52 protein-coding genes (2 of these 52 cut by a window edge) are annotated in these 57404 nt (G+C 60.2%); 41 read left to right on the plus strand and 11 right to left on the minus strand.

Features of this window, described 5'->3' with window-relative positions; translation table 11 throughout:
* From ACLD02_RS08585 to ACLD02_RS08660, 16 genes are all read left to right on the plus strand, one after another.
* A protein-coding gene (locus ACLD02_RS08585; RefSeq protein ID WP_410298449.1) for a glutaredoxin family protein crosses the window boundary here: on the plus strand, positions 1 to 259 show its 3' portion. 2 nt of this gene lie to the left of the window's left edge; only the last 259 of its 261 coding nucleotides appear in the window; only part of the start codon is in view: it crosses the left edge, with 1 base visible at position 1; the stop codon is at positions 257 to 259.
* 12 nt (positions 260 to 271) lie between these two features.
* Complete coding sequence (locus tag ACLD02_RS08590) at positions 272 to 670, plus strand: DUF1330 domain-containing protein (protein WP_203100799.1); 399 nt, start codon at positions 272 to 274, stop codon at positions 668 to 670.
* Between the two features lie 99 nt (positions 671 to 769).
* A complete protein-coding gene (locus ACLD02_RS08595) occupies positions 770 to 2542 on the plus strand; it encodes an SLC13 family permease (protein WP_410298450.1) in 1773 nt (590 codons plus the stop codon).
* Positions 2543 to 2602: 60 nt separating this feature from the next.
* Positions 2603 to 3220: an adenylyl-sulfate kinase gene (cysC, locus tag ACLD02_RS08600; RefSeq protein WP_410298451.1), complete on the plus strand. Its 618-nt coding sequence runs from the start codon at positions 2603 to 2605 to the stop codon at positions 3218 to 3220.
* 20 nt (positions 3221 to 3240) lie between these two features.
* Positions 3241 to 5040, plus strand: coding sequence for an ABC transporter ATP-binding protein (locus tag ACLD02_RS08605; RefSeq protein WP_410298452.1), 1800 nt, complete (start codon positions 3241 to 3243; stop codon positions 5038 to 5040).
* Entirely contained in the window at positions 5033 to 5986 is a 954-nt protein-coding gene (locus ACLD02_RS08610; RefSeq protein ID WP_410298453.1) for a sulfotransferase domain-containing protein, read from the plus strand. The genes ACLD02_RS08605 and ACLD02_RS08610 overlap by 8 nt, the downstream gene beginning before the upstream one ends.
* 27 nt (positions 5987 to 6013) lie before the next feature.
* Positions 6014 to 6928: a hypothetical protein gene (locus tag ACLD02_RS08615; protein WP_410298454.1), complete on the plus strand. Its 915-nt coding sequence runs from the start codon at positions 6014 to 6016 to the stop codon at positions 6926 to 6928.
* Positions 6929 to 6940: 12 nt separating this feature from the next.
* The gene (pseB, locus tag ACLD02_RS08620) at positions 6941 to 7939 is read left to right on the plus strand and encodes a UDP-N-acetylglucosamine 4,6-dehydratase (inverting) (RefSeq protein ID WP_203100822.1); all 999 of its coding nucleotides are present in this window, start codon (positions 6941 to 6943) and stop codon (positions 7937 to 7939) included.
* Positions 7940 to 9088, plus strand: coding sequence for a UDP-4-amino-4,6-dideoxy-N-acetyl-beta-L-altrosamine transaminase (pseC, locus tag ACLD02_RS08625; RefSeq protein WP_203100831.1), 1149 nt, complete (start codon positions 7940 to 7942; stop codon positions 9086 to 9088).
* Entirely contained in the window at positions 9085 to 9792 is a 708-nt protein-coding gene (gene pseF, locus ACLD02_RS08630; RefSeq protein ID WP_410298455.1) for a pseudaminic acid cytidylyltransferase, read from the plus strand. Before pseC ends, pseF begins: the two co-directional genes overlap by 4 nt.
* A complete protein-coding gene (gene pseG, locus ACLD02_RS08635) occupies positions 9789 to 10901 on the plus strand; it encodes a UDP-2,4-diacetamido-2,4,6-trideoxy-beta-L-altropyranose hydrolase (RefSeq protein WP_410298456.1) in 1113 nt (370 codons plus the stop codon). The genes pseF and pseG overlap by 4 nt, the downstream gene beginning before the upstream one ends.
* Complete coding sequence (locus ACLD02_RS08640; protein WP_410298457.1) at positions 10898 to 11563, plus strand: formyltransferase family protein; 666 nt, start codon at positions 10898 to 10900, stop codon at positions 11561 to 11563. The genes pseG and ACLD02_RS08640 overlap by 4 nt, the downstream gene beginning before the upstream one ends.
* Positions 11544 to 12593: a pseudaminic acid synthase gene (gene pseI / locus ACLD02_RS08645; protein WP_410298458.1), complete on the plus strand. Its 1050-nt coding sequence runs from the start codon at positions 11544 to 11546 to the stop codon at positions 12591 to 12593. The genes ACLD02_RS08640 and pseI overlap by 20 nt, the downstream gene beginning before the upstream one ends.
* Positions 12590 to 13939, plus strand: a complete 1350-nt coding sequence (locus ACLD02_RS08650; protein ID WP_410298459.1) for a hypothetical protein — start codon at positions 12590 to 12592, stop codon at positions 13937 to 13939. The genes pseI and ACLD02_RS08650 overlap by 4 nt, the downstream gene beginning before the upstream one ends.
* 134 nt (positions 13940 to 14073) lie before the next feature.
* Positions 14074 to 16308 carry a sensor histidine kinase gene (locus ACLD02_RS08655; RefSeq protein WP_410298460.1) on the plus strand — a complete coding sequence of 745 codons (2235 nt, stop codon included), beginning with the start codon at positions 14074 to 14076 and terminating at the stop codon, positions 16306 to 16308.
* On the plus strand, positions 16298 to 16903 hold the full coding sequence (locus tag ACLD02_RS08660; protein WP_410298461.1) for a response regulator: 606 nt from the start codon (positions 16298 to 16300) through the stop codon (positions 16901 to 16903). Before ACLD02_RS08655 ends, ACLD02_RS08660 begins: the two co-directional genes overlap by 11 nt.
* Positions 16904 to 16921: 18 nt before the next feature.
* On the opposite strand, the gene ACLD02_RS08665 is transcribed toward ACLD02_RS08660, so the two are convergent.
* A complete protein-coding gene (locus ACLD02_RS08665) occupies positions 16922 to 18904 on the minus strand; it encodes a tetratricopeptide repeat protein (protein WP_410298462.1) in 1983 nt (660 codons plus the stop codon).
* A 17-nt stretch (positions 18905 to 18921) separates the two neighbouring features.
* Entirely contained in the window at positions 18922 to 20271 is a 1350-nt protein-coding gene (locus ACLD02_RS08670) for a GlyGly-CTERM sorting domain-containing protein (protein ID WP_410298463.1), read from the minus strand.
* Positions 20272 to 20663: 392 nt separating this feature from the next.
* On the opposite strand from ACLD02_RS08670, the gene ACLD02_RS08675 reads away from it, so the two are divergent.
* Positions 20664 to 21281 (plus strand): hypothetical protein, encoded by a 618-nt coding sequence (locus ACLD02_RS08675; RefSeq protein WP_410298464.1) that lies wholly within the window; start codon positions 20664 to 20666, stop codon positions 21279 to 21281.
* 131 nt (positions 21282 to 21412) lie between these two features.
* On the opposite strand, the gene ACLD02_RS08680 is transcribed toward ACLD02_RS08675, so the two are convergent.
* The 9 genes from ACLD02_RS08680 to ACLD02_RS08720 all read right to left on the minus strand — a co-directional run bounded on the left by ACLD02_RS08680 (position 21413) and on the right by ACLD02_RS08720 (position 32001).
* Positions 21413 to 22801 carry a hypothetical protein gene (locus ACLD02_RS08680; RefSeq protein WP_410298465.1) on the minus strand — a complete coding sequence of 463 codons (1389 nt, stop codon included), beginning with the start codon at positions 22799 to 22801 and terminating at the stop codon, positions 21413 to 21415.
* A 207-nt stretch (positions 22802 to 23008) separates the two neighbouring features.
* Positions 23009 to 24370: a GlyGly-CTERM sorting domain-containing protein gene (locus ACLD02_RS08685; RefSeq protein ID WP_410298466.1), complete on the minus strand. Its 1362-nt coding sequence runs from the start codon at positions 24368 to 24370 to the stop codon at positions 23009 to 23011.
* Between the two features lie 96 nt (positions 24371 to 24466).
* Positions 24467 to 25183 (minus strand): TetR/AcrR family transcriptional regulator, encoded by a 717-nt coding sequence (locus ACLD02_RS08690; protein ID WP_203100859.1) that lies wholly within the window; start codon positions 25181 to 25183, stop codon positions 24467 to 24469.
* A gap of 37 nt (positions 25184 to 25220) precedes the next feature.
* Positions 25221 to 26216, minus strand: a complete 996-nt coding sequence (locus ACLD02_RS08695) for a branched-chain amino acid ABC transporter permease (RefSeq protein WP_410298467.1) — start codon at positions 26214 to 26216, stop codon at positions 25221 to 25223.
* A complete protein-coding gene (locus ACLD02_RS08700) occupies positions 26213 to 27094 on the minus strand; it encodes a branched-chain amino acid ABC transporter permease (RefSeq protein WP_410298468.1) in 882 nt (293 codons plus the stop codon). The genes ACLD02_RS08695 and ACLD02_RS08700 overlap by 4 nt, the downstream gene beginning before the upstream one ends.
* Before the next feature lie 26 nt (positions 27095 to 27120).
* A complete protein-coding gene (locus ACLD02_RS08705) occupies positions 27121 to 27834 on the minus strand; it encodes an ABC transporter ATP-binding protein (protein ID WP_410298469.1) in 714 nt (237 codons plus the stop codon).
* Positions 27831 to 28598 (minus strand): ABC transporter ATP-binding protein, encoded by a 768-nt coding sequence (locus ACLD02_RS08710; RefSeq protein ID WP_203100867.1) that lies wholly within the window; start codon positions 28596 to 28598, stop codon positions 27831 to 27833. Before ACLD02_RS08710 ends, ACLD02_RS08705 begins: the two co-directional genes overlap by 4 nt.
* The gene (locus ACLD02_RS08715; RefSeq protein ID WP_203100870.1) at positions 28595 to 29812 is read right to left on the minus strand and encodes an ABC transporter substrate-binding protein; all 1218 of its coding nucleotides are present in this window, start codon (positions 29810 to 29812) and stop codon (positions 28595 to 28597) included. The genes ACLD02_RS08710 and ACLD02_RS08715 overlap by 4 nt, the downstream gene beginning before the upstream one ends.
* A gap of 32 nt (positions 29813 to 29844) precedes the next feature.
* Positions 29845 to 32001 carry an alpha/beta hydrolase fold domain-containing protein gene (locus ACLD02_RS08720; RefSeq protein WP_410298470.1) on the minus strand — a complete coding sequence of 719 codons (2157 nt, stop codon included), beginning with the start codon at positions 31999 to 32001 and terminating at the stop codon, positions 29845 to 29847.
* An 881-nt stretch (positions 32002 to 32882) separates the two neighbouring features.
* On the opposite strand from ACLD02_RS08720, the gene rfaH reads away from it, so the two are divergent.
* The 24 genes from rfaH to ACLD02_RS08840 all read left to right on the plus strand — a co-directional run.
* On the plus strand, positions 32883 to 33398 hold the full coding sequence (rfaH, locus tag ACLD02_RS08725) for a transcription/translation regulatory transformer protein RfaH (protein ID WP_410298471.1): 516 nt from the start codon (positions 32883 to 32885) through the stop codon (positions 33396 to 33398).
* A 140-nt stretch (positions 33399 to 33538) separates the two neighbouring features.
* Entirely contained in the window at positions 33539 to 34906 is a 1368-nt protein-coding gene (locus ACLD02_RS08730; protein WP_203100876.1) for a UDP-glucose dehydrogenase family protein, read from the plus strand.
* A gap of 95 nt (positions 34907 to 35001) precedes the next feature.
* On the plus strand, positions 35002 to 36519 hold the full coding sequence (locus ACLD02_RS08735; protein ID WP_410298472.1) for a capsule assembly Wzi family protein: 1518 nt from the start codon (positions 35002 to 35004) through the stop codon (positions 36517 to 36519).
* Positions 36520 to 36542: 23 nt separating this feature from the next.
* A complete protein-coding gene (locus ACLD02_RS08740) occupies positions 36543 to 37673 on the plus strand; it encodes a polysaccharide export protein (protein ID WP_410298473.1) in 1131 nt (376 codons plus the stop codon).
* Positions 37673 to 38101 carry a low molecular weight protein-tyrosine-phosphatase gene (locus ACLD02_RS08745; RefSeq protein WP_410298474.1) on the plus strand — a complete coding sequence of 143 codons (429 nt, stop codon included), beginning with the start codon at positions 37673 to 37675 and terminating at the stop codon, positions 38099 to 38101. The genes ACLD02_RS08740 and ACLD02_RS08745 overlap by 1 nt, the downstream gene beginning before the upstream one ends.
* Before the next feature lie 19 nt (positions 38102 to 38120).
* The gene (locus tag ACLD02_RS08750) at positions 38121 to 40328 is read left to right on the plus strand and encodes a polysaccharide biosynthesis tyrosine autokinase (protein ID WP_410298475.1); all 2208 of its coding nucleotides are present in this window, start codon (positions 38121 to 38123) and stop codon (positions 40326 to 40328) included.
* Between the two features lie 277 nt (positions 40329 to 40605).
* Complete coding sequence (gene tviB / locus ACLD02_RS08755; RefSeq protein ID WP_410298476.1) at positions 40606 to 41889, plus strand: Vi polysaccharide biosynthesis UDP-N-acetylglucosamine C-6 dehydrogenase TviB; 1284 nt, start codon at positions 40606 to 40608, stop codon at positions 41887 to 41889.
* Positions 41890 to 41905: 16 nt separating this feature from the next.
* A complete protein-coding gene (locus ACLD02_RS08760; RefSeq protein ID WP_410298477.1) occupies positions 41906 to 42928 on the plus strand; it encodes an SDR family oxidoreductase in 1023 nt (340 codons plus the stop codon).
* A gap of 1 nt (position 42929) precedes the next feature.
* Positions 42930 to 44279, plus strand: a complete 1350-nt coding sequence (locus tag ACLD02_RS08765) for an O-antigen polymerase (protein ID WP_410298478.1) — start codon at positions 42930 to 42932, stop codon at positions 44277 to 44279.
* The gene (locus ACLD02_RS08770; RefSeq protein WP_410298479.1) at positions 44257 to 45375 is read left to right on the plus strand and encodes a hypothetical protein; all 1119 of its coding nucleotides are present in this window, start codon (positions 44257 to 44259) and stop codon (positions 45373 to 45375) included. Before ACLD02_RS08765 ends, ACLD02_RS08770 begins: the two co-directional genes overlap by 23 nt.
* Positions 45372 to 46157, plus strand: coding sequence for a hypothetical protein (locus ACLD02_RS08775; RefSeq protein ID WP_410298480.1), 786 nt, complete (start codon positions 45372 to 45374; stop codon positions 46155 to 46157). The genes ACLD02_RS08770 and ACLD02_RS08775 overlap by 4 nt, the downstream gene beginning before the upstream one ends.
* Positions 46158 to 46161: 4 nt before the next feature.
* Positions 46162 to 47025, plus strand: a complete 864-nt coding sequence (locus ACLD02_RS08780; protein WP_410298481.1) for a sulfotransferase domain-containing protein — start codon at positions 46162 to 46164, stop codon at positions 47023 to 47025.
* 141 nt (positions 47026 to 47166) lie between these two features.
* Positions 47167 to 48489 (plus strand): oligosaccharide flippase family protein, encoded by a 1323-nt coding sequence (locus tag ACLD02_RS08785; RefSeq protein WP_410298482.1) that lies wholly within the window; start codon positions 47167 to 47169, stop codon positions 48487 to 48489.
* A gap of 82 nt (positions 48490 to 48571) precedes the next feature.
* Entirely contained in the window at positions 48572 to 49708 is a 1137-nt protein-coding gene (locus tag ACLD02_RS08790) for a glycosyltransferase family 4 protein (protein WP_410298483.1), read from the plus strand.
* Complete coding sequence (locus ACLD02_RS08795) at positions 49705 to 50331, plus strand: sugar transferase (RefSeq protein ID WP_410298484.1); 627 nt, start codon at positions 49705 to 49707, stop codon at positions 50329 to 50331. Before ACLD02_RS08790 ends, ACLD02_RS08795 begins: the two co-directional genes overlap by 4 nt.
* Positions 50332 to 50334: 3 nt before the next feature.
* Positions 50335 to 50982 carry an acetyltransferase gene (locus ACLD02_RS08800; protein ID WP_410298485.1) on the plus strand — a complete coding sequence of 216 codons (648 nt, stop codon included), beginning with the start codon at positions 50335 to 50337 and terminating at the stop codon, positions 50980 to 50982.
* A 140-nt stretch (positions 50983 to 51122) separates the two neighbouring features.
* Positions 51123 to 52532, plus strand: coding sequence for an MBL fold metallo-hydrolase (locus ACLD02_RS08805; RefSeq protein WP_410298486.1), 1410 nt, complete (start codon positions 51123 to 51125; stop codon positions 52530 to 52532).
* A gap of 172 nt (positions 52533 to 52704) precedes the next feature.
* On the plus strand, positions 52705 to 53139 hold the full coding sequence (locus ACLD02_RS08810) for a hypothetical protein (RefSeq protein ID WP_410298487.1): 435 nt from the start codon (positions 52705 to 52707) through the stop codon (positions 53137 to 53139).
* Positions 53136 to 54500, plus strand: a complete 1365-nt coding sequence (locus ACLD02_RS08815) for an ImmA/IrrE family metallo-endopeptidase (RefSeq protein ID WP_410298488.1) — start codon at positions 53136 to 53138, stop codon at positions 54498 to 54500. Before ACLD02_RS08810 ends, ACLD02_RS08815 begins: the two co-directional genes overlap by 4 nt.
* A 552-nt stretch (positions 54501 to 55052) precedes the next feature.
* Positions 55053 to 55280: a DUF4351 domain-containing protein gene (locus ACLD02_RS08820; RefSeq protein WP_410298489.1), complete on the plus strand. Its 228-nt coding sequence runs from the start codon at positions 55053 to 55055 to the stop codon at positions 55278 to 55280.
* A 105-nt stretch (positions 55281 to 55385) separates the two neighbouring features.
* Entirely contained in the window at positions 55386 to 55607 is a 222-nt protein-coding gene (locus ACLD02_RS08825; protein WP_161383022.1) for an addiction module protein, read from the plus strand.
* Positions 55604 to 55903 (plus strand): type II toxin-antitoxin system RelE/ParE family toxin, encoded by a 300-nt coding sequence (locus tag ACLD02_RS08830; protein ID WP_410298490.1) that lies wholly within the window; start codon positions 55604 to 55606, stop codon positions 55901 to 55903. The genes ACLD02_RS08825 and ACLD02_RS08830 overlap by 4 nt, the downstream gene beginning before the upstream one ends.
* A 64-nt stretch (positions 55904 to 55967) precedes the next feature.
* Positions 55968 to 57146: a DegT/DnrJ/EryC1/StrS family aminotransferase gene (locus ACLD02_RS08835; protein WP_410298491.1), complete on the plus strand. Its 1179-nt coding sequence runs from the start codon at positions 55968 to 55970 to the stop codon at positions 57144 to 57146.
* 150 nt (positions 57147 to 57296) lie between these two features.
* A protein-coding gene (locus ACLD02_RS08840) for a hypothetical protein (RefSeq protein ID WP_410298492.1) crosses the window boundary here: on the plus strand, positions 57297 to 57404 show its 5' portion. 390 nt of this gene lie beyond the right edge of the window; the window shows 108 of its 498 coding nt (coding positions 1-108); it begins with the start codon at positions 57297 to 57299; its stop codon lies off the right edge, out of view.

The raw sequence follows: 57404 nt of genomic DNA on the forward strand, positions 1-57404 counted from the left end.
GACTAAGACACCGGAAGTGACGCTCTACACCACCAAGGGATGCCATCTGTGCGAAAAAGCACGCGAGCTGGTGCTGACCGTCAACCCTGATACCCTCATTCACGAGGTGGACATCGCCGAGGATGATAGCCTCATGGAGGAATACCAGACCTGGATACCGGTGCTCCGGCGCGGGCCTCTCAGGGAACTGGTCTGGCCCTTCGGGCTGCTCGAGGTGAACGCCATGTTGTCCGAATCCGGCAGCCCCCACAAAGCCTGAAAGGAGAGCCCCATGCCCATCGTCGACCCGGACCCGAAACGCCTGCCGGACATCCTCAAGAGCATTCCCGCCGACACCCCCATCGTCATGCTCAACCTGTTGCGCTTCCGCGACGTGGCCCGCTACAAGGACGGCGACGCCGATTACGACGGCCGTGAAGCCTACCGCCGCTACTCCAAGGTGGCGTTCCAGAAAGTCCAGGGCGTGGGCGGCGAGCTGGTCTGGTCCGGCGACACCCTGGCCGGCGTCATCGCCCCGGAAGAGGAGCACTGGGACGAAGTCCTGCTGGTGCGCTACCCCTCGATCCAGGCGTTCGCGAAAATGCTCGCCGACCCGGAGTACAAGGAAGCCACCAAACACCGCACCGCTGCCCTCGCCGAAGCCCGCCTGATCTGCAACCAAGAGAAATAGGCTATAAGTAAAGAACCAACCACTGCTTGCAGGTTATAAAAAAACCGCTACCATCCGGCCAATGCTGGACCACCAGACCGCTGGAGCCTTGGCCGCCCGATGACACCGGAAATGATCTATACCACGCTGGTGGTGCTCGCCGTGCTGGCGGCCCTGGCCAGCAACCGGGTGCCCGCCGAGGTCACCATGATGGCCGCCCTGGTGCTGGTGCTGGTGGGCGACGTGATCACCCCGGAGCAAGCCCTGGCCGGCTTCGCCAACCCGGGCCTGATGACCGTCGCCGTGCTCTACGTGGTGGCCGCCGCCCTGCGTGACACCGGCGCCATCTTCTGGGTCGCCCATAAGCTCCTCGGCCAGCCGAAAAGCGCCCTCGGCAGCCAGCTCCGCCTGATCGCGCCCACCTCCCTGCTCAGCGCCTTCCTCAACAACACCACCGTGGTGGCGATGATGATCCCGGCGGTGCAGGAATGGGCCCAGCGCCTGCGGCTCTCCGCCTCGCAGCTGCTGCTGCCGCTCAGTTACGCCGCCATCCTCGGCGGCACCTGCACCCTGATCGGCACCAGCACCAACCTGGTGGTCGACGGCATGATGCAGGAACGCGGCCTGGACGGCTTCCACATCTTCGATCTGGCCTGGGTCGGCGTGCCCCTGCTGATCGTCGGCAGCCTGTTCCTGCTGCTGTTCGGCCGTCGCCTGCTGCCCCACCGTCAGGGCATGGTCGAGCAGGTTGAGCGCGCCCGGGAATACCACGTGGAGGTGGTCCTCCCGGAGGGCAGCCCCCTGCACAACAAGACCATCCAGGACGCCGGCCTGCGCAACCTGACCCACGGCTACCTCACCGAAATCCAGCGCGGCGACAAGCTGTTCACCGCCGTTGGCCCGGACATGCTGCTCCAGGCCGGCGACCAGCTCGCCTTTATCGGCGCCCCGGACTGCGCCCGTGAACTGCAACGCATCAACGGTCTGGTCCCCGCCCACGGCGGCGCCCACAAGCTGCGCCTCAACAACCACCAGCGCTGCCTGGTGGAAGTGGTGATCGGCCCGGAATTCCCCGGCCTCAACCAGACCGTCAAACAAGCCGGCTTCCGCACCCGCTACCAGGCCGCCATCCTCAGCATCAGCCGCGCCGGCCGTCGCCTGCCCGGCAAGGTCGGCGAGCAGATCCTGCGCGTCGGTGACACCCTGCTGCTGGAAACCGGCAACGCCTTCGTCGAGCAATACCGCTACCGCCGCGACTTCATGCTGGTCAGCCCGCTCAGCGACTCCACCCCGCCGGACTTCAGCAAGGCGCCGCTGGCCACCGCCATCCTGGTGGGCATGGTCGGCGTCAACGTGCTCGGTCTGCTGTCGGTGCTGGAAGCCGCCTTCATCGCCGCCGGCCTGCTGCTCGTCACCCGCTGCGTCACCGTCAACCGCGCGCGCATGAACGTCAGCGTCAACCTGCCCGTGCTGGTGGTCATCGGCGCCGCCTTCGCCCTCGGTACCGCCCTGGAAGAAAGCGGCACCGCCGGCTGGATCGTCGACGCCCTGATCGGGCAGGGCCTCGACAACCCCTGGCTGGCCCTGCTCGCCATCTACCTGATCACCGCCCTGTTCACCGAAGTAATCACCAACAACGCCGCCGCCGTCCTGGTGTTCCCCATCGCCAACGGCGTCGCCGCCCAGCTCGGCGTCAGCCCGCTGCCCTACATCGTCGCCGTCATGTTCGCCGCCAGCGCCAGCTTCATGACCCCGCTCGGCTACCAGACCAACCTCATGGTCATGGGCCCCGGCGGCTACCGCTTCACCGACTACCTCAAGATCGGCGTGCCCATGTCGATCCTGGCGGCGGCGGTCAGTACCACCCTGATCCCCCTGGTGTGGGCGTTTTGAGGCGCCCATTCATGTAGAATCCCCGCCCGGGAACGAAATCGAACACACAAGGAGACAACCATGTCGGACAGCCCCTACCAGAACCGCGAACACGACAGCAAAGCCCAGGTCGTCTGGCACCAGAGCAGCGTCGGCAAAGCCGACCGCGCCAACGCCAAGGGTCAGACCCCCAAATGCATCTGGCTCACCGGCCTGTCCGGCTCCGGCAAATCCACCCTCGCCAACGCCCTGGAAGTGGCCCTCACCCAGCAAGGCAAGCACACCTACCTGCTCGACGGTGACAACGTTCGCCACGGCCTCAACAAGAACCTGGGCATGAGCGACGAAGACCGTACCGAAAACATCCGCCGCGTCTCCGAAGTCGCCAAACTCATGGTCGACGCCGGCCTGGTGGTGGTCACCGCCTTCATCAGCCCCTTCCGCGCCGACCGCGACGCCGCCCGTGCCCTCTTCGAGGACGGTGAATTCGTCGAAGTATTCGTCGACGCCCCCCTGGAAAAGTGCGAGGAGCGCGACCCCAAGGGCCTCTACAAGAAAGCCCGCGCCGGCGAGATCAAGGAATTCACCGGCATCGACAGCCCCTACGAAGCCCCGGCCAAGCCGGAAGTGGTGATCAACACCGCCGACAACGACATCGAAGCCTGCGTGAAGCAGCTGATCGCCGCGATTGGGGTGTAATCTCCCAGGAGCGAGCCACCATGCTTAGGCAACTCAAGGAACTGTACACGCTTCTGTCTCCCCGGCAGCGGGCTAAGCTCCTGCGCTTGCAGGTTCTGGTAGTGCTGATGTCCTTTGCGGAGGTCGCCGGCGTGGTGTCGATTGGCCCGTTCATGGCCTTGGTGGGTGACCCGTCACGAATGCAAGGTAGCGGGTTCGTGGCGGATCTTTATCGGGCCACGGGTCTGGATCCCCGGGTGTTTCTTTTCGTTTTGGGAATCGCCGTTATCGTCGTCTTGGCCGTGGCGGCTTTCATCTCCATGTTTACTATTTGGAGGTTATCCCTATACGGCGTGCGGGTTGGCGCTGAGTTGAGTAATCGCCTGTATCGTCATTACATGAGTCAGCCTTGGCTGTTTCATGCGGCGTCCAGCAGCAGCGAGCTTACAAACCTTGTGATTCAAGAAAGCCAGCGTACAACCAACAATATCATCGTGCCGCTGATGCGCATGAACGCCAAGTTGGTGATGGCGATATTCATGGCAATCGCCCTTTTCATTTATAACCCCGCCGTGGCTTTGTCGGGCGTTGCTCTTTTTACCTTGGCTTATTTAATACTCTATCGGGTCGTGCGCAAGGGTTTGACTCGTAACGGGAAACGGGTATCCCATGCTCAGCGTATGCGCTTTAAGCTTCTTGGCGAAGGCTTCGGGGGCATCAAGGATACCCTTTTGCTGGGTCGTCAGAAGCTTTTCACGGAGCGGTTCGGTATCGCCAGTGAACGTTTTGCCCAGGGCTTCGGTACCACGCAGGCGATGAGTCAGGTACCTCGTTACGCTATGGAGTTGGTAGCTTTTGCCTCGGTGATCTTTTTGATTCTGTATATGCTCGCTGCCCACGACGGGGATCTTGGCGCTATTCTGCCGGCCCTGTCGGTTTACGCGCTGGCCGGGTTTAAAATGCTGCCGGCCTTTCAGCAGGCCTATACCAGCATGGCCACCATTCGTGGCCATCTGGCGGCGTTCGAGGCGATCAGGCCGGATCTGGAAGCCAGCCGTGATCAGGATGAGGCGGGTGTCCGGGATCCTGAGTCCGAGGGGCACCTGGTACCGACCGACCGTATCGAGCTAGCCGAGGTGGTGTTCCGTTATCCCGGTAAGAGTGAGGCAGCTCTGCGTGAATTGAACCTGGTGATTCCGGCCAATCGCACCATCGGCTTGGTTGGAGCGAGCGGTTCCGGCAAGTCCACCGCTATCGATATTCTTCTCGGCCTGATTGAGCCGGAGCAGGGCGAGGTGCGCGTCGATGGCCAGCGCCTGACGGCCGATAACCTGCGCCGGTGGCAGAACAGTGTCGGCTTCGTGCCGCAGTCGATTTTCCTATCCGACGGCAGCATTCGGGAGAACATTGCCTTCGGTCTGCCTGAGCCCCTGATCGACGAGGCCAAGGTTCGGCGCGCCGCTTCAATGGCGCATCTGGACGATCTTCTGGACGATCTGCCGGAAGGGCTGGCGACGCGGGTCGGCGAGCGAGGCGTTCAATTGTCCGGCGGCCAGCGCCAGCGTATCGGCATCGCCCGGGCCCTGTATCACGATGCGGATGTGCTTATTCTCGATGAGGCCACCAGCGCCCTGGACGGAATCACCGAGAAACTGATCATGGACGCCATTCATGATTTTTCGGGTAAGAAGACCATCGTCATGATCGCGCACCGTCTTTCCACGGTGAAAGCCTGTGACCGGGTTTACCTGATGGAAGAGGGGCGGGTGGCGGATGCAGGCACCTACGATGAATTGGTGGTCCGCAACGATATTTTCCGAAAGATGGCAGAGCATGTCTGAGAAAGTTCTTTATCTTCACATCGGTTACCCCAAAACCGGTACCACGGCGTTACAGCAGCAGGTGTTTCGCCTTTTAGAGGAGCCCGGTTTATTTTATGCAGGCACCCGCAACCAGTCAGACTTGTTTGAGCAGAAGCCGGCGGAGCAGCGACTGAACGAAGCGTTCTTTGTTGGGGTGACGCGGGATCAGTGCGAGCAAAGCGAACCTCTCGCCGATTATTTTCGTGAACATAAGCGGATTTTCGTCTCCCGCAAGGGCGTTACCTCGGCGCTGGTCAGCATTGATGAGCGGGCGCCGGCTCTCGACATCGCCACCATGACCGCTCGCCTGCGCGCCTTCGCCACCGGGTTGGGGGCCGACCGGGTCAAGGTGATGGTCACCTTCCGTCGCCAGGACGAGTTCGCCCACTCCATTTTCTGTCAAAGTTTCCGCCACGGCTTTGGCAATGCCTACGATGGCTTTATCCAGCGCCTCACCAATCCGGTTGGCGGCTATGATGAAGGGCTGTGTTACGATCGGGTGCTGTCGGCGTTGCGTCGGGAGTTCGGTCGGGATGACACTCTGGCATTGTTCTATGAGGAATTCGAAGCCCGGCCCGACCTCTATGTAAATAAGGTATTGGACTTCCTCGACATACGGCGCGAGGCCTCGGAGTTTCCGCTGCGGCGCGCCAACAGCCGCCGTACAGGAGAGGGCATCAAGAAGTCCAGGCGCTATGGGTTTCTGGACGTTTTGGTGTCAGTCAAGAAGGCGTTGGGTTGGAAGCGTGGTTTGGGATTGTCACGCCACCTGGCATGGCTTAATCGCTTCCGGCTCGGCCATAAGGAAATTCGCATGAGCGACGACCAGCGCTTGCGTGTCCAGGCCCATTTCCACGACACCAACCGGGAACTTGGCCGGCTGACTGATACGGATCTGTCTGAATGGGGGTATTGGCGTGATTGATCCCATCCATGTCGGCGGGAGATGGCAATGAGGTTTTCGCTGGGCGGCTTGTCCGTCGAAATCCGTCGCTCTGCCTCAAGGCCGGCGCTCGTCAGCGATGATCTTCTGGTGCTCAATGACCGTAATCTCGATTATCTGCGCGGCTGCGATCCGGCTGAGTTGGCCCGCAGGGTGGAAACGGTCTCGTTGCCTTCCCTGGACCCGGCGCGGCCCGTACACGAACGGCTGCGCGAACAGGGTATCGTGGTCGTGCCGGATTTCATTGACCCGACTGAACTGGACGGTTTGGACGATGTCGTTGGACGCCTGGCCCGCCTGCGGGACGACTTCTCCGCCGCTGGCGGGGACCATCAGGAGAACGAGGAATATCTGATTCAGAATGGTGGTGTCCGGGTGGCCGGCTATTCGAATCTGGCCGCTTACCCCAAACCTGTAGTGCAGGTTCGCCAGGGGCATGATCTGGGCATGGTGGATGTGTTCAACGCCGATCGCCTGTTCCCTGAACTGGGTGAAGTGCTACGTCCGCGATTGGAATCGCCCGCCTTGATCGAAGTGCTGTCGGGAGCCGGCTCCGCCCACCAGCCACGCAATCTCAACATTTACCTGAACCGGAATATCCGTCGCACCCGGGGGTTCCATGTTGATGCCTACGCCCGGCAAGTAAAAGCATTCATTTATCTGAGTGATGTCACCGGCCTGGGTGATGGACCCTATACCTACGTGGCGGGCTCCCATCGCCCCGATACCTATCGCCGGCTCAACCGCAAGCTGGCAGAGGATTTGCCCAACGCCACCGAAACCCCGGTGGTACCCCTGGATCGGGTGATTCCCGTGCTTGGGCGGCGTGGTTCCTTGATAATTTCCGACCAGGCCGGGTTCCACCGGGGCTTCCCCCAGGACCACGGTGCGAGCCGCTGCGTGGCGGTCATGAATTACAAATGAAGGACAACGGCTATGTTCGATAATGCATCCGTACTGGTTACCGGCGGCACCGGCTCGTTCGGTCACACCTTCGTGCCCATGCTGCTGGAGCGCTATAACCCACGTCGGGTGATCATCCTGTCCCGCGACGAGATGAAACAGTGGGAGATGGCCAAGAAATTCCAGGGCGACGACCGGGTCCGGTTCTTCATCGGTGACGTGCGGGACAGGGATCGCCTGTATCGGGCACTGGACGGTGTCGATTATGTGGTGCACGCCGCGGCCACCAAGATCGTGCCGACCGCCGAGTACAACCCCTTCGAGTGTGTCAAGACCAATGTCATGGGTGCCATGAACCTGATCGACGCTTGTATCGACAAGGGCGTCAAGCGGGTGGTGGCGCTGTCCACCGACAAGGCCAGCAGTCCGATCAATCTGTACGGCGCCACCAAGCTCACCTCCGATAAGCTGTTCGTGGCGGGGAACTCTTATGCCGGTGGGCACGAGACCCGTTTCGCGGTAGTACGCTACGGCAACGTGATGGGCTCCCGGGGCTCGGTGATCCCGTTCTTCATGTCGATCCGGGATCAGGGCACCCTGCCGATCACGGATGAGCGCATGACGCGCTTCATGATTTCCCTGGAGCAGGGCGTGGAGCTGGTCTGGCACGCTTTCGAGGACATGGAAGGTGGAGAGATCTATGTTAAGAAGATTCCCTCGATGAAGGTCACCGATCTGGCTCGTGTGGTGGCGCCCGAGGCCCGCCAGGAAGTGGTCGGCATCCGCCCCGGAGAGAAACTGCATGAGCAGATGATTGGTGCCGAGGATGCCTATTACACCTATGAATACCCGGAGCATTTCAAGATCCTGCCGGCTATCAATAACTGGGACAAGGATGCCAACCGCATCAAGCAGGGTAAGAAGGTGCCGGAAGGCTTTGTCTATTCCAGCGACAATAACCGCGAATGGATGAGCGACGATGAACTGCGTGCCTGGATCGACACCAATCGGGAAAAAATCGGGAGCATCTGAATGATTCCCTACGGCCGCCAGGATATTCGCCAGGCAGACCTTGACGCCGTGCGCGAGGTGCTGGAGTCCGACTTCCTTACCCAGGGGCCGGTGGTACCGCGCTTTGAGCAGGCCGTGGCCGACAAAGTGGGCGCCGCTCGCGCAGTGGCCGTGAACAGCGGCACTTCCGCCTTGCATCTGGCCTGCCTGGCCCTGGGTCTGGGGGAGGGCGACCGTCTCTGGACCAGCCCGATCACTTTCGTGGCGTCCGCCAATTGCGCACGCTACTGCGGCGCCGAAGTGGACTTCGTCGACATTGATCCACGTACCTATAACCTCTCCGTGGCGGCGCTGGCGCGCAAGCTGGAGCAGGCCGAACGGGACAACCGCCTGCCCAAGGTGGTGGTGCCGGTGCACCTGTGCGGCCAGTCCTGCGATATGGCCGGCATCGCCAAGCTCGCGGAGCGGTACGGGTTCCGGGTCATCGAGGATGCCTCCCACGCGGTGGGCGGTCGCTACAAGGGCGACTACATCGGTAACGGTCGCTACAGCGACATCACCGTGTTCAGTTTCCACCCGGTGAAAATCGTCACCAGCGCCGAGGGTGGTATGGCGCTCACCACCGACGCGGCGCTGGCCGACCGTATGACCCGGTTGCGCGAACACGGGATCACCCGCGACCCGCAAGCCATGGTCGGCGAGCCGGATGGCCCCTGGTATTACCAGCAAGTGGAGTTGGGGTTCAACTACCGCCTCACCGAGATACAGGCCGCTCTGGGGCTGTCGCAACTTGCCCGCTTGGATGAGTACGTGGCCCGTCGCGAGACGCTTGCGCAACGCTATGACGAGTTGCTCAAGGCATTGCCCCTGGAGCGCCCCTGGCAGCACCCGGACGCTGTTTCCGCCCGGCACCTTTACGTGATCCGGGTTCAAGCCGGGCGTCGCCGCGCCGTCTTCGAGTCCCTGCGCGCTGCTGGCATCGGCGTCAATGTGCACTATATACCGGTGCACACCCAACCCTATTACCGGGCCCTGGGTTTCAGCGCCGGCGACTTCCCGGAAGCGGAGCTTTATTACTCCGAGGCCATCAGCCTGCCGCTCTTTCCGACCCTTGAAGAAGCGGACCAGGGCCGGGTAGTGGCGGCGCTCAAGGAGGCGTTGTCGGCATGAGCGTGGCGATCATCCCGGCCCGGGGCGGTAGCAAGCGCATCCCCGGCAAGAACATCAAACCCTTCCAGGGCCGGCCGATGATCGCCTGGTCGATTCGCGCCGCCCTGGAAAGCGGCTGCTTCCAGCGGGTGATCGTCTCCACCGACGATGAAGGCATCGCCAAGGTGGCCCGGGAGTGGGGCGCCGAAACCCCGTTCATGCGTCCGCCGGAACTCGCCGACGACCACACCGGCACCTTGCCGGTGATTGCCCACGCCCTGGAATGGCTGACCGATCACGGCGAGACCGTGGAAACCGCCTGCTGCCTTTACGCCACCGCCCCATTCGTGCGCCCCGAGGACTTGCGCGCCGGGCGCGACCGTCTCGATCGGGGCGACGTGGACTATGCCTTCTCCGTCACCCGCTATGCCTTTCCGATTCAGCGCGCCTTGCGCGTCACCCCGCAAGGCCGGATAGGCATGTTTCAGCCGGAGCACTTCTCCACCCGCTCCCAGGACCTGGAAGAGGCCTGGCACGACGCCGGCCAGTTCTATTGGGGGCGAGCTCTTGCCTGGCGTGAGCAGCGTCCGCTGTTCAGCGAGGCGGCGGCGCCCATTGAACTGCCCCGCTACCGGGTCCAGGACATTGACACCCCGGAGGACTGGGAGCGTGCCGAGTGGCTGTTCAAAGCCATGCGTGACGAACAACTCGGTCGCTCATCATGAATTCCCTGGCGGCCTCACGATGCGTGCTGTTCCGCGCTGACGCGGGCCTGATGATCGGTAGCGGGCATGTGATGAGGTGTTTGACTCTGGCAAGCGCCATGCGAGAGCGGGGCACGCGATGTGTGTTCGCGTGCCGGCCACGGGATGGCGATATGATCGCCGCGCTTCGCGACCACGATTTCGAGGTTCATGAAGTGGTGACGCCAGGGCGCGGTAATGAATCCGGGCTTGCCCATGCCGATTGGCTCGGCGGCCACTGGGAAGATGATGCAGCCACCGTGGGTGCATTGGTCAAAGAACTGCGTCCGGACTGGTTGGTGGTGGACCACTATGCGTTGGATCATCGCTGGGAAGAAAGAGTGCAGGGGGAATGGCCCTCGATGCGCGTTCTTGTGGTGGATGACCTGGCGGATCGTAGTCACAGGGCGGATTTGTTGCTTGATCAGAATCTCGGCCGGACATCGGCCTGTTACGCCGCCCTGGTATCGCCGTCTTGCCATTTTTTGCTGGGGCCGCGACATGCGTTGCTGCGCCCGGAATTCGCTCTTGCACGTGAGGCCAGCCTCGCCCGGCGCCGGGGTGTTGTCTCTCTCAACCACATCCTGATTTCCCTGGGTGGCGTCGATCAGAATAACGCTACCGGCCGAGCTCTAGACGCCTTGTCGCGTTGTGACCTTCCCGCAGATTGTCGTATCACGGTGGTGATGGGTGCCGCAGCTCCCTGGTTGCAAGAAGTTATTGGCCTCGCGGAGTCACTGAGCCGGCCCACCGAGGTGGTAGTGAATATTAGTGACATGGGGCGCAGAATGGCCGCTGCCGACCTGGCTATTGGAGCCGCCGGCAGTACCTCCTGGGAGCGCTGCTGTCTAGGTCTGCCCACTCTGATGGTGGTGCTCGCCGACAATCAGTTATCCATAGCGAAAGCTCTGGATAGGCTGGGGGCGGCCATCGATCTCGGGGCACCGGATCAGCTCAAGACGCTGCCCGCGCGCTGGCCGGCTCTGACGGACGAGGATACGCTGCGGGCTATGTCGGAGTCGGCCGCGGGGGTCACGGACGGGTTGGGCGCCGAACGTGTCATTCGTGCAATGCAAGGAACCGGATCATGAAGGTGAGTTTGCTGTGCAGTAGCGCGGACCACCCTGTGAATGCCTGGCTGGAGCGCTGGGTGGCCCGCCGTGGGAGAGATCACGATGTGGCTCTTTACCGGGACAAGAGCGAGTTGCCGGGTGGGGATGTGTTGTTTCTGGTGTCCTGCTCGCAGTTGATCGGCGCGGAGCTTCGGGCCCTCTATCGTCATACCCTGGTGCTTCATGCCAGCGACCTTCCCCGGGGACGGGGCTGGAGCCCGCATATATGGGCGTTACTGGCCGGCGAGGATCATTTCATGGTGACCTTGCTGGATGCGGAGGCCGCCGTGGACAGTGGTGCGATATGGGCTCAACGGCAAGTCCCGGTGCCTGCCCACGCCCTTCATAATGAAATCAATGCGCGCCTGTTCGAGGCGGAGCTGGCCTTAATGGACGAGGGGCTTTCCATGGTCGCCGCTGGTCGGCGACCCCGGCCGCAAGATTCGGACATCCCACCCACGTATTATCGTAAGCGAACGCCGCAAGACAGTGAGATCGACCCGCATCGATCCCTGGCGGAGCAGTTCGATGCCATCCGCGTGGCCGATCCGGAGCGCTACCCAGCATTTTTCCGACTCCATGGGCATACCTACACGCTGGAGCTAAAAAAGGTGGACGACGATGACCTCGATCAGCATTGACGGACGACGAATCGGGCCGGATTTCGCCCCTTACATCATCGCCGAGCTATCCGCGAACCATAACGGTGACCTTGACAAGGCGTTGCGCCTGATTGACGAGGCCGTGGAAGCCGGCGCCGACGCCGTCAAGATTCAGACATACCGACCGGACACTATTACTCTGGACAGCGACAAGCCAGATTTTCAAATCACCGGCGGTCTCTGGGAAGGGCGCACATTGTATGAGCTCTACGAGTGGGCTCACACGCCCTGGGAATGGCACAATGCGTTGTTCGAGCATGCCCGTGAACGCGGCATTACGCTGTTCAGCTCACCATTCGACACCACCGCCGTGGACTTGCTTGAGGACCTGGGCGCGCCGGCCTACAAGATCGCATCTTTCGAAGCGGTGGATCTGCCGCTGATCGAATACGTGGCGGCCACCGGCAAGCCAATGATCATTTCCACCGGCATGGCCGACGAAGAGGAAATCCGGGAAGCCATTGATGCCGCCCGGGGCGCCGGCTGCACCCAGTTGGCGGTGCTGCACTGCGTGAGCGGTTACCCGGCGCCGGCGGAGGACTACAACCTGCGCACCCTGGCGGATATGCGCGAGCGTTTCGGCCTGGTTACCGGCCTGTCCGATCACACCCTGGATAACACCACGGCCATCGCCAGCGTGGTATTGGGCGCCAGCCTGATCGAAAAACACTTCACCCTGGACCGCAGTGGCGGTGGCCCGGACGACAGTTTCTCCCTGGAACCCGCCGACCTGGCCGCCCTGTGCCGGGACAGCAAGACCGCCTGGCGCGCCCTGGGCGAGGTGGACTATGGGCGCAAGTCCAGCGAGCAGGGCAACGCGCAGTTTCGGCGCTCGTTGTATTTCGTGAAGCCCCTGCGCCGGGGCGATACCCTCACCGCCGACGCGGTGCGCAGTGTGCGCCCGGGCTATGGCCTGGCGCCCAAGCACCTCAAGGCGCTGCTCGGGCGAACCCTGAGCCGGGACGTGGACGCCAACACGCCGGTGGATTGGGACGCGGTGGAGCCTTGAGAGCCGCTCTTCGCGCCGCGCGGGCCGTGCTGCGCCAGGAACCGGAGTGCTGGCTGGCCTACCTGCACGGCCGTCAATTGGAGAATCTGCCCCACCTGACCCGCACTCCACCGCGTCAGGTCGGGGCCTGGCGGCGGGTGCTGCTGGCGCTGCGTTTCATGGTGCGTGATACCCGGCCCGGCGCCGGGCCCGCCGGCAGGGCACGCTATCTGTTCTATGCCGGTTCCGCCAATCAGGCCCACGCCCTGGAAGGCACCCTGACGGCACTGCGGCGGCGCGGCGAGGAGGTCGTGGCCCTGGGGCATCGCAGCGCTGGCGAAGCCTTTCCCTTCCGCCCGTTCAGCGTCACCGATCTGCTCGGCGGGCTGTGGTTGTTGGCGACCCGGCTGCCGGTCCTGTGGCGTCAGACCCGGGAAGCTCACCCTCTCACCCGGGCCTGGTATTTCGATTTGCTCTGCCGGTGCCCGATTCTGCTGGTGCATTTTCACCGGCTGCTGCGCCGGCACCGGCCGGCGGTGGTGGTCACATCCAACGATCACAGCGTGGACAATCGCTGTCTGCTGGCCGTGGCTCACCAGTTGGGTATCGCCACGGTGTACTGCCAGCACGCTTCGGTGAGCCCGCTGTTTCCCGCGCTTAGGGTCAACGTGGCCCTGCTTGACGGCGCCGCCGCACTGGACACTTACCGTCGCTGCGCGGTCAACCGCCCGCCGGGTCCGTTCAGCGCGCCGCGTCCCTGTGTGTTTCTTACTGGCCAGAAGAAGGCGCTGCCCGCCCGGGCTTCGGGCCCGGGCATTGGCATCGCGGTGAATACCCTGGATGACACCACCCGGGTGCGGGCTCTGCTGGAAAGCCTGCGTGGCCGGCCGGTGATTCTGCGCTGGCACCCGCGCCAGGCCGCGGAGCAGGTGGCCGATTTCAAACGTATCCTGGCGGATACGGGGGGCGATTTCAGCGATCCGTCGGAACAGCCGGTAGGCGATTTTCTCTCCCGGCTGCGTGTTCTGATCGCCGGGGATTCGAGTATCCACCTGGAGGCCGCCCTGGCAGGCGTGCGCCCTCTGTATTATCCCATTACGCCCACCGATACTGACGACTATTACGGCTACGTGGCCGCCGGCGTGGCTAACCGGGCCCGAACCCCGGATGAACTGATCGCCTGGCTGGACCAGAATCGGTCACGGCCCGGCGCGGACGGCGACAGCCCGGTGCGCCATTACAGCCACACCTTCGGCACCGAATGGGAGGGGCGCGAGGGCGAGTTGGCCGCCGATATTCTCCAGACCATTCCGGACGCGGACCGTTACCCGGACCTGTTCGGTTACCAAGGCCCGCTCCGGTCCTGAGACCGGGTTCGTTGACTCCCCCCGACCGGCGCGGCATCTTGGCAAGCGCCATGACTCCTTACTCTTCGCGCCTTGCCGGCGATCCCGCCCGTTTTCTCCCGGTTCTTGTCGGGTGCCTTTGTTATGGCCTGCTGATGGGCGCGGCGAGCGCCGCGGTGCCTTCCCTGGAGCTGTGGAGTCAGGATGCCCGCTACCCGCTGGCGTCGTTGGAGCATTCCTCCGGTTTCGTGGCGGCGCCGCCCGGGGTGGCGCTGGCGGACGCTCCGGCCAGCCCGCCGGTGGGGCGCGCATTCGGGCTGGCGCCGGATTTCCGTCAGCATCCTCGCTACTGGCTCTACACCCGTGTGGTGAACCGTTCCGAGCAGCGCGACTGGGTGCTGCACGTGAGCAACTTCGGCTTTCGTCAGCCCGGGGTGTTGCTGCTGGACGAGGACGGCGGGCGCCGGCGGCTTGGGTTCGAGCGTACCGGGCCGGGCGGCGATGCTCACATCAATGTGCTGGGGCGGGCGGTGGAGCTGACCCTGGCGCCGGGGCAGGCCCGGTCCCTGGTGGTGGAGCTGAGCGCGACGCATCCCACCTGGCATCCCTATGTCGCGGTGATGAGCGCGCCGGAGTATCAGAGCTGGAGTACCGGCTTGAACATCGCCTTCCTGGTGGCGGTGGGGGTGATTGTCGGTCTGGCGGCGTTGGCGGTGGTGTGCGGCGCGCTTACCGGTGAGCGTGCGTTTTTCTGGGGCGCGCTGTCGTCGTTGCTGATGCTGGCCTATTACCTGGAGCACAGCAGCCTGCCGGCGTTGCTGTGGCGCTCGGACTATCACAAGGGCGGACTGTTCTGGCTGCTGGTTTCCTCGGCGCTGCTGTCGCAGCTGGCATTCGCCGCCAGCTTTCTGCGCGTGGCGCGCGGGGGCGGCTGGTACCGGGCCTTTCTGGGCGCTGGGCTGCTCACCTTGGTGGTGGGGGCGCTGGCGTTGACGGTGCCGTTCGAGGCGCGGGTGTCCTTGTATGTCTTTAACTACGTGATTTTGGCGGTGGTGATCCTCGGTTCCGGCATCGCCCGGGTGCGTGCCGAGGGGCGCTATTACGTGATCTACCTGCTGGGCTGGTTCCCGCTGGTGCTGTCGCTGCTGCAGGTGGCCGTGGTGATCCAGGGATCGTCGGCGCCGGCTCGGGTGATCACCGAGTCCTACAAGATGGTGAGCGTGCTCTACATTCAAATCCTGCACATGTTTCTGCACGCGATGGCGTTGATCCTGCGGGTGCGGGCGCTGCGCGAGGAGAAGCTGCGCGCGGAATTCCTGAGCCGGTCCAAATCCCGCTTCATTGCCCAGAGCAGCCACGATCTGAGCCAGCCGTTGCATGCCATGGGGCTGTTTCTGGGGCACCTGCGGCCCTATGTGCGCGATGCCGAGGGGCGCGGCATATTCCTGCGGCTGAAGGCCGCCCACCGGCGCATGAGCGGCTCATTCCAGTCGATCATGGATCTGGGCAAGCTGGAGGCCGGAGCGATCCGGCCGGTGTCCCGGGCGATGCCGCTGGCCCCGCTGTTGCGGCGGCTGGCCGACGAGTACCGGCCATTGGCCGAGGACAAGGGCCTGCGGCTGCGCCTGCGTGCCCGCGCCGTCACCGTGCAAAGTGATCCTGAGTTGTTGGAGCGGATGCTGCGCAACCTGATCGGCAACGCCATTAAATACACCGACACCGGCGGTGTGCTGGTGGGCGTCCGCCAACGGCGGGGGCGGGTGGTGATCCAGGTATGGGACAGCGGGCGTGGCATCGGTGGCGATGCCCGCGAGCGGGTGTTCGACATCTATCAGCGTTCCGACCAGGGCGGCGGGGAAAAGGGCGCCGGCATCGGCCTGTCCATCGTCAAGCATCTTGCCGAGTTGCTGGATCATCCGCTGAGCCTGGTCTCGGCGCCGGGCCGGGGCAGTTGCTTCGCGGTGGCGTTGGCGCCGGCTTCCGCGCCGCCGGCCCGGGAGCCGGGGCCGGACCATGGCGCGCCTCGCGTGCTGCTGGTGATGGTGCCGGGCCCGGCCCGGGATGCACTCGCCGCGCGCATGGAGCGGTGGGGCTGCCGGGTCACCACGGCGCTCTCCCTGACGTGCGCCCGGACGGCGCTGGCCGAGGGCGCGCCAGCGGCCCTGGTGCTGTGCGAGCCGGCTTGCCTGGATGGCAGTGTGTCCCTGCCCGGCGACCCGCTGGCGGTATGCCTGGGAGAGCCCGAGGGCGGTGTGCCGCCGGGCTGGCTGCTGCTGGACGCCACGGCACCGCCGTCGCGGTTACGAGCGCTGCTTAACGCGGCGTTGCGTCGCGCCGACCCTCCGCCGTCCGCGGGTGAGCCGGCCATGGGAGCAGCCGATGACGGTTAGCATACTGATCACCGAGGATCACGAGCTGTTCCGCGATGGGCTGAGACGGCTAGTGGAAGAGGCGGCTCCAGGTGCCCGCATCATCGAGGCCGGCGATTACGCCGCCGCCCGCGCCGCCCTGGCGGCCCATCCTGATCTGGATCTGCTGCTGCTGGACATGCAGATCCCGGGCACCCGGGGCCTGGACGGCCTCAAGGCGATCAAGGGTGACCATCCGGCGCTGCCGGTGGTGGTGATCTCCACGGTGGATCATCAGGCCAGCGTGCAGGGCATGCTGGCCGCCGGTGCCGACGGCTTCATCGGCAAGGCGCTCCCCAAGGCGGTCATGATCCAGGCCCTGCACGCCATCCTCGACGGTGAACTGGTGGTGCTCGGCGCCCGTGAGGCGGACCGCCCGGTGACCCTTTCGCCCCGCCAGTCCGCCACCCTGGAGCTGCTTGCTCTGGGCCTGCCGAACAAGGAAATCGCCACCCGGCTCGATATCGCCCCGGCCACCGTGCGCGAGTATGTCTCCGACCTGCTCGCCCTGTTCGAATGCGACAACCGCACCCAGGTCGTCCTCAAGGCCCGCCGCCTCGGCTTCATCCTCGACTGATCCCGCGGCGTCGTGGCGTCAGACGTCGCCAAGCATGATCTCCCAGGCGTCCTGCAGCTCGCCGATGGCGCGCTCATCATGGAAGATCGCGCCGTTGTGTTCGCGCAGGGCGTCACGCCAGTACTGGCGCAGCTCCGGGTCGCCGGCGATGCTCACCGCCAGCTCCACATAGTGCTCCGGGTCCCGGGCGATCAGGCCGGTCAGGCCCATGCGCCGGTACAGGCCGCCGGTGAAGGCGCCGCGCAGCAGTGGCGAGGGCAGGGTGATCAGTGGCAATGCCATGCCCAGGGCGTCGAAGCTGGTGTTGGCGCCGCTGTAGTGGGGCGGGTCCAGGGCCACGTCCACCACGTCCAGCAAGCCCAGGTAGCGCTCCCGGCTCTGCCGTGGCAGCAGGATGATGCGCTCCGCCAGAGCGCCCAGGCGTCGTTGCAGGCGCCGGCGCAGGGGCGCGCTCTCGGCGCCTTCCAGGCTGCCGATCAGCAGCACCCGTCCGCGCCGGTCACGTTCCAGGATGGCCGCCGCCAGCGGGTCGAAATCCGGGTGGATCTTGCGCGGGTTCTGCGCGCACAGATACAGACGCCCGCCGTCCGCCAGGCCGAAGTCGGCCCGCGTCATGGGCCGCTCCGGCGGCATCGGCGGCTCGGCCCAGGTGAACATATTGCCGGGCATGGTGAGCAGGGTTTCCCGGTACAGGTCCTGGGCGTTGTCCGGCTCCGCCAGGTCCGAGGACAAAAAGAAATCCATGCCCGGGATGGCGCTGGTCAGCGGCCAGGCCCAACTGGTGTATTGCAGGGGCGCCGGCCGGAACCAGGGCAGGAAGTAGTTGAACGAGTCCGAGCCCACCTCCCAGTGGTAAAGCAGATCCAGCCGCGCCGCGCGCAGTTGCCCGGCGGCCTCATCCACCCGCGGGCTGAGCGCCAGCCAGTGGAGGCCATCGTCGCCCAGCGCCGCCCGGGTCCGGTGGAGGGCGGGGCGGGTCACCGCCACCACGATCTCGAAGCGTTGCCGGTCCAGGCGCGGCAGCACCTCCCGCACGCTGCGGATAAAAATACCCTCGTGCCCATGGTTGACCACGAAGCCGATGCGTCGGCGCTCGCCGCCGGAGCGCGGCGCCGGCGGCTCGAAGGCCGGCAGGCGCGGCGCCAGTAGGTCGGCGTGGGCGGTTTTCAGGGCGCGGTCGGCGCGGCCCTGGTACATCAGGGTGGGTGGCGGCTCGGCGCCGCTCAGGTGCAGCAGGGCCGGGTCCAGCTGGCCGGGCCGTTCCCGCCAGCGCCCCAGGGTGGCGGCGTAATCGTCCCGCCAGGCGTCGATGGCGGCGTTGTCGTCGAACACCTCCGGGCGCAGCAGGTCCGCGTGCAGGGCGTGCCACCAGTGCGCCGGGCGCAATCCGGCCACGCGCCGGTAGGCCGTGGCGGCCTCGTCCACGCGGCCCTGGCGTTCCAGGGCCACGGCCAGGTTGAGATGAGCATCCGGGTAGTCCGGGTTCAGCGCCAGGGCGTCGCGCAGCGGTGCCTCCGCCTCGCCGGGGCGCAGCAGCAGAATCAGGGCGCTGGCCAGGTTGTTGAGGGTGCGGGGTTGGCGTGCTGGCGGCAGGTGCTGAAGCGCGCGCCGGTAACTGGCCACGGCGTCCTCTTCGCGGCCGCTGTCGAGCAGGGCGTTGGCCTGGTTATACCAGCCGTCGCCATGGTCCGGCTGGCGGCGCAGCGCCTCGCGGTACACCGCCAGAGCATCCTCCAGGCGGCCAGCGCCGCGCAGGGCCAGGGCCAGGTTGAAGCGCGCCACGGGCAGATCCGGCAGCCGCGCCACCGCGTTTTCCAGCACCGTCACCGCCTCGTCGAAGCGGCCCAGCCGGCGCAGAATCTCCCCGTGGTTGATCACCGCCGCCGGCACCTTGGGGTAGCGCGCGGCCAGCGGCGCCAGCAACGCCAGGGCCTCCTCAAGCCGGCCCGCGCCGGCGTGGTCCAGGGCGCGTTTGAGAATGTGTTCCGGGTTTTCGTTCATGGGCGGCCACTATACCGTCATCCGCGATTCCGCCGCCTCCCGAACAACACCAGAGCGAGCAGCGTAAGCAAACCGGTGGAACCACCGCCGCCACCACCACCGCCGCCGCCATCCCCGGGCGCGTCTTCCACGCTCAGGGTGCGTGCCCGCAGCGTGGAAGGGCCACCATCCTCCTGGGCGAACCACACCACCGTGGCGGTGCCATCGCCGAGCACCACCTCGGTGTTCAGGGAATGATCCACCGCTTCCGGAATGGTGGAGGTCGCCACCACCGCCGCGCCGTCGCCCAGGGGCGCGCCATCGCGGAACGCCATCACCCGGCTTTCGCCGCCGTTTTCGTTGGGCAGGGCCTGGCTCCAGCCCACCACCACCAGGCCGTCGCCGTCGGAGGCCAGGGACGGCCCGCCGGTATCCAGGCCGCCGGTTGGCACCGCCAGCGTCTCGCCGGCGGTGCCGTCGGCGGCCCAGTGCCGGCCCTGCATGGTCAGGGTTTTGACATGGTCCGGCCACACCTCCTGGGACCACATCGCCAGGAAGCCGCCGTCCTCATCGGCGGCCAGGGCCGGCTGCCTCTGGTCCAGGCTGAGGCCCGCTTCGCTACCATCATCCAGGCGGAACGGCTCGGCCTCCAAAGCGGTACCGTTGAGATTGAATCGGCGCCCCAGAACCACATCGCCGCCGGCCGACGAAACATACGCGGACCAGGCCGCCATCAGGGTGTCGCCTTGCAGCGCCAGGGCCGGGGCTCCGTTCTGCGCCTCGCCAAGAGTGAAGAAGTCGCCCATCGCCGTGCCGTCCGCGTTGAACGCCAGCGCCCGGTATTCCGGCGCCGCGTCTTCGTGGTGCCAGGCCAGCAGGAAGCGACCGTCCGCGTCCATGGTGACGGCGGGCAGGCATTGGTCGCCACTGCCGGCGTTCACGTAATTCTGCTCGTCGGTCAGCGAGCCGTCCCCGGCGATCCGCGAATAGGACACAGCAATACAGTCGTCGTTCAGCGCGAGGGACCAGGCCGCCACCAGATCGCCGTCGTCGTCGGCGGCCAGAGCCGGGTCGCGCACGTCGATGGAGGAGGCGTTGCCCGCGTCCAACGACATCACATCGCCGAGCAGGTCGCCGTCGGCCTCAAAGCGCCCCAGTTTGATGATCTCGTGGTCTTCGTCATCGGCCTCGTACCACAGCACCGCGAAGCGACCGCCTGGCAGGGCCGCCACCTCGAAGTCCTCGATCTGGTAGCCCTCCGGCGCGGCGTACAAATCCACCGTTGGAGCGGCGTCGTCGAGCAGCGAAGCGGCGCCCACCGGCGCGCACAAAACGGCGGAGCACACCGCCACGGCCAGCGGCGTGCGCTGGAAATTCAAGTAAGACACGGAAATTCACCCCCGGAGTAAGGTTGCAAAAACACGCTTACTCTAGAACCGCCCCCGCGCCGGCAGTACCCGACAAATGTCGGGTGCATTGTTACAGGACATCCTGCGGATACCGCAAGCCATGCTTTGTCGTCCGTGAACGGCGAGTAGGATGAAAAGGTATATCCTGGAATTGTTGTCAATTGACAACAAAAGGGGAGAGAGCGATCCTTTGCAAGGAGGCGATGTGAGCCGGAAAAAGCACCCCAAGCGTGTATTGGAGCTTTCTGTTCGTTACGCGGAGCAGCATGGATGGCGTGTCAGTATTTGGTCGACGCCGGCTAATCCGGAAGCGCATGCCCGGGCTTTACGCAGGGCCGTGGATGGTTGTCTGTACAGGCGGTCAGGAGCAGATGATGACGATGTATGAGTTTCAGGTGCATTTCGAGTTGCCATTGGAGCAGCCGGATTCCGAACAATGGCTGGATGCTCTCTTCGAAGCGGGATGCGACGATGCGATCGTGGGCTTGGCTCGGCCCGGCTATTTATCGTTGGATTTCAGCCGCGAAGGTGAGCAAGCCATGACGGTCGTTCATTCCGCCGTGCGGGATGTACAAACCGCGATCCCGGGGGCGCATCCACAATCCGTCGGCCCTGATCTGCTCAACCTGTCAGGCATCGCCGAGTGGTTATCAGACAATCGCATTGCCATCACGCGACAAGCAATGCGCAAGTATGCGTCGGGGGAGTTGCGCCGCTCTCGTTCACGCTTTCCGGCGCCGAGAGTCTTTGATTCCGTGCCCCTATGGCATGCCCATGATGTTCTGGCATGGATGGAACAGAACGGAAAATTAGTGAAGGCCGATCAAGCGGCGGTGAAAACGATGCTCGATCTTACCGGGGTCAGTAAAGCCATCAATGCAGCTGCGGAATTCCTGAGATTGCGGGCAGGAGATCCGGTGTTGGCGGAGCAGGCCTGGAACATCATGGAAATTCAGACGGCGTTACGGGCTCATTCGGCGGAAGGTTGACGCCCCGGCGGTTGCCATTGGTGGGCGCCGACGCCGGGGGCAAGAATCCGGCGGTAAGCAGGGGCGGCAGGGCGGTGGTGATATCGCTGCTGCCGCCACTGGCTCGTGTACGGTTCCGGGCCGCGACGATGCTACCGGCGGGTCCGCCGCCCCGCCATCAGCAACATCAGGCCAAACATCCCGAGGAAGTTAGCCCCGCCGCCACCACCACCGCCACCGCCCGCTGCCGGATTCGAAGCCGCCTCCGGCAGCGTCAGCGAGCGTGCCCGGATGCTGTACTCCAGATCGGCGTTCTGTTCGTACCATACGGCGGTGGCGGTGCGGCCGCTAAGCACCACCTCCGTGTTCGGCGAGTAAAAATAATCCCCCTGGGTATAGGACCCGACGGTAACGGCGTCATCGCCCAGGCGTTGACCGTTCTGGAAAGCCGTGACCCGGCTGAATCCATCGGCGTGGTCGAGACGTGCGCTCCAGCCCGCGAGGATCAAGCCTTGCTCATTGGTGGCCAGTGAAGGGGCAACCGCGTTGCCTCCCAGGGTTTCCATACCATCGCCGCCTATATTGTCATCGCTGAACACGAGCTCCGCGCGGGCGGTACCGTCGGCGGCCCAGCGCTGGCCGTGCTGGCTGTCCACGAGCTCATCGTTGAGGGCTCGCGTCTGGTGCCACATGCCCAGGAATCCGCCGGCGGGGTCCTGAACAAGTACCGGTGAGGTTTGAATCACGGCGTGGTCCGGGGCGCCGTTATCCAGGCGGAAATTCGCGTTGCCCAGGGCGGTGCCGTTCTGATTGTAACGGCGTGCCATTACCGGGTAGTCCGGCCCGACATCCGCGGTCCAGGCCACAGCCAGGGTGTCGTCCCGCAAGGCGAGAGCTAACCCTGGAAAGATGGCGAGCGCTGGCGCCACCTCGAAGGACGGGGCGATGGTGGAGCCGTCGGCATTGAACGTCTGGACCACGTACGCCGGAGAGTTGGCGGCTGATTCATGGCGCCAGCCGAATGCGTAGCGACCATCGTCGTCCATTGTGACCCGAACCTGGCAGTCACTTCCGGAGCCGGCATCATGGGACAGGGACTGTGGACTTGCGATGGTGTCGTCGGCGTCGACGCGAGTGTAGCCCAGAGTGCCGCAGCCGCCATCGTTGAAATCCCAGGCCACGACAAGGTCGCCGTCGTTGTCGGCGGCCACCACCGGGTTGTTTGGACCGCCGCTAGAGGACGGAGAACCGGACAAGAGTTCCAGGACGTCGCCCTCGGCGTTGCCGTCGGCGTCAAAGCGAGCAAGCCGCACGTGGTAAAGGCTCGTGTCGCTGTCGTACTCGGACCAGACCAGCGCGAACAGGCCGTCGGGCAGGCCGGCCACGTCGAAGCCGTTAATGCTGATGGCCTCGGTCGGGGCGTACAGCTCCACCATCGGCGAGGCGTCGTCGAGCAAGGAAGCGGCGCCTGCGGGCGTGGACAAAACGGCGGCGCCCACCGCCAGGGCCAGCGGCGTGCGTGAAAACACGGGCAGTGACATGAGAATCCCCCTCAGGATCAGTGTTGTTATGAGCGGGGGATGGTGGCAATAAATTGCACAGGTGGCGGTTAACCGGTGCACGGTTTTGGGGCGCCTTGATGAGATCGCAACTGAAGCGGAACGCCGCCCGGCCGCTCCTACAACAGTAGATCGCGGTAGAAGCGGCTTCAGTCGCGATGGCCCGGCGAGCGCCGGGCCGGGAGGGGGTTACCGTCGAACGCGGCGGCGTAGGGCGAGCAGGCCCAGGCCGAGCAGGCTGAGCAGGCCGGTGGTGCCGCCACCGCCGCCACCGCCGGAGCCGCCGTCATCGGAGCCGCCGTCGTCACCGCCACCACCTTGGGCGTCGGACACATTCAGCGAACGGGCTTCCAGGGTCTGCCCGTCGGCGCCGTACCAGGCCACCAGGGCGGCGGTGCCATTGAGGGCGACGCGGGGCGCGCCGTCGGTGCCCAGAGCGGCCAGGTCGGCGAACTCCCAGTCCAATTCACCCAGGCGCTGGCCGTTGGCGTCGAAGGCGATGGCCCCGGCCTCGGGTGCCTGGCCGGCGGGCTGGTAGCTCCACACCGCCACCATCTGGCCGGCCGCGTTGGTGGCCACGCCGGGCTTGCTGAAACCTTCCTCCGCCTCGGCGGCCAGCAGCAGAGCGTCACCGGCGCTGCCGTCGGCGGCCCAGCGCTGGGCGCGCAGGGAATAAGCCTCGCCCGCCTCGGCGTCCGGAGCATGCTGGCGCCAGGCGCCCACAAAGCCGCCCTCCCGGTCCCGGGCAATGATGGCGCCGGATTGGATCACGCCGTCGCCGAAGTCGGTGTCGTTGTCCAGGGCCACATTGCTGTACTGGTCGCTGCTCAGGTTGATGGATGAGTTGCGCAACAACTGGGCCCGCTCGCCGCCGAGGAAGGCGATGGCCACGGCGCCTTCGCCCTGCAGGCTGGCATGGCCCAGCCGTACCCCATTGGTGGAGGCGTAGCGGTAGACCTGGTCGCTGATCGGGGTGCCGTCCGCCATGTAGGGGCGCAGGCCCAGTTGTTCCATGGGCTGGCCGTTCATGACGCTGGTCCAGGTCACCAGGAAGTCGCCGTCATCGTCCATGGCCACGTCCAGGGCGCAGGCCCCCATGACGTAATTCTGGTAAGGCACCGCTGGCTCCGCCACGGCGTCGCCCGCGCTTACCCGGGTGAAATGCAGGCCACCGCCGCATTCCTCGGGGAACTGCGAGGTACTGCTGCTCTCCCAGCCCACCACCAGATTGCCGCTCTGGTCGGCGGCCACGGAAGGGCGGCCCATGCTGCGCGAGCTGGCCTGTTCATGGACCAGGAAGGCATCGTCCAGCGGCTGGCCTTCGTCGTCGTAGCGGCGGGCCATCAACCGATCCTGGGCGCTGTCGTCGTGCTCGGCCCACACCGCCACGAAGCCGTCCGGCGTGGCGGCCAGGTCGAAGCCGGTGAAGGTAACACTGCCGCTCAGAGCGCGCAGGGTGAGGGTATCGTCGGTGGCGGCGCCGGCCGGTGCCGCCAACACCAAGGAGACCGCCGCGGCCAGAGGCGCGCGCCGGAAGTAAGGCAAGGACATGAGAGTTCCCCGAAACAAACATATATCGTTGCGGGAGCCGCGATCCTTGCCCCCGCGCGAGGACAAGACGTTACCGTGAATCCGCCGATCGCGCGGTTAACCGGCGCACGCTTCCGGGGACCCCAGCATGCGCCGGATCAAAACGGTTACCTGGGCGAGCGCCTGATCCTCACTCATCTCCCCATGGGGGTTATACCAGTACGCCATGCGGTCGCACTGGCTGAGCACGGCCAGGGTCACCACCTTGGGGCTGACGGGACCGTCATCGGGTACGTAGTCGCGTACCAGATCCTGCACCTGATGGCGGTAGCCCGCCATGCGCTCGCTAAAATGGCGGGCGGCGTCGTCGGGAAGGAACATGCGCGCGAACTGAGGGTCGATCAGGCGGTCGTTGGCGCGGGCGATGAGCCGGTGGCGCATCTTATAGCGCGCATGGCGGTCGATCACCGTGAAAAGGCGTGATCCCCGGGGCACCGCCTCAATCCCATCGAGAATATAGGAGAAAAAATCGTCCATCCCCAGATCGATGGCTCCGACCAGGAGCGCTTCCTTGGAGGGGTAATAGTTATAGAGCGTGGGCGCCTTGAGACCGACCCAACTGGCCAGTGTGCGCATGTTGAGATTCTCGTAGCCCCGCTCCGCGAACAGGGCGATGGCGGCCACCAGAATACGGCTTTGCATGGTGCCGCCGCCCGCGCGCCGGGAGACCTCTTCAAGATCCTTCTCGATGTTCTCGCCCAGGTAATGCGGGGTGCCGCTGTCCTCGGGCAGCCGCGCGCCGTTGCGCGAGCGTCGTGTCGTGGTTCGTGTCATGGCGCCATTCTTGGTGAATTCGTGGTAAAAATCCACGCTAGGCTGTTTTTCGCGGACGATGGCGGGAAAGCGATAGCAGTTCCCCCATGATGCCGCGCCGGAAGGTCAGCACACACAGCACGAACACGATCCCCATGATCATCATCACCGATTCTCCCAGGGTGGAGAACCAGGCGAAGCCGGTCAGGCTGGCCAAACCCGCTCCCAGGGCACCCATCTTGTTTTCCAGGGTAACCAGTGCCAGGGCGCCCACCACGGGGCCGGAAAGGGTGCCCAGCCCGCCCACCAGGGTCATCAGCAATGCGTGGCCGGAGGTCATCCAATGCACGTCGGAAAGCGTCACGAAACCCAGGCTGATCGCCTTGAGCGCGCCGGCCAGGCCGGTCAGCGCGGCGGACAGGGTAAACACGATCAGTTTGTAATGGTTCGGATGGTAACCCAGCGACACCGCCCGGGGTTCATTGTCCTTGATCGCCTGCAGGGCCTGCCCGAATGGCGAGTACACCACGCGGGCGATAAACAAGAAGGCGGCCACCGAGATGACCAGCACCGTGTAGTACATGGTCAGATCGTCGTGCAGGTCAAGCAGTCCGAACAGCCGGCCCCGATCAATGCCCTGCAGCCCGTCCTCGCCCCCGGTCTGTGGTAACTGCACGCACAAAAAGTAGACCATCTGCGCCAACGCCAGGGTGATCATGGTGAAGTAGATACCCGAGCGACGGATTGATATGAAGCCCATCACCATGCCCAACAGCGCGCCGCTGCCCAGGCCGGCGAGCAAGGCCAGCTCCGGGGAAAGCTGCCACATCTTGACCCCGTAGCCAGCCACGTAACCGCCCACCCCAAGAAAAGCCGCGTGGCCCAGGGAGGCCAGACCGGTGTAGCCAAGCAGTAGATGGAAGGCACAGGCAAACAGCGCATAGCACAGTAGCTTTGTGCCCAGCACCGGGTACAGGCCAGCCCACGGCGCCACCACCAAGGCGAACAACAACATCGCGTAACCGCAAGTGCGCAGGGAAGGGAAAGCGCTCATTCGCCACCTCCAAATAATCCGTTCGGGCGCACCATGAGCACCAGCACCATGACCAGGAACATCACCATCGAGGAAGCCTCCGGGTAGTACACCTTGGTCAACGCCTCCACCAGCCCCAGGCCGATGCCGGTAACCACGGTGCCGAGAATCGAGCCCATGCCGCCGATCACCACCACCGCGAATACGATTACGATCAGGGTTTGGCCGGTCAGCGCGGAAACCTGCATTACCGGCGCCGCGAGCACGCCGGCGAAAGCGGCCAACGCCACCCCGAAGCCGAATGTCAGGCTCACCATCATTGGTACGTTGACGCCGAACGCCTCCACCAGGCTGGCGTTCTCAGTGGCGGCGCGCAGGTAGGCGCCAAGCCGGGTCCGTTCAATCATGAACCAGGTAGCGCCACACACCAGCAGGGAAGCGACAATCACCCACAACCGATAATTGGGCAGCATCAGGAAGCCGAGGTTGGTGACGCCGGCGATGGGCGGCGGGCCGTAGGGGCGCCCGGATACCCCATAAGCGGACCGTACCGCTCCTTCGATGATCAGCGTCAGCCCGAGGGTAAGCAGCAGACCGTAGAGATAATCCAGGTGGTACACGCGGCGCAGAAACAACCGCTCCAGCAGGATACCGAACGCGCCGACGATCAACGGCGCCATAACCAGCATCACCCAGTAATTGATGTTGAGATAGTGTAGCCCGGCCCAACTCAGCAGGGCACCGAGCATGAACATGGCACCATGAGTGAAATTGATCACGTGCAACATGCCGAAGATTACCGCCAGCCCCAGGCTAAGCACGGCATAGAAGCAGCCATTCACCAGGCCGATCATCAGTTGCGCCATCAACGCCGTGATGGGCACGCCGAACAGGTCCATAGCGTTACCTTGTTATCGTTATCGGGTCAGACACTGAGCAGACGGGAGACCCGGTCCGCCTGGTCCTTGAGTTGCACCGGCGTCAATGTCTCGATGATGCGCCCGTGCTCCATGAACAGAAGCCGGTCGCACAGCGCGGCGGCGAAATGAAAGTTCTGTTCCACCAGAAGAATGGTGTAGCCACGCGAACGCAGTGCCCGGATCGCCTCACCCAAGGTGTCCACGATCACCGGTGCCAGCCCTTCGGAGATTTCATCGAGCAATAACAGCTTTGCCCCGGTGCGCAGGATGCGTGCCAGCGCCAGCATCTGTTGCTCGCCGCCGGACAGTGCCGTGCCGGGGCTGTGTCGCCGCTCCGCCAGGTTGGGGAAAAGCTGGTAAATTTCGTCCAGAGACAACCCGGGCGAGCCGTTGTCGAACAGCGGCGGCAGTTTCAGGTTTTCCTCGCAGGACAGGCTGGCGAAGATGCCGCGTTCTTCCGGGCAATAGCCGATCCCGTGTCGTGCGATGCGGTAGGTGGGTTGGTCCAGGGTTTCCTCGCCGAACACCCGGATCGAACCCTGGCGGCGGCCGGTGAGCCCGAGAATGGCGCGCAAAGTCGTGGTGCGCCCGGCGCCGTTGCGTCCCAGCAGGGTTACCGCCTCGCCGGGCAGCACCTGGAAGTCCACGCCTTGCAACACCAGGGACTCGCCGTACCAGGCGCGCACATTGTCCAATACCAAAGCCGGTGTGCCGCTCATGCCGCCGCGCCCCCTTGCCGTCCGCCGCCCAGATAGGCACGGGTGACCTCCTCGTTGCGGGACACCTGGTGGTAATCGCCGCTGGCGATCACCCGACCGCGCTGCAATACCGTCAGGGTATCGGCGATGCTCGCCACCACTTTCATGTTGTGCTCCACCATCAGCACGGTACGGCCTGCGGATACCGTCTTGATCAGCGAGGTGACACGCTCCACGTCCTCGTAGCCCATGCCCTGGGTGGGTTCGTCGAGCAGCATCAGCACCGGGTCCATGGCCAGAGTGGTGGCCAGTTCCAGGGCGCGTTTGCGCCCATAGGGCAGGGCGCCGGCGGCTTCGTCAGCCAGCGTCGCCAGGCCCACCTGGTCGAGCAGGGTCAACGCTTCCTCATTGAGCCGGTCGAGCACCCGCGCGCTACGCCAGAAATGAAACGAAACCCCCAGCTTGCGTTGCAGAGCCAGCCGCACGTTGTCGAGCACGCTGAGCCCGCCAAACACCGCCGAAATCTGAAACGAGCGCACCATGCCGCGCCGGGCCACCGCCTTGGCGGGCAGGTTGGATACCGGCTCGCCGTTGAAGTGGATTTCCCCGGCACTGGGTTCGATAAAGCGCGTCAAAAGGTTGAACAGGGTGGTCTTGCCGGCCCCGTTGGGGCCGATCAGTGCATGGATGTGCCCGGATTGCACCGCCAGGTCCACGCCGTCCACCGCGGTGAAGCCCTTGAAGCTTTTGCGTAATCCCCGGGTCTCCAGAACCGGGGCGCTCATGCCCCGCCCCCGGTGACCAGCGAGCAGCGGGACTCGGACAATGGCTGGTAGGCCCGTTCGGCGGGGATGGTTTCCAGCCGGCGGTAGTAATCCCAGGGGCCGCTGGATTGAGCTGGCGTTTTCACCTGGTACAGATACACATCGTGGATCATCTGCCCGTCGGCGCGCACTCGTCCGTTACGCGCGAACATATCGTTGATCTCCCGGCCATGCAGATCGGCGAGCACTGCTTCGGCATTATCGCTGCCAAGGGTCTGCACGCTGGTCAGGTACTGGGTAATCGCCGAGTAGGTGGCGGCATTGAGCATGTTGGGCTTGTTGCCGGTCTTCTCCTGGAAACGGGCGCTCCAGGCTCTCGACGGCTCATCCTGGTCCCAATAGAAGCCCTCCACCAACAACATGCCCTGGGTGGTGGCCAGCCCCAGGGCGTGCACGTCGGTCATGCTCGCCGACAGGCCAACGATCTTCTGCTGCTGGTTGATGCCGAACTCATTGGCCACGCGGATCGCATTGTGCAGGTCGGCGCCGGCGTTGGCGATGCCGATCACCTGGGCACCGGAGCTTTGTGCCTGCAGCATGAAGGACGCGAAGTCCGAGGCGCCCATCGGATGGTGAAGCGAGCCCAGCACCTTACCCCCGGCACCCTCCACCGCCTTGGTGGCGTCGTATTCGATGGCCTTGCCCAGGGCGTAGTCCACCGTCACGAAGTACCAGGTCTTGTAACCCTGGTCGGTGAGGGTGCGCCCCAGGCTGTTGGCCAGGGAGTAGGTGTCCCAGGCGTAGAACACGGTGTTGGGTGAGCACTGCTCATTATTGATCGCCGTCGAGCCGGAGCCGGTGACCATAAGCACCCGGTTCTTGTCCCGCGTCACCTCGGACACTGCCAGGGCCACCGCCGAATTGATCACATCGGTGATCATGTCCACGCCCTGGGTGTCATACCATTCTCGCGCGCGGCTGGCGGCCACGTCGGTTTTGTTCTGATGATCGGCGGTTACCAGCTCCACCTTGAAGTCCGGCTCATGGGCGGCGACGAAGTCATCCACGGCCATACGGGCCGCCGTGACCGCGCCTTCGCCACTGAGATCGGAGAAGATCCCGGACATATCCGACAGAACGCCGATCTTCACCGTGCCATCGGAAATTTCGGCCGCGCTGGCGCCGCTAGACAGCAGGACCAGCCCCAAAAGACCATGAAGAATTGAATTGCGCATGATGCTTCCTCGTTATTGTTGTGATGATGGTGTTAGCCGACGGCGCGCACCGGGGCGCCGACCACTTTGGCGGCCCAGTCGCCAATGGCTTTCAGGGTGGTTTCCGTCTCCGGCAGGAACGGGAATAGTGGGTACACATGCACGGAGTCCCGTACCGGCAGCATGGTTACCTCCATGCCGGCTTCCCGCGCCCGGTCCAGCAGCCGTGTGCTGTCGCTGTACAGGGATTCTCCTTCCACCGCCGACAGGAACAGTGGCGGCAGGTCGCGCAAATCCCCGAACAATGGTGATACCAGAGGGTCGCGTGGCTCATGGGCCTGAAAATAGGACGCCGCCATCAAAGCCAGGGTGTCGCGGTTGGCGGCCGGGTCCTCACCAGCGAATTCCTTGATGCTCGGGCCGGACAGCGTCAGGTCGGTGAACGGGCAGATCGCCACGATCCCCGCCGGCAGCGGATCGCCAGCCATCTTCAACGCCAGCGCCAGGGCCAGCGCCAGGCCGCCACCGGAGGATTCGCCGCTCACGATCAACCGTGACGGCGCCACCCCGGCGCGGACCAACCCGCGGTAGGCATCCATGGCGTCGTCCAGCGCGGCCGGGTAGGGCGCCTCCGGTGCCAGCCGGTAGTCCACCGTCAGGCATTCACCGCCCACCGCCTGGGCCAGCCGTCCCGCGTATTCCAGGGAGCTCCGGGCCGAGCCGAGCATGTAGCCGCCGCCGTGGAAGTGCAGCACCACGGGACCTTCTTCGCTTGCCGCCGTGTTCGCGTCGCGCACCCGGAATGCCGGTACGCCGCCCAGCTCAGCCTCTTCCACCCGGGTGCTTTCCGGCACCGGGAAATGAGTGGTCAGGAAGCGGTCGTAACCCTCGCGCATGCCGTCATGGCCGCGCGCCACATCCTCCGCGGTAAATGCCCCTTTCCAAAGATCGAAGGCGCGCTGGCTCTCCGCCCGTGCCATGCGCTTGGCTTCACGGGTGGCGGACAATCCCAACACCTCGCCGGCCGGGCGCTCGACCTCCTCGAGCACGTTGTACTCCCACACGAACGACCAGGTCGCTTCCGCCATCGGATCAATGTGCTGCATGCCTTTCCAGCGTCCGTTCCGGGCCTTGATCCGTTCCGGGTCGGACTCATGCACCATCTTCACCATCGCCCGCGCGCCGGACTGAACCCGGGTGGTACGCGGGCGGCGCCGCTGCTCGTATTCCCGCAGCCCGGCGAGCGGATCATCACGATGGCGCTCCAGCATGGTGGCCAGCACCCAGGCATCCTCCATGCCCTGGCAGGCGCCCTGCGCCAGGAACGGCACCATCGGATGGGCGGCATCCCCCATCAGGCTTACCCGCCCCTCGGTCCAGCGATCAATCGGGTCGCGGTAGAACATGCCAGTGATAAAGGCGCTGTCGATCTGGTCCATCATCGCTTGGGCGCGCGGTTCCAGGTCCGAGAACGAAGCCCGCAACTCATCGATGTCGCCGCTTTCCGTCCAGGATTCCCGGTGCACCTCTCCGGACGGCACCGAAGCCAGAATGCTGTAAAGCTTGCCGGGCCGGATCCAGTAAGTGATCAGAGTGCGCCCGGGGCCGAACCAGTAGTTACCCCGCTCCGGCAGATCAATGCCTTCCAGCTTCTCGGCGGGAATCAGTGCCCGCCACATCAGGATGTTGGAAAACTGGACGTCGTCGTCGCCAAACAACTGCTGGCGGATCACGGAATGAATGCCGTCGGCGCCGATCAACACATCGCCACGCAGGGTCTCGCCATCTTCCAACCGCACGGTGACGCCGCCTTCGTCTTGCTCGAACCCGGCGCAGCGGCTGCCCAGGCGAAGCCGTTCAGCGGGCAGGGCGTTGGCCAGTATCTCGATGAGATCGGCGCGATGGACGTTGTACAGCGGCGCGCCCCAGCGACGTGTACCCGCGTCACCCAGAGGGGCCACCCAAAGCAGCTTGCCGTTACCGATATCACGCATATCGAACGACCCCGGCACCACCGAGATGTCCGCCACGGCCTTCTCAAGCCCCAGTTCCCGCAGCACCACCGAGCCATTGGCGGCAATCTGAATACCCGCGCCAATCTCGGTGAGGCGGGGTGCCTGCTCGATGATGGTCGCGTCGATGCCCTTGTGGCGCAGGGCGATGGCGGCGGTCAAACCGGCGATGCCGGCACCCACGATCAGGACGTGCATGGTGCGTCTCCCTTGTTGTTGTCCTTATCAATTCGCTACGAACGAATGTTCGTACGTGCCTCGGAAAGTGTTGATCCAACGGTCTGAAAGTGTCAATAGAATTTGTGCGACCGGATAGTCACACAAAAAAAAGCGCCGGTGGGGACCGGCGCTGGGAATCCGAAGTCACAACCCGAGTTCCCCCCAAGGGTGTGATTCGGTGGCTTAGCGGATTTGCACTATTGCAGCCCTGGCAGTGTGACGCCATTCGCAATTTTCATTGTTTTCTGTCCCCTTTTTAAGAAAAAGGAATGAGAGCGAGGGCGAATTTGTTCCACATTATGGGACTCGGGGTTTTTTTAGCCTGTTATCGGGCGTTCTCCCTAGGGCTTGTTCTCAGCTCATGCCAACCCGGGTTACCGGTCCAGAATCCGCTCCCCGCGCCAATCGGCAAAAACCACCCCGAAACGGCGAAAAGCCCGCCTTTAAAACCGCCGAATAGAGAAAAAAGCATTAGATTAAAATAAGAGTTTAAGCCGACTTGCGCCTCCCCTGAATGGGGGCTGCCAAAAGGTCAACGTCTGTGTTTTCATGCACTTAGCGGCCCGACGGTTATCATGGTGTTAGCATCGGATAGTACCCATATGTGATATTGATCACATAAACAAAGTGCACTAGCATCGAGGCATCTTTTACGGGGGGCCGTAAAACAATGTTTACACATTTGAACGTGTATACGGGAGAATTCGCGAACCGTTCGCGTTATTCTTTCACGGTCACTTCACGGTCATGAATCATCGCCAAGATGGCGTCCTGCCATCGTTTCCGGCATGGCTCGTGAACGGCATAAAGGAACCGCCTGGTGAGACACCCGGGCAGCCACCCAACTATGGAAGTAGGGTATGAATGACTCAGCCTGGTACGTGGTGCAGTGCCGCGCCAACCAGAATTTCCGCGCCCAGGAAAACCTGGAAAACCAAGGCTTCACCTGCTTCCAGCCCCGGCTCCGGGTGGAAAAACTCCACGCCGGCCGCCGCACCCACCGCACCGAACCCCTGTTTCCCGGTTATCTGTTCATCCGCTTCGAGGAATACGGCCCCAGCTGGCACACCGTGCGCTCCACGCGCGGCGTCAACAAGCTGGTGGCGTTCGGCGAGCGGCCGGCGCGGGTGCCCGGCAAGGTGGTGGATGCATTAATGCAAAACAGCCGGGCCCGGGAGCAGGGCAGCGACGCCGAGCCGGCGATCCGTCCCGGCGACCGGTTGCGCATCGAGCGCGGCCCCTTCGCCAATCTGGAAGCCACCTTCCACGGTTACAAAGGCGAAGAGAGAGCCATCGTTCTGCTGGACATGCTGCACAAGCAGCACCGGCTCAACCTGGCCCTCAAGGACGTGCGGCCCCTGGCGGCGCACGTCTGACAACCGGCGCGGCCGCTGCCGCGCCCACGGATGGATCACCGTTCTCGGGGAACAGACGGCAAACCCCGTGGCGGTAGCGTGCCCGAACGGCGGGGGGCTGCTATGCTCTCGCGCCAGAGTCATATTGGGGAACGAAAGGAATGCGCATTACCGTATTCGGCACCGGCTACGTGGGCCTGGTGACCGGAACCTGCCTGGCGGACGCCGGCCACGACGTACTCTGTGTGGACGTGGACCCGGCCAAGGTGGAAGCCCTCAAGCAGGGCCAGGTGCCCATCCATGAGCCCGGCCTGGCGCCCATGGTGGCCCGCAACCTCCGCGAAGGCCGCCTGAACTTCACCACCGATGCCGAAGCCGGCGTCGCTTTCGGTGGCCTGCAGTTCATCGCCGTGGGCACGCCTCCGGACGAGGACGGCTCCGCGGATCTGCGCTATGTGCTTACCGTGGCCGCCACCATCGGCCGTCACCTGGACGGCTACAAACTGGTGATCAACAAGTCCACCGTGCCCGTGGGTACCGTGGACAAGGTGCGCGCGACCATCGCCGCCGAGCTTGAGCAACGGGGCCGGGACACCGAATTCGACGTCTGCTCCAACCCGGAATTCCTCAAGGAAGGCGCCGCCATCGAGGACTTCACCCGGGGCGCGCGCATCGTGGTGGGCACCGACTCACCCCGGGTCCGCGAACTGATGCGCGAATGCTACGGCCCCTATAACTGGAATCACGACAAGCTGATCTTCATGGACCCGCGCTCCGCGGAGCTCACCAAATACGCCGCCAACGCCATGCTGGCCACCAAGATCAGCTTCATGAACGAAATGGCCAACCTGGCCGAACGGCTCGACGCCGACATCGAACACGTGCGCCTGGGCATCGGCTCCGACCCGCGCATCGGTTACCACTTTATCTATCCGGGCTGTGGCTACGGCGGCTCCTGCTTCCCCAAGGATGTACAGGCCCTGGCCCGCACCGCCCGGGACGTGGGCTACGACGCCCACATCCTGGCCGCCGTGGACGCCGTCAACCAGCGCCAGAAAACGACCCTCTACGACAAGCTGGCCGCCGCTTTCGACGGCGACCTGGCCGGTCGCACAGTGGCCGTATGGGGCCTGGCCTTCAAGCCCAACACCGACGACATGCGCGAAGCCCCCAGCCGGGTGCTCATGGAAGCGGTATGGGCCGCCGGTGGTAAGGTACGCGCCTACGACCCGGAAGCCGGCCGCGAATGCCGCCGCCTTTATGGCGACCGCGACGACCTGGAGATCGTGGCGCACCGCCATGATGCCCTCGACGGCGCCGACGCCCTGGTGATCTGCACCGAATGGAAGGAATTCCGGGTGGCGGATTTCGCCACCATCAAGAAATTGCTTATCACGCCGATACTGGTGGACGGGCGCAACCTGTACGAGCCCAAGGCGGCCCGCGAGGCCGGTCTGCTCTATTACGCCATCGGCCGTGGCGAGCGCCCGGGCGCGGCACTGTGTCGCAATTCGGTAACCGGCGTGTAAAATGCGTCGTTTTGCAGTACCCGAACCGCTAAATTGAACACGCCGCCGTCCCCGGCCGCGAACGCACAAAACGCAAAAAAGGAACAGACAGCGCAGTGCCTACACCCCCCAAGACACTGAAGCACCTGGCCCTGGTCACCCTGTTGAGCCTGGCCGCCGTTCTGTCACTGGCAGCCAAGGCCACCGCCGCCCCCTGGGTGGAAACCGGCGACCTGCGCGCCCGCCACCACATCGAGGCGCTCTCCGCCCTGGGCTGCTTCGAAGGGCTCACGCTCACCTGGCCGGTGAACTGGTCCGCCGTGGCCCGTGGCCTCAACGGCGCCAGCGAAGCCTGCCAGGCCAGCGACCACGCCGCCTGGCTGCGCGCCCGGCTGGACCGCGCCAAAAACCAGGGCCGCACCGCCACGGTGAGCCTGGGCGGCGCCAACGACGAGCCCCTGTTCCGCCACTACGGCGAGCAGCCCCGTGGCGAGGCCGAGGCCTCGGCGGCGGTGACCGTCACCGGGCGGCGCTTCGCCGCCCGCGTGCGCGCCCAATACGTGGACAACGACCGCGAAGACCGGGAAGCCCGCCTGGACGGCAGCTACGTGGCCGGTCGCTTCGGCAACTGGCAGCTCGGCGCCGGCGCCATCGACCGCTGGTGGGGCCCCGGCTGGCAAAGCTCCCTGGCCTGGTCCAACAACGCCCGCCCGGTGGGCGGCGTCTGGTTCGCCCGGCAAACCCCCTACGCGTCGGAGTCCCGCTGGCTGTCCTGGATCGGCCCCTGGGATCTGCAAGGCTTCATTGGCCAGTTGGAACAGGACCGCGCCGTCCCCGACACCAAGCTGGTGGGCGGTCGCTTTACCTTCCGCCCGGCGGGCTTCCTGCAGATCGGCCTGACCCGGCTGTTCCAGTGGGGCGGCGAGGGCCGCCCGGAAAGCTGGGACTCCTTTGGCGATGCCCTGGCCGGTAAGGACAATGGCCAGACCTCCGGCTTCGCCGATGGCCAGGACCCCAGCAACCAGGTGGCCGGCCTGGACTTCCGCGCCAGTTTTCCGGTGTTCGGCGTGCCCACCGGCCTGTATGGTCAGGCCATGGGCGAGGACGAAGCCGGCGGCCTGCCGTCCAAGTTCTCCACCCAACTCGGCGTGGACGTGCTCACCGGCCTGGGGGAGGGCAGCCAGCGCTTCTTCCTGGAAGGCAGCGACACCGTGGCCGGCCGCACCTTCAGCGACGCCCGCTACAACACCGCCTATGAACACGGCACCTACAAAAGCGGCTTCCGCTATTACGGCCGCAACCTGGCCACCACCTACGAAGGCGACGCCCGCACCCTGACCCTGGGCGGCCAGCAGTTTTTCCGCAACGGGGTGGTGATGACCGCCTCCGTCACCGCCGCCACCCTCAACGCCAAGGGCGGCAAGCGAGCGGAAATCGCCGACGGCGGCGCCGAGATCCTGCAGGCCAGCGACGAACAGGACGTGGTGGTCACCGAGCTGCGCCTGGAACACGGTTTGCTGGGTGGCCGCATGAGCTGGTCCGTGGCCGCCTCCGACGACACCATCGACACCTTCGACGGTGAACGAGAACAAGTGACCGCCATGGCGCGGTGGCAACGCACCTTCGCCTGGTAACCAACAGAGTCAGTTCCCGATCTATGAAAACAATCAGATTGCCCATTGCCCTCGCCGGGCTCATTGCCCTCAGCGGCTGCGCCTTCGCCCCGGGGCCGCACTATTCCAACTCCCCGGGCTGGTTCAGCGAGGATGAAGGCGCCGACGCGGCGGCCCTGCCCGACGTGGTGGAAGTGCACCAGATCAGCACCGCGGTGCTCACCAACCCGGCGCAACAGTCCCGCCAGGCGCCGGACCCCACGCTGATGCAGGAGCCGGACAAGTACGATTACGAAGTGGGCCCTGGCGACGTACTGCAGATCACCATCTGGGACCATCCGGAGCTGACGATCCCCGCCGGCTCCATGCGCAGCGCCCAGGAAGCCGGCAACTGGGTGCACAACGATGGCACCATCTTTTACCCCTATGTGGGCAAGATCCAGGTGGCCGGCATGCGCGTCACCGAGATCCGCGATGTAATCGCCGACCGCATCGCCGAATACATCGAGAACCCCCAGGTGGATGTCTCCGTGGCCGCCTTCCGCAGCCAACGCCTGTACGTCACCGGCGCGGTTACCCAGCCGGGTGCCTTCCCGGTGACCAATGTGCCCACCCGCCTGCTGGACGCGGTGAACGCCGCCGGCGGCCTCAGTGAGCAGGCCAACTGGAGCAACGTCACCCTGAGCCGGGACGGCAAGGAATACACCCTGAGCCTGCGCGCCATCTACGAAAGCGGCGACAAGAGCCAGAACGTGCTGCTCAAGCCCGGCGACGTGGTGCACGTGGCCCGCAACGACGACAACAAGGTGTTCGTGCTGGGCGAGGTGATGGAACCCCAGCCCATCCCCATGACGCGCACCGGCCTGAGCCTGGCCGAGGCGCTCTCCGCCAGCGGCGGCTTCATGAAGCAAACCGCCGACGCCTCCGGCATCTTCGTGATGCGCCGGGCGCCGGAGGGCAGCGGGCATCTGATCGATGTCTATCAGCTCAATGCCGAAAACGCGACCGCGTTGGTGCTGGCGGACAATTTCCCGCTGCGGCAGCGGGACATCGTCTATGTGACGGCGGCACCGGTCGCCCGCTGGAACCGGGTGATCCAAAACATCCTCCCGACCGTACAAACCATCTACTATGGCGCCCTGGCGGAGGATCGGCTTTCGGACCCGGACCGCTAATGTTTGAAAGAATCCTGGTGGTCTGCGACGGCAACATCTGCCGCAGCCCCACCGTGGCGGCCATGCTCCAGACGGCCCGGCCGGAAAAAACCGTGGAATCCGCCGGCCTGGTGGGCCTGGAAGGCCATGACATGGACGCCACCGCCCGCGAGGTAGCCCAGGCCAACGGCCTGACGTGCCCACCCCACAAGGCGCGTAAGCTGGAGAGCCTGCACTGCCGCGAAGCGGAGTTGATCCTGGTGATGGAGGCCCGGCAACGGGACCGCATCATCCAGCGGTTCCCGGAAGCCAGCGGTAAAACCTTCCTGCTCAGCCATTGGAACGGCGGGCAGGACATTCCCGACCCCTACCGACGGGGCAGGGAAGTGTTCGAGCGGATTTATCCGATGATGAGCCAGGCCGTGGAAGGCTGGCTGCGGAAAGTATAATGATGAGGAAAAGCAGGGTATGAGTGACCAGCAAGGCACTAATAAGCGGCTCAATGTAATGGATGACGAGATTGATCTGCAGCGTCTTTTCGCTCTGTTGGTGGACCATGTCTGGCTCATTCTGGGCACGACTCTGCTGTCTCTAGCTTTAGGACTTGTTTACGCCTATATCGCTACCCCTATTTATAAAGCCGATGCTCTGCTTCAGGTTGAGAAGAAACAGGCCGGCATGCCGGGTTTCGAAGAACTCAGCGAGATGTTTGCCGAAGAATCTTCTTCACAAGCTGAAATTCAGATTATCCGATCACGTCTGGTTCTTGGCCAAGTGGTGGATCAGTTCAACATGGCTATTGAGGTTATGCCGGACCGGTTGCCTCTGGTTGGCCGGTTCGGCGCGCCAGAGCCGACGCCAGAATTTGTCACAAGGCCGTTGTTCGCCGGGTACAGAGATAGCGAAACGTTTGTAACGGTAGATAGTTTTACCGTCCCGGAAAAATGGTTAGGTGAGCCGTTTACTCTAAAACCGTCAGAAAACGGCGAAGCCGCTCTCTATCATGAAGGCGACCTCGTTGCACGCGGAGCAGCCGAACAACCACTAGTAAGCGATGACGGTCGAGTTCGGCTTGTGCTTGGAAAGTGGCAACCTGGCAAGGAAGCTCTTACAGTGGTTCGCCAGAATCGCCTTACTGCAATCAACAACCTGCGTGCTCGCTTAAACGTGGCCGAACAAGGGCGGGATACGGGGATTATCAACCTTAGCCTGACAGGTCCGAACCCAGAGCGGATTCGCAAGATTCTGGATGCCGTGGCCCAGACTTACCAGACGCAGAACATCCAGCGCAACGCTGCCGAGGCGGAGAAAAGCCTGGAATTCCTGGACGAGCAGCTACCAGAAATCAAAGCGAAGCTAACATCCGCGGAAGAGCAGCTTAATAAATATCGCCTGAAAAGCGAGTCCGTGGACTTGAGTCTGGAAACCCAGTCCGTCCTCGAGCGACTGGTCGGCATTGAAGCCAAACTGAACGAATTGAAGATCAAAGAGAGCGAGATCTCCGCTCGCTTTACCCAATCCCACCCGGCTTATCGCACGTTGCTCCAGCAACGGCAATCGTTGCTGCAGGAAAAGAAACAAATCGAATCGCAGATCAAGAACCTGCCGGAAACCCAGCAGGAAGTGCTGCGCATGATGCGTGATGTGGAGGTCAATCAGCAGATTTATGTGGGCCTGCTCAATAAAGTCCAAGAACTACGTATTATGAAGGCCAGCACAGTGGGTAATGTCCGAATCATTGATGATGCTCTTGTAGAGCCAGACCCGGTAAAACCCAAAACCGGGCTTCTTGCCGCACTTTCGGCGCTACTCGGGTTGATGGGGGCTATAGGCTACATACTTCTACATGCGGCATTGCATCGTGGAATTCAAAGCCCGGATCAACTTGAGGAGCAGGGCATCCCGGTATACGCGGCGATCCCACTCTCAGAGCATCAGCAGAAGCTTGATCGTTTGGTGGCTCTGATGCGTCGTCGGCGGCGCGGACGGCATGAGGCGATACCACTCCTGGCGCTGGATGACCCGGCGGACCTTGCCGTGGAAGCACTGCGCAGCCTGCGCACCAGCCTCCACTTCGCCATGTTGGAAGCGGAAAACAAGATTATGATGATCTCCGGCCCCAGTCCGCAGGTGGGCAAGTCCTTTGTCAGTGCGAACCTGGCAGCTGTGCTGGCGCAGGTGGGGCAGAAAGTCATCGTGGTGGATGCGGACATGCGTAAGGGCCACTTACACCGCTACTTTGATAACCAGAACGATCAGGGCCTTTCCGACTGGTTGGCTGGGCAGGCCGATGAAAAGCAGATCATCCATAATACCAAGGTGGAGAATTTACACTTCATTCCGCGAGGGCAGGTGCCGCCCAACCCTGCGGAACTGCTTATGCATCCGCGTTTCAAAGAGCTTATGGAGCATCTTTCCGGTCAATATGACTTGGTGCTGGTGGATACTCCGCCAATTTTGGCGGTTACTGACGCCGCTATTATTGGGCAACTTGCCGGTACCAGCCTGATCGTGACCCGCTTCGGCCAGAATTCCGTTAAGGAAGTTGACGTAACTTTCAATCGCTTCGAGCAGAACAAGGTCGAAATTAAAGGTGCGATCCTCAACTGCATTGAGCGACGGGCGAGCAATGAATATGGTTACTATGCCTACCATTATGGAGCCGAAAAGAACTGAGGCTACGCCTATCAGGTAATTAGGTGGCCATGTAGCGACCCGGCTTCATGGCCCATGTTCTATAAAGCGCTTCTTGCTCTTCTGCTAGATGTATCGCCCCGCCTATTTTCTTGGCGACCACGCACACTCACCCGGTTATCCCCACCTCGGTAAAGACTATAGTCTGGGCCAGCTATCAAAAAAGTCAGGACTCAGGTTGCTTCCGGTTAATGAAGATGCTTTTGATAGAAGCCGATTTTTCACTAATGATTAGCTATTTATAAAGGGCAAAGGAAAGATGACTAACCTCACGCTGGAAGAAATTAAGCTGGCTGTTATTGGGCTTGGGTATGTGGGCTTACCGTTAGCTGCTGAGTTTGGAAAATGCCGGCCAGTTGTGGGTTTTGATGTCAATTCGCATCGAATCCGTGATTTGCGACTAGGCCTGGATTATACCCGAGAGCTGAATAGTCAGGAATTGGCCGCAGCTAAAGAACTCCGATTTAGTGATGACCCTTCAGAGCTTGAGGGGTGTAATGTATATATCGTCACCGTGCCGACGCCGATAGACGAGCACCGACAGCCCAATCTTACCCCACTGGTGAAGGCTTCCGAGACCATAGGAAGGACGTTGAAAGCCGGTGACATAGTCATCTATGAGTCCACAGTATTTCCCGGCGCGACAGAAGAGCATTGCGTGCCTGTTCTGGAAAGAATCTCTGGGCTCACATTTAATCAGGATTTCTTCGCGGGCTATAGCCCGGAGAGAATAAACCCCGGGGACAAAGCGCATCGAGTGACAGATATCATGAAAGTGACCTCTGGCTCAACGCCTGAAGTGGCTGAAGTCGTCGATCAACTATACGCTTCAATCATTACTGCGGGTACACATAAAGCCTCAAGCATTAAAGTCGCTGAGGCAGCTAAAGTTATTGAAAATACTCAAAGAGATTTAAACATAGCCTTGGTTAATGAATTGGCGATGATCTTTAAGCGTATGAATATAGATACGCAGGAAGTACTTGACGCCGCAGGAACAAAATGGAATTTTTTGCCATTCCGGCCAGGCTTGGTTGGCGGGCATTGTATCGGTGTTGACCCCTATTATCTCACCCATAAAGCACAGGCCGTTGGCTATCACCCTGAGGTGATCCTCTCTGGGCGGCGAATAAATGATGGGATGGGACGGTTCGTGGCGAGTGAGTTGGTGAAATCTATGCTAGATCATTGCATCCAAGTAAATGGTGCTAGGGTTTTAGTTATGGGTTTGACGTTTAAGGAGAACTGCCCGGATCTGCGCAATACACGAGTAATAGACGTTATTCGAGAGCTGGAAGATTATAACGTGCGTGTGGACGTATATGACCCGTGGATTGATCCAGATGAGGCGTATTCTGAATATGGGGTTTGTCCTATAGAAACCCCTCCTTTTGCGAGTTATGACGGCATCGTGATCGCCGTGGCCCATGAAGAATTTAAGCGACTGTCAGTGAGTGACGTGAGAAAATTGGGCCGCGACCAGCATATTATATATGATCTTAAATATGTCTTGCCTAAAGATTCAGTAGATATTCGCCTTTAAGATGAGAAAAGATTCCATGACGCGTTACGAGATTGAAAAAGGAAACCTAAGAGATAATCCTGCAGTTTGGCTGGTTACCGGAGTGGCCGGTTTTATTGGATCAAACATACTGGAAATGCTGCTCAAGCTAGACCAGGAGGTAGTAGGCCTAGACAATTTCGCAACAGGCCATAGAAGTAACTTGGAAGAAGTTAAATCCTTGGTTTCAGAAAAGAGATGGAACCGTTTTAATTTTATTGAAGGGGATATTAGGAATATTGAAGATTGTCGTTCCGCGATAAAAGGGGTCGATTATGTGCTGCATCAAGCAGCACTTGGATCTGTGCCCCGCTCCATTGATGATCCCATTGCGACAAATCAGGCCAATATAGATGGTTTTTTAAATATGTTGGTGGCGGCAAAAGATGAAAGGGTTAAGAAATTTGTTTTTGCCGCGTCTAGCTCTACATATGGAGACCACCCTGCATTGCCAAAGAAAGAGAATAATATTGGCAAGCCTCTATCTCCTTACGCAGTAACAAAATACGTCAACGAGCTGTATGCGGATGTGTTTCATAGAGTTTACGATATTGAAAGTGTCGGTTTAAGGTATTTTAATGTTTTTGGCGTAAGACAAGACCCGAAAGGTGCATATGCGGCAGTTATTCCGAAATGGATGGATCTCATGATTAAAGGCGAAGAAATAATAATAAACGGTGACGGGGAGACGAGCAGAGACTTCTGTTACATAGATAACGCTGTTCAAGCGAATATTCTTTCGGCCGTTTCCGAATCGACAGAGAGCCAGGTTTTTAACGTGGCTTGTGGTGACAGGACATCTTTAAATGAATTATTCAATTCAATAAAAAATGCTCTTCAGTCGAATGGTGTTTCCTACGACAAAAAGCCGATTTTCGCGGATTTTCGCCCTGGCGACGTGCGTCATTCTCAAGCGTCTATAGAAAGCATAGAAGAGAGCTTGGGCTACTCAAACCCTATTAGGCTAGATGAAGGGGTATCTTTGGCCGTAAATTGGTATTTGCAGAATCAAAGGCCTTAGTATGGAATATTTCTTGGTTATCTGCTCCTATTTATGTCTATTCCTTTTTTTTTCCGTCTTTATATGGAAGCAGAGTCCGGCAGAAAGTAAATATGTAGTAACGGGCGTTAGACTCTTGGTCGCGTTCCTTGTTTTTAGATGTTCAATAGCATATTTTTCATATGATACAGATATAATATCACGTGTAAAGGCGCTAACTGCTCTGGGGGTGGCCTTTATTGGCCTTTCGGTTGCTCAATATGGCATCGCCAAGATATATATAAGTCCTGGGATTTACTTACAAGAAGGAAAAGATGATATAGGGGGGCGAAAGTTTCTTTTTCTTGTCGCGTTGATGTTTGTGGTAGCTGTTGTTCTCTTTCAAGGTATCCCGGCTGGATTCTATTTTTGGAATATTTTAGGGTCTAGCGAGATGAGCGCGTTGCGTAGAGAAATAAGTAAATCATATTTGTTTGGCGGATCCGAGTACCGCGGCCAGGGGGTATTTAGGACAGTTATAGAAGTAATGGGCGCCTTCCTGTTTTCGTTCTCGGTTCTTGCCTTTTTTAAATCGAAGCAAAAATTAAAAAAAGCACTTTATGCATTATCAAGTGTAATTGTTTCATTGATCCTGATTTCTGAGGGTAGCAGGGGCATGCTGATGAATGCAATTGTTGCTGCAGTATGTTCCTATGTGTATGTAAATCCCAAAGTAAAAATCAGGAAAATTTTCCTTTCTTGTTTTGCGGTCCTGGCCATATTTTTTGCTTCCAGCCTGATTACCAGTAAGTCTATGGCTTTACGAGATGGTGCCATTTCTTTTTCAGATTTCTCATCCACCTTATTTGAACGTCTTTTTATGGCAAATGCCATAAATGATATATATATATTCGAGATTGAACCAAATGAGAACATAAAGCCAGGGCCGATGTATTGGTTGGCTCGGGATATTAAAGCCTCTATTCCCGGGATGAGCGCAGGAAAACCTTTAGCTTATGAACTGTATTACTATAAAACCGGAGACCTTAAAGGTACAACATATTTGACTGGCACCCATATGATGAAGGCATATATGGATGGCGGTTATGTTTCCGTCTTTTTTCAGTATTTTGCTATAGGTTTGGTTGTTTGTTTTATAGATAAGCTAGTCTACAGAAAAATAATTTTACCAAAAAGTAAAAATAAGACCTTCTATTATGCTGTGGCAGGGAGCCTGGCGCTTTTTTCAGGGCTTTCTTTCATCACGGGATTAATAGGAACCCTTATCAATTTGGCTGTTCTTTTCCTGGTGGTATGGCTTGGGGTCGGAACAGGTAAACTATTTCACACGTTGTTTAAAAGTAGGCGAAATGAAACTTCTTTATCTTTCTGAGTTTGTCGTCGGTCGTCCGGACGGCCCGGGCGTGAACGAATTTGAATTTTTCAATTCTCTTGAAGCTATAGCGGATTCAGTGCAGCCTGTTTTTGAAAAATATAAGCCGGAAAATAAAAAAACCAAGCATGAATATTTAACTCGACAGATTTCCTTATTTATAAATCTTGCTGTCTTATATATAAAAAGAAAACGGTATGATGTGATTGTGGCTCGAAGTGGGCCTTTGCCTTTTTTGACGGTGCTGGCGAGCAAGATGTTTAAATGTCCGGTCTACATTAAGACCGTCGGAGATGGGCGGTTTTCTGTACTGTCATCTAAAAAGACCCTATTACACAGAACGCTGTTTTGGTTGTGTAGGTTTTTGTGGAAAAAGTTGCTAAAAAATACAATTGCTGTTGACGCCGTAAGTGATAGTCATGTTGCCAGCTTCTCATATGAGTTCAGCTTTCCACGGGAAAACTGTTACGTAATAGATAATGGTGTGAATACGAGGAGGTTTAATAGAGAAAAAGGAAATACATGTGTAGGAGATGAATTTTTTAAAGAATGGAAGGAAAAATATAATGCTATTATCGGGTATGTGGGAGGTTATCCGCTTCAGCGCGGAGCGAGTGAGCTTATTGAGCTTTCACATAAGTTTGATGAAATAAATTTGGGTATTTTAATTGTCGGGGGCGAGAAAGAAGAAATACTTGACGTTGTTAATAGCGTAGGTGCTCTTAATGTATACGTTACAGGCCAAGTCGACTATGAATCGGTACCTGGATATATGGTTAATATGGACATTGGAGTGTCGCTGCTTGACCTCTCCGCTTGGGGTGCTTCTGAGCAGAAATTAAGACAATATATTTCATCAGGTGTAGTTTCAATCTGTACTCAGGCATCTAATCAAGAGCTAATAGAAGATGGAATTGTAATTCCAGTAGATAATACAGAGCTTAAAACGGTGGAGAGAGCGGTAGAAATGGCATTGGCATGGACAAAAAGAGAAAACACTCAGGAAAATATGCATGAGTATGCCGTTGAGAAGCTGAGTATCGATGCAAGAACAAAACTCCGCCTCGAGATCATTAAGGAGAAAATAACTGTATGACAGTTATATATATAGCTGGATATGGGCGGTCCGGATCAACAGCACTGGAACTACTAGTTGCGCAATCGCCGTCTGTCATTTCCTTGGGTGAGTTGGTTCAAGTGGACAGATATGGCAGCAATGCGGCGGTTTGCACCTGCGGGAAACCGGTTGTTGACTGTAACCATTATAAAAATTTAAGTGATCTCGAAAAACCGGTATTCACAAATAAGTTTAGTTACCTATTCTTATCCATACTGTATTTTCTAAATATTAGATCAGAGTTGTCAGGTAGTGTGAGTAAGGCTGTTGATGGTTTGCCTGAGGGGAAAGCCCTATTGGACTCATCAAAATCAACTTTTTACTCTTTATTTAGGCCCTTCGAATATCGGAAAAAGGGAAGGAAAGTTTATATTATTTATAATAAAAGGCGCACGAAAGATACCTTGGCTTCACTACTTAGAGGATCAAATCGAGATCTAGAAAAAGGCATGAGCTTTCCTGACAAGATAAAAACATATCTGCTATTACCTTTTAGAGTTATAAATTTCTTCTTTTTTGGTAGGGCGAGTTTGTATGTATATAAAATATTTTTTGGCTCAAACGTGATTGAGGTAAAGTATGAAGAATGGGTCGATGACCCAAATGAAATGATATACGCAATCGGTCGAGCAACTAATATTTCGACGGAGAAAATAGAGAATGCTTATGGAGAGAATCGGCTCTATGTAGGCCATGCTGTTGCAGGTAACCGAATGCGCGCCAATAAATATGGCCAGTATGTTACTCTTGGAAAGCGATAACATCATGAACGCGGAAAAATTATTCTCTCCCGATTTTTTTATAGCGGGATTCCCTAAATGTGGAACCACATCCTTGCACGACTTCTTGGCAAAACAGGTAGAGGTTGATATGTCTAGCGTGAAAGAGCCTCATTATTTTGCGCCGGACATAGAGTGGTATAAAGAGAAAAGAATTTCAAAAGAGAGTAGCTACAAAGAGTTGTTTAAAAACGATCATAGTGTGTTGAGAGGCGAGTCATCTACTTGGTACTTGCATTCTGAATGCGCTGTATCTGAAATTCAGAGAATAAATCCCGCTGCTAAGTATGTTGTTTGTATAAGAAAACCATCGTCAGCCATAAAGAGTTTAATAACCCATAGGATATATTCGGGTAGGGAGCGGCATTCTTCAGTTGCGGCTGTGCTCAATGACGCTGAAAGCCGTAAGTTCTATTTTGAATCATACGACTATCAGAAGATATTAGATAGATTCCTAGAAAAAGTTGAGAGAGAGAATGTTTATTTTGTGCTTTTTGATGATTTAATATCTGATTGTCTTAGGGTTGAATTGGGTCTTGTGGATTTTTTGGGGTTATGCCATCCGGTTGGTAATAATCACATTGGAAGGAAGAATGAATCAAAGGTGGGGCGGCCTTTGGTGATACAGAAATTGGTCTCTCTGGTCCCGTTAAAGGTTAAGATGTTTTTTTTGAGGGTTTTTGGAGAAAAATTCAGATCCTTTTTTTGGCGTGGGGCAAAGAAATTTTCAGATGGCGAAACAAATAAATCCATGAATATTGATGATGATGTAAATAGGGATTTGCTAAAGAAAGATCTTCTCGCTAAGGAGTATTTAGCCTCCTTGGGGGTTAATTGTGATCGTTGGTAGCTCTAAATTTTAGCTCTGCGGTATATATGAGTATTCTGTAGATAAAGAGCGGCGTGTAGCAATGATGATATCAAGACATTGGCTTATCTTGTGAGATTCCCTAATAAAGTGGGCACTGTTTTTAAGGCTGTTCTGTTACGCATGAAAGGTGACATTGGTCGAGCATTCGTAAGGGCTTTTTTAGCCCGTGCTGTGGCTATGTTTGGTCTATGGTCTCTCAGTATCACTGTTGCACGGTTTTATGGCGCCTACGGATTGGGCGTCTATGCTGTAGCTCAAAGTCTCCTTTTGGGCGCTGGTATACTGGCGCGTTGTGGTATGGATAACGCCCTTATGCGTTATGTCGGCCAGGATCGCGGCTCACCTAGAGTCCTTAAGTACTTCTTATGGGCTTCTCGGCGTAGCATTATTATAAGTTGCGTGGCGGCACTATTTTTGTGGTTTTCAAGGGATTGGCTAGAGTTATCTTTTCGCTCAGATGGGCTTTCTTCTGTAATGGCTGGGGTTGCACTTGCTGTTCCAGCGTATACGATTGGTTTTTTGCTGTCGGGCTTCTTCAAGGGGGTTCGGATGCCCGCGACAGCATGTCTTTTGGAAAATGGAATTATAGCATTAGTGGCCGCTGTCCTACTGGTTTTATTTAATTTATTTGGTGCGTTTGGCGATGTGGCTGCGATCGGCGTATCATATGCATTATCTTCCTTTTTGGTTTCTGTATTAGGTTCTTTTCAAATATATCGCTGGTTTAGCCGCCAATCTTGGTGGAAAAAAGGAAGAGGGTTTGATGAGGGCTTGGGCGGGGAGGGGGTATCCTCTTCAACATTCTTTTCTACGTCTCATGCTTTTTTTGTCACCAATATAGCGAGTTTTATTCAGTCCGTATTAAGCGTTCTAATAGCCGGTTGGCTTTTGAGTTCTTTCGATTTGGGGTTGTTTAAGTCTGCACAGCAAACAGCGTTGCTGATTGGGTTTTCTTTGATTGTTATAAATTCGATTTTTCCGCCCCGGTTTGCTTCGCTGTATTATGAGGGCAGGTTGGCTGACCTGGAATCAATGGCTCGACAGGGGGCTGCTTTGGGCGCGGTTGTAAGTGCTCCTGCCCTTTTCGTTTGTTTGGTGTATCCGCAATGGATTTTGTCGTGGTTTGGCCCCGAATTTGTCGCTGCTGCTAATCTTTTGAGGGTGATCGCTTGCGCGCAAATCTTTAACGTGGCAACTGGGTCCGTAGGGTTTCTTTTAAATATGACTGGAAATGAAGTTTTAATGAGAAATATCTCACTGGTGACGAGCTTTTTCGGGTTGCTGGCTTTCTTTGTCCTGATTCCGCTGTTTGGAGCGTTTGGCGCAGCTGTTGCTTTAGCATTCGTTTTGACCGCTCAAAATTTAACAGCAATGCTATTTGTTCGACTTCGATTGAAAATATGGACGTTGCCTGGACTCAAGAGGAATGCTGTTCGGCACTAAAGCTGATCTTTGACTCGGCTATGCCGGAAGGACTGTTTTAAGTCCCGGTTTTATCTGTTTTTTTTTGGGGTTTTTTGATGTTATGAGAAATGATAACGCTAATTTTCTTATTATCGCGAGTTATGCCGACTCTCTTGTCGATTTTAGAGGTGAATTGATAAAGGACTTAGTCAGGAGAGGGTGTGATGTTCATGTGGCTGTTCCTGGCGTTTCAGATAAAGAGGCCCTTTTTTCGAGATTGAATCAGTGGGGTGTTAAAGTTCACTCCTTTCCTCTTAGTCGCACAGGGTTGAACCCAGCAAAGGATATTGTTTCCTTTTTTTATCTGCTTTATTTGATATTTAAAATTAGGCCGTCGACTGTTTTGGCATACACAATAAAACCCGTTGTTTATGGCGTTTTGGCTGCAGCCGTTGCTGGTGTCCGATATAGATATGCGTTGATTACCGGGCTTGGTTACGCTTTTACAGATGAGTCAGGCGCGGGAAGAAAAAAGATTCGGAATTTAATAAAAGGGTTGTACGCGGTTGCGCTGTCTCGTGTAACTAAGGTTTTTTTTCAGAATCCGGATGATCAGAATTTATTTGAAAATCTCGGAATTTTAAAGCCATCAACTAAGTCTTGCGTGGTGAATGGGTCTGGTATTGATGTTTCTGAATATCAGTTTTCTCCTGCGAAAGGTGGTATGATTTTTTTGCTTATCGCCAGATTGCTTGGTGATAAAGGTGTTCGTGAGTATGCGCGTGCTGCGGCGGCTGTTAAGGTCCTATATCCTGAGGCGAAGTTTCTATTGGTGGGTTGGATAGACGAGAATCCTGATGCAATTGATCGAAAAGAACTTGAGGCTTGGATCGATTCGGGTGCTATTGAGTATCTGGGCCGGCTCGACGATGTTAGGCCTGTGATAGCGGAGTCCTCGGTTTATGTTCTTCCATCTTATAGAGAAGGAACACCCCGTACGGTTTTGGAGGCTATGTCGATTGGTCGAGCTATCATTACTACGGATGCGCCTGGTTGTCGGGAAACCGTCGTGGATGGTAAGAATGGATATCTTGTTCCGGTTAAAGACTCCGAAGCTTTGGCGGATGCGATGATTAAGTTTATTAAAAATCCATCCGATATTGAAGAAATGGGGGTCGCGTCTCGGTATTTGGCTGAAAATAAGTATGATGTCCGAGAGGTCAACAGGGTTATGCTGAGTGAAATGGGAATTTCATGAAACGCGCTTTTGACTTTGTGGTAAGTTTTTTTTCTCTTCTTTTGTTCGCGCCTTTTCTATTTATTGTCATTATTTTCATTTTTCTCAAGATCGGGCCTCCGGTTCTTTTTTTTCAACATAGGCCGGGTATGTATGCTCGTCCATTTAGAATGATGAAGTTTCGCACCATGACCGACGAACGGGACGAGAATGGCGAGTTGCTGCCGGACGAAAAGCGGCTCACGCCCTTGGGGCGCTTTCTCCGTTCCACCAGCCTGGATGAACTGCCGGAGCTCTTCAACGTGCTCAAGGGCGACATGAGTCTGGTTGGCCCCCGCCCGCTGTTGATGGAGTATCTGCCGTTGTATTCGGAGCGCCAGGCCCGGCGCCACGAGGTGCGCCCAGGTATTACCGGTTGGGCTCAGATCAATGGCCGTAACGCGCTCTCCTGGGAAGAGAAGTTCGAGCTGGACGTTTGGTATGTTGAGAACCGGACTCTCTGGCTTGATATCAAGATCCTGTTTCTTACCGTCCTCAAGGTGATCAAGCGGGACGGTATCAGCCACGGCGGCGAGGCGACCATGCCCCGGTTTACCGGTTCTTCCGGCGAGGATCGCCGTGATTCGGACCATATCGGATCATAACCTATGAAACGACTCGCGATCCTTGGTGCCAGCGGCCACGGGAAGGTGGTCGCCGATGCGGCTCTTTGTGCTGGCTGGGATGAGGTGTGCTTCTTCGATGACGCCTGGCCCCGGCTTAGTGGCAATGGCCCTTGGCCGGTGGTCGGGGCGTTCGCCGAGATGTTGCGGCGGCGCGGCCCGGCATTTGATGCGGCGGTGGTGGCGATCGGCCACAACGAGACGCGGCTGGCCAAGATGGCGGCGCTTGCGGACGCGGGTATTCCGCTGGCCACGGTGGTTCATCCCTCGGCGGTGATCAGTCAGTACGCCCGTTTGGGTGAGGGCTGCGTGGCGTTTGCGGGCACGGTGGTCAATGTGGGCGCGGAGGTGGGCGACGGCTGCATTCTCAATACCGGCGCCACCGTGGACCACGATTGCCGTTTGGATGAGGGCGTTCACGTCAGCCCCGGCGCGAATCTCGCCGGGGGCGTGGTGTTGGGCGCCGGTTCCTGGGTGGGTATCGGCGCTTCCGTGCGTCAGGGCGTCACCATTGGCCGGAACGTTATGGTCGGCGCCGGGGCGGCCGTGGTCTCGAATATCCCGGATAACGTCACCGTGGTGGGCGTGCCAGCCAGGGTTTTGCGGGTTGGTGGGGAACCCGATCGCGGCTGAAGCGGAGTGCCGCCCAGCCGCTCCTACAGGGAGGCGGCATTGGTCGATTGCTTACATGGATTGCATCCTTTCGCTGACAGACATCGGGCGGCTTAGGTGGCAGCTTGGCCTCCGGGAATCTGGCACGGGGGTTAGCGGGGATGCCCGACACATCACGACACACCAATACCATCCATCATCACGGCGGTGCGCAGGGCGTCACCGGTTCCTGCCATGAGCTGGTGCTGGGGCCGGATGCCAGCCTGCTGATCGATTGTGGCCTGTTCCAGGGCGAGGACGCGGCGCCGCGCGGCGGGGCGGACCAACTGGCCATCGAGTTCGATGTGAGCCGTGTGGTCGCGCTGGTGGTGACCCATGTGCACATCGACCATGTGGGCCGTATTCCCTGGCTGCTGGCCGCCGGTTTCGAGGGGCCGATTCTGTGCAGTGAGCCTTCGGCGCGGTTGCTGCCCATCGTGCTGGAGGATGCCTTCAAGCTGAGCCTGAGCCGCCAGACCGAGGCGGTGGAGCGCTACCTGAAGGTGGTTCGCGGTCGGCTGGTCCCGTTGCCCTATGACACCTGGTACCCGGTGCCGGGCGGGGACGGCGCCCGTGTGCGGCTGCAGCGGGCCGGGCATATTCTTGGCTCCGCCTATGTGGAGTGCGATGTGGCGGGCCACCGCACCGTGTTCTCCGGCGACCTGGGCGCGCCCTATGCGCCGTTGCTGGAGCCGCCGGTGCCGCCGGAGCGCTGCGATACCCTGGTGATCGAGAGCACCTACGGGGATCGCTTGCATGAAGACCGGGCCGGCCGCCGCCGGCGTTTGGCGGCGGTGATCCGGCGTGCCCTGGAAGACCGGGGCACCGTGCTGATCCCGGCGTTCAGCCTGGGGCGCACCCAGGAGTTGCTGTACGAGCTGGAGACCCTGATCGAGGCCCACGGCGACCAGGAGGCGGCGGACGGTTTGCCCTGGAACGCGTTGCCGGTGATTCTGGATTCGCCCCTGGCGCGCCGCTTTACCCGGGTGTACCGGGCTCTGGCGCGCTTCTGGCCGCAGGAGGCGAGGGCGCGCCGGGAAGCCGGGCGCCGGCCACTGGCCTTCGAGCAGCGGCTTACCGTGGACGATCACGCCGCCCACCAGCGCATGGTGCGCCACCTGGCGGAGAGCCGCCGCCCGGCCATCGTGATCGCCGCCAGCGGCATGTGCACCGGCGGGCGGATCGTCAATTACCTCAAGGCGATGCTTGGCGACCCGCGCCACAATGTGCTGTTCGTGGGCTACCAGGCCGCCGGCACCCCGGGGCGCGATATCCAGATTCATGGTCCCCGGGGTGGCTATGTGGAGCTGGACGGTGAGCGCCACGTTATCCGCGCCGGCATCGAGACCCTGGGCGGCTACTCCGCCCACGCCGACCAGGCCGGCCTGGTGGACTTCGTCACCGGCATGGCGCGGTGGCCCGAGCAGGTGCGCATCGTCCACGGCGAGCCCCACGCCCGCCGCGCCCTCGCCGCCGCCCTCAAGCACCGCTACCAGCAAAAAGGCCGCCCGTTGCGTACCACCCCGGCCTGATTGCCACCCTGGGAGCGGCCAGGCGGCGTACCGCTCCAGCCGCGATCCGGCCAGCCGGAATATGGCACGAGCCTGCCTTGGTCTTGGGGTTGGGGTTGGGCCGATTGACAGTCGGTCGAGCGACGGAGAAGATGCACTTAATCCACTGGTTTTCTTACTCGGGCGATAGGGTATGCGCGTTCGTAGGGATACGTTTAGCGTCAAGAGGCGAATCCGCTCCACGGAAGAGCTGGAGGAGATTGATCTTAAGTCTTTGAAGGAGAGCGTGGCTTATTGTGGCAACCCAGCTCATAAGAAAAACCCTGGGGATTTCGGCCTGACGCCGCCGTCAGGCGCGCGAGCGGGAAAGTCCTTATGCGATGCGGTCAATATTTTTGAGAAGGCGGTGGCCGAGGAGTTATTGCGCGAGGGTGTTCGCCGAGGCATGGTCAGCAAGCAATTCAGAGGCGAATGGCCCCAGAATATCTGGGCTGTAACCGGCGATGGTGTCGCATTGGAAGCACAACTGGAAAATAAGGTAGCCGGGGAGTATCACGGATATCCCATGCCGCCAACCGACCCGTTCGCCGAGCAGGTCCTTCGGGAATGGGAGGCGCGTACCCCATGAGCAAGAGTCGCTTGAAACTTGGCTTCCAGTGGGAGTCCGCGGGTAATGAAACCGTGGAAGCGTACCAGCATACAATGGCAAGGTTGTCGTTAGCGGCTAATGGTTACTCCCTGACTCGAAATGAGGATGGCTGGTCGCGTACGGTCAAGGACGATGTGCTGGTATCGTTGTACCCGCTGGCCATTTGGTTCGCTTCTTCGTGGTGGCGGCTACTGTATGAACCGCACCCTGGTAAAGGTGTTCGTCCTTCAGTTTCGTGGCGTATGGCCCATGAGATGGCTGCGGCCAATCAAGGGTTTGTCTGGCCCACGGTGATGTTCGCGACGGATGGTGAGGGCGTGCAGGTCTGGTCCTCACCGTCCCCTGATGAACGCGAGCAGTCGGTTCGATACTTGAATGGGTCCCGCTTTCCTTTCTTTATACCCATGGATGATTTTCGAAGCGAAGTCTCGGCTTTCATCGAGGCTGTGCTGAGTCGTTTGCAGGATTGCGACTGTGCGGATTCCGAACTGACTGAGCTTTGGACGATTGTCCGAGAGGAACTTGCCGACCCGCGAATGGCAAGGGCACGTATTTTTGAAGCAATGATGGGCTATGACCCAGAAGAATGCCCCCAGGCACTTTTGGATACTATGGTTTGTATGGCGCCTCGGGTTGGTGAGCAGTCACTGGCCGAATTGATGTCTGCCTTGTCTCGGGGGCAGGAATTCGGGAAAGGCCACGAGAGTGAAATTGAGAGGTTCGCGGAACTAAAGGGTCTGGAAGGCAAACCAGACCTCCCTGAGGGCGTTACTCCTCCTTCCGAAGGAGCAGGCGATGCGCCTTGGAGAACGGCGGTCCTGGACGCGATAAGCATCCGGAATCATCTGGGGTGGGGGTTGGAGCCGCTATCCAATAAAAAGCTTCTTGATGCTTTGGGCATCACCAGCAGGGCGGCTGAAGGCTACACGCTGGAGAACGCATCGAAAGTGTCGGTGGCGATTCCACAAAGCCACGGAGCGATCCGTTTCATGCCACGCAAGAAACATCCTTTGGGGCGGCGCTTCGAATATGCTCGCCTTCTTGCGGATTGTGTTTTTCGCCAGCGTGATGAGGGGTGGCTGGTGTCCTCGGATCTGAGCACCTTTCGTCAGAAATATCAGCGTGCGTTTGCCGCCGAGCTGCTATGTCCGATAGAAGGCGTCGAGGCCTTCATGCAAGATGACTTCTCGGAATCGTCGATCGAGGACGTAGCGGAGCACTACAATGTCAGCCCGACAATTGTGACGAATCTGCTGGTTAGCAATGGTTTGATTAAAACTGATGACGCCGTTTCTGGTAATGGTAACTGGCCCTATCTGCCCTTGGTAGCCGCCTGTTAGGATCGTTACACCAGTTACCGGGTGCTGTTTCCCCATACCGAGATGGTGCGCGACTTGCTTACCGGCTTCGTGCCCTCGGAAGTGAACGACCGGTTGGAGGCCGCCACCCTTAGAGGCGGTCGGTTGGCGTTACACTTCGGAGTCTAATCTGAGGAACGGATATGGAAGCGATGCCCTATCGAGCCGAGCGTAATCCGGCTTTCGGGCTTTGGCGGGACCGTGATGAACCGGGCCCCGAGCCCGACGAAAACGCGGTGGATGCCTATGTCCGACGACTGCGCCGTCCTAGGGAGTTTTCAGGCGACGAGTCGGTACGGACGTCCTGATTTGCAATAGAAAAACACCCCGGCAGTAAGCCTTCCTTCAACGATCCATGGTACGCCGAACCCGGGGGCAGTTTTGCTCCTGCCGTTATCGCCCCACCACCTTGTTAGGGCCTACATATCGTAAGGTTTGAGGCGAGGTTTCGTGGAGTGGTTGCGCCGCCGGTTGCGTCATTGGGCGCCTGGCGCGAATCTACCCGAGATTCATGATCTTCAGGAGGCCCGAGACATGGCCAGAGACACCGTTCAGGAATGGAAAGACGAACACCTCCAGGCCGGCATGGAGCAAGGCTCCACCAATGAAGCTCGCGCCATTTTGCGCCGCCAGTTGGCGCGTCGTTTCGGTGGCGTGCCCTCGGAAGTGAACGACCGGTTGGAGGCCGCCAGCCGTGCCGAGCTGGAAAACTGGATCGACCGTCTCTACGACGCCGCCACCCTTGATGAGGTGTTCCAGTAGCCAGAAGGCTCGCGGCCGTCGTTGCGCTTTGGGCGGTTGTTGGCGGCTCGATGGGACGTGGGGTTACAATGAATTTCTCTTGCACCACTTTGCGAGGAGCGACGGATGACGATCTCGTTGGATCTGGATCAAATGAGCATTGAAGAAAAGCTGCGTGTGCTTGAAGCGCTGTGGGTGGACTTGAGTGAAAAAGCACCAGATAGCATCCCCGCTCCCCAATGGCATAAAGACGTGCTGGAAGAGCGTGCCAATAGTGTGGAAGAGGGCAAGAGCCACTTCAGCGCTTGGCCGGACGCGAAAAAGCGTATACGCGACCGGTTCCAATGAAAATCGAACTTCTCGAGCAAGCGGCCGATGATTTGCTGGCTGGTGCTCGTTTTTACGAGGATCAAGGGGAGGGGCTAGGCCAGTACTTTTTGGACTCCTTGTTCTCGGATATCGACTCGCTGCAACTGTATGGCGGTCTTCACGCTCAAATATTTGGCTACTATCGTCTGTTGTCCAGGCGCTTTCCCTACGCTGTTTATTACCGCGTCCAGGAGACTCTGATCCGGGTATACGCGGTTCTGGATTGCCGGCGCTCGCCTGACAAGATGCGCACGCGGCTGCTTTCGTCCGATTAAGATACCTCTGTATCGCTCCCACGACTCTGATCTACCCACCCCCTGAAGGGATTTCGACTGAATTATGCTGAATGGACCTTTCCCGCCCTGGCCCTCCTTTAGCCAGGAAGAGGCGGACGCCGCCAGCGCGGTGCTGCTTTCCAATAAGGTGAACTACTGGACCGGCCAGGAAGGCCGCGAATTCGAGCGCGAGTTCGCCGCTTTCGCCGGCACCGAGTACGCCATCGCCGTGGCCAACGGCACCCTGGCGCTGGATCTGGCCCTGCGTGGTCTGGGCATCGGCCCCGGCGATGAGGTGGTGGTGACGCCGCGCACTTTCCTGGCCTCGGCCACGGCGGTGATCAACGCCGGCGCCACGCCGGTGTTCGCGGATGTGGACCGCGACACCCAGAACATCACCGCCGAGACCGTGGCCGCCGTGCTCACGCCGCGCACCAAGGCGGTGATCTGCGTGCACCTGGCCGGCTGGCCCTGCGACATGGACGCCCTGATGGCCTTGGCCGAGGCCCACGATCTGTTCGTGATCGAGGATTGTGCCCAGGCCCACGGCGCCACCTGGAAGGGCCGCTCGGTGGGCGGCTTCGGTCATGTGGGTTGCTGGTCGTTTTGTCAGGACAAGATCATGACCACCGGCGGGGAGGGGGGCATGGTTACCGTCAACGACCGTGATCTCTGGTCCCGCATGTGGAGCTTCAAGGATCACGGCAAGAGCTGGGAAGCGGTCTACGAGCGCGAGCACCCGCCCGGCTTTCGCTGGCTGCACGAGAGCGTGGGCACCAACTGGCGCCTCACCGAAATGCAGTCCGCCATTGGCCGGATTCAGCTTCGCCGGATGCCGGAATGGACCCGCCTGCGCCAGGCCCATTGCCAGGCCATCTGGGAAGCCGCCCGCGCGCTGCCCGGCCTGCGCGTGCCGGAGCCGCCGCCGGAGGCCGGCCATGCCGGCTACAAATGCTATGTGTTCGTGCGCCCGGAGACCCTGGCCCCCGGCTGGGACCGGGACTGCGTGATGAACCGCATTGTCGGCATGGGCGTGCCGTGCTTTTCCGGCTCCTGCTCCGAGGTGTACCTGGAGAAATGTTTCCAGGACCTGGGGCTGGCCCCCGACGAGCGCCTGCCCACCGCCCGCGAGCTGGGCGAGACCAGCCTGATGTTCCTGGTGCACCCGACCCTGGAGCCCGCCCACATCGAAAAGACCATCGCCGCCCTTCAGGCGGTCATGGCCCGCGCCACCCTCGCCTGACCGGACCTGCCAAACTTGCGATGGGGTATAAGTAATTGATAGTAAAGGCGTTTGTTGGGTTTCTTTCCACTTTTCCGGGTTGCATGGGTCAAGGTCGAATGCTATTATTTGATCAATTATTGGCCACTCGCCGTTCGCGCGGTTCCCATCATGACTTCGCTGAAGCTCTGGAGTGAAACGACACCACGCCGCTATATCAGCGGTATCGTGGCACTGAATTTGCCTACTTCGCCTGATTCTGGTGATTGGCATACGGTG

Origin of the sequence: Alloalcanivorax sp. C16-2 (genome assembly GCF_046507615.1) — a bacterium.
Lineage (GTDB): Bacteria > Pseudomonadota > Gammaproteobacteria > Pseudomonadales > Alcanivoracaceae > Alloalcanivorax > Alloalcanivorax marinus_A.

What these genes read in the sequence shown, in the direction of transcription:
- ACLD02_RS08660 (WP_410298461.1), top strand. Translation starts at nt 16,298, where the DNA reads ATGACGGTTAGCATACTGATCACCGAGGATCACGAGCTGTTCCGCGAT.
- ACLD02_RS08785 (WP_410298482.1), top strand. Translation starts at nt 47,167, where the DNA reads ATGAAAGGTGACATTGGTCGAGCATTCGTAAGGGCTTTTTTAGCCCGT.
- pseI (WP_410298458.1), top strand. Translation starts at nt 11,544, where the DNA reads ATGACCTCGATCAGCATTGACGGACGACGAATCGGGCCGGATTTCGCC.
- pseC (WP_203100831.1), top strand. Translation starts at nt 7,940, where the DNA reads ATGATTCCCTACGGCCGCCAGGATATTCGCCAGGCAGACCTTGACGCC.
- ACLD02_RS08605 (WP_410298452.1), top strand. Translation starts at nt 3,241, where the DNA reads ATGCTTAGGCAACTCAAGGAACTGTACACGCTTCTGTCTCCCCGGCAG.
- ACLD02_RS08775 (WP_410298480.1), top strand. Translation starts at nt 45,372, where the DNA reads ATGACAGTTATATATATAGCTGGATATGGGCGGTCCGGATCAACAGCA.
- ACLD02_RS08705 (WP_410298469.1), bottom strand. Translation starts at nt 27,834, where the DNA reads ATGAGCGGCACACCGGCTTTGGTATTGGACAATGTGCGCGCCTGGTAC.
- ACLD02_RS08790 (WP_410298483.1), top strand. Translation starts at nt 48,572, where the DNA reads ATGAGAAATGATAACGCTAATTTTCTTATTATCGCGAGTTATGCCGAC.
- ACLD02_RS08815 (WP_410298488.1), top strand. Translation starts at nt 53,136, where the DNA reads ATGAGCAAGAGTCGCTTGAAACTTGGCTTCCAGTGGGAGTCCGCGGGT.
- ACLD02_RS08765 (WP_410298478.1), top strand. Translation starts at nt 42,930, where the DNA reads ATGGAATATTTCTTGGTTATCTGCTCCTATTTATGTCTATTCCTTTTT.
- ACLD02_RS08745 (WP_410298474.1), top strand. Translation starts at nt 37,673, where the DNA reads ATGTTTGAAAGAATCCTGGTGGTCTGCGACGGCAACATCTGCCGCAGC.
- ACLD02_RS08750 (WP_410298475.1), top strand. Translation starts at nt 38,121, where the DNA reads ATGAGTGACCAGCAAGGCACTAATAAGCGGCTCAATGTAATGGATGAC.
- ACLD02_RS08640 (WP_410298457.1), top strand. Translation starts at nt 10,898, where the DNA reads ATGAAGGTGAGTTTGCTGTGCAGTAGCGCGGACCACCCTGTGAATGCC.
- ACLD02_RS08820 (WP_410298489.1), top strand. Translation starts at nt 55,053, where the DNA reads ATGGCCAGAGACACCGTTCAGGAATGGAAAGACGAACACCTCCAGGCC.
- ACLD02_RS08655 (WP_410298460.1), top strand. Translation starts at nt 14,074, where the DNA reads ATGGGCGCGGCGAGCGCCGCGGTGCCTTCCCTGGAGCTGTGGAGTCAG.
- ACLD02_RS08825 (WP_161383022.1), top strand. Translation starts at nt 55,386, where the DNA reads ATGACGATCTCGTTGGATCTGGATCAAATGAGCATTGAAGAAAAGCTG.
- ACLD02_RS08685 (WP_410298466.1), bottom strand. Translation starts at nt 24,370, where the DNA reads ATGTCCTTGCCTTACTTCCGGCGCGCGCCTCTGGCCGCGGCGGTCTCC.
- ACLD02_RS08800 (WP_410298485.1), top strand. Translation starts at nt 50,335, where the DNA reads ATGAAACGACTCGCGATCCTTGGTGCCAGCGGCCACGGGAAGGTGGTC.
- ACLD02_RS08760 (WP_410298477.1), top strand. Translation starts at nt 41,906, where the DNA reads ATGACGCGTTACGAGATTGAAAAAGGAAACCTAAGAGATAATCCTGCA.
- ACLD02_RS08615 (WP_410298454.1), top strand. Translation starts at nt 6,014, where the DNA reads ATGAGGTTTTCGCTGGGCGGCTTGTCCGTCGAAATCCGTCGCTCTGCC.
- ACLD02_RS08695 (WP_410298467.1), bottom strand. Translation starts at nt 26,216, where the DNA reads ATGAGCGCTTTCCCTTCCCTGCGCACTTGCGGTTACGCGATGTTGTTG.
- ACLD02_RS08720 (WP_410298470.1), bottom strand. Translation starts at nt 32,001, where the DNA reads ATGCACGTCCTGATCGTGGGTGCCGGCATCGCCGGTTTGACCGCCGCC.
- ACLD02_RS08830 (WP_410298490.1), top strand. Translation starts at nt 55,604, where the DNA reads ATGAAAATCGAACTTCTCGAGCAAGCGGCCGATGATTTGCTGGCTGGT.
- ACLD02_RS08730 (WP_203100876.1), top strand. Translation starts at nt 33,539, where the DNA reads ATGCGCATTACCGTATTCGGCACCGGCTACGTGGGCCTGGTGACCGGA.
- tviB (WP_410298476.1), top strand. Translation starts at nt 40,606, where the DNA reads ATGACTAACCTCACGCTGGAAGAAATTAAGCTGGCTGTTATTGGGCTT.
- pseB (WP_203100822.1), top strand. Translation starts at nt 6,941, where the DNA reads ATGTTCGATAATGCATCCGTACTGGTTACCGGCGGCACCGGCTCGTTC.
- ACLD02_RS08805 (WP_410298486.1), top strand. Translation starts at nt 51,123, where the DNA reads ATGCCCGACACATCACGACACACCAATACCATCCATCATCACGGCGGT.
- ACLD02_RS08690 (WP_203100859.1), bottom strand. Translation starts at nt 25,183, where the DNA reads ATGACACGAACCACGACACGACGCTCGCGCAACGGCGCGCGGCTGCCC.
- pseF (WP_410298455.1), top strand. Translation starts at nt 9,085, where the DNA reads ATGAGCGTGGCGATCATCCCGGCCCGGGGCGGTAGCAAGCGCATCCCC.
- ACLD02_RS08590 (WP_203100799.1), top strand. Translation starts at nt 272, where the DNA reads ATGCCCATCGTCGACCCGGACCCGAAACGCCTGCCGGACATCCTCAAG.
- cysC (WP_410298451.1), top strand. Translation starts at nt 2,603, where the DNA reads ATGTCGGACAGCCCCTACCAGAACCGCGAACACGACAGCAAAGCCCAG.
- ACLD02_RS08610 (WP_410298453.1), top strand. Translation starts at nt 5,033, where the DNA reads ATGTCTGAGAAAGTTCTTTATCTTCACATCGGTTACCCCAAAACCGGT.
- ACLD02_RS08810 (WP_410298487.1), top strand. Translation starts at nt 52,705, where the DNA reads ATGCGCGTTCGTAGGGATACGTTTAGCGTCAAGAGGCGAATCCGCTCC.
- rfaH (WP_410298471.1), top strand. Translation starts at nt 32,883, where the DNA reads ATGAATGACTCAGCCTGGTACGTGGTGCAGTGCCGCGCCAACCAGAAT.
- ACLD02_RS08595 (WP_410298450.1), top strand. Translation starts at nt 770, where the DNA reads ATGACACCGGAAATGATCTATACCACGCTGGTGGTGCTCGCCGTGCTG.
- ACLD02_RS08715 (WP_203100870.1), bottom strand. Translation starts at nt 29,812, where the DNA reads ATGCGCAATTCAATTCTTCATGGTCTTTTGGGGCTGGTCCTGCTGTCT.
- ACLD02_RS08770 (WP_410298479.1), top strand. Translation starts at nt 44,257, where the DNA reads ATGAAACTTCTTTATCTTTCTGAGTTTGTCGTCGGTCGTCCGGACGGC.
- ACLD02_RS08710 (WP_203100867.1), bottom strand. Translation starts at nt 28,598, where the DNA reads ATGAGCGCCCCGGTTCTGGAGACCCGGGGATTACGCAAAAGCTTCAAG.
- ACLD02_RS08680 (WP_410298465.1), bottom strand. Translation starts at nt 22,801, where the DNA reads ATGTCACTGCCCGTGTTTTCACGCACGCCGCTGGCCCTGGCGGTGGGC.
- ACLD02_RS08675 (WP_410298464.1), top strand. Translation starts at nt 20,664, where the DNA reads ATGATGACGATGTATGAGTTTCAGGTGCATTTCGAGTTGCCATTGGAG.
- pseG (WP_410298456.1), top strand. Translation starts at nt 9,789, where the DNA reads ATGAATTCCCTGGCGGCCTCACGATGCGTGCTGTTCCGCGCTGACGCG.
- ACLD02_RS08740 (WP_410298473.1), top strand. Translation starts at nt 36,543, where the DNA reads ATGAAAACAATCAGATTGCCCATTGCCCTCGCCGGGCTCATTGCCCTC.
- ACLD02_RS08835 (WP_410298491.1), top strand. Translation starts at nt 55,968, where the DNA reads ATGCTGAATGGACCTTTCCCGCCCTGGCCCTCCTTTAGCCAGGAAGAG.
- ACLD02_RS08795 (WP_410298484.1), top strand. Translation starts at nt 49,705, where the DNA reads ATGAAACGCGCTTTTGACTTTGTGGTAAGTTTTTTTTCTCTTCTTTTG.
- ACLD02_RS08780 (WP_410298481.1), top strand. Translation starts at nt 46,162, where the DNA reads ATGAACGCGGAAAAATTATTCTCTCCCGATTTTTTTATAGCGGGATTC.
- ACLD02_RS08665 (WP_410298462.1), bottom strand. Translation starts at nt 18,904, where the DNA reads ATGAACGAAAACCCGGAACACATTCTCAAACGCGCCCTGGACCACGCC.
- ACLD02_RS08700 (WP_410298468.1), bottom strand. Translation starts at nt 27,094, where the DNA reads ATGGACCTGTTCGGCGTGCCCATCACGGCGTTGATGGCGCAACTGATG.